The sequence below is a fragment of the Bradyrhizobium liaoningense genome (genome assembly GCF_018130825.1).
Taxonomy (GTDB): Bacteria; Pseudomonadota; Alphaproteobacteria; order Rhizobiales; family Xanthobacteraceae; genus Bradyrhizobium; species Bradyrhizobium liaoningense_B.
This window is the reverse complement of the sequence record NZ_JAFCJS010000008.1, coordinates 1-57405: the sequence shown is the minus strand read 5'-3', so window position 1 is coordinate 57405 and position 57405 is coordinate 1. Positions and strand designations below refer to the sequence as shown.

The 57405-nt window shown below is 65.3% G+C and carries 50 protein-coding genes (1 of these 50 only partly in view); 24 read left to right on the top strand and 26 right to left on the bottom strand.

What is annotated here, in order from left to right:
• Positions 1–214, top strand: the end of a protein-coding gene (locus JQ603_RS29520; RefSeq protein ID WP_212344821.1) for a tetratricopeptide repeat protein. 869 nt of this gene lie to the left of the window's left edge; only the last 214 of its 1083 coding nucleotides appear in the window; the start codon falls outside the window, past its left edge; the stop codon is at positions 212–214.
• Between the two features lie 85 nt (positions 215–299).
• Entirely contained in the window at positions 300–1091 is a 792-nt protein-coding gene (locus JQ603_RS29515) for an inositol monophosphatase family protein (protein WP_212344818.1), read from the top strand.
• Positions 1092–1528: 437 nt separating this feature from the next.
• Here JQ603_RS29515 and JQ603_RS29510 read toward each other — a convergent pair whose 3' ends face one another.
• The 4 genes from JQ603_RS29510 to JQ603_RS29495 form a co-directional block, all read right to left on the bottom strand.
• Complete coding sequence (locus JQ603_RS29510) at positions 1529–2656, bottom strand: AAA family ATPase (RefSeq protein ID WP_212344802.1); 1128 nt, start codon at positions 2654–2656, stop codon at positions 1529–1531.
• Positions 2657–2778: 122 nt separating this feature from the next.
• Entirely contained in the window at positions 2779–5940 is a 3162-nt protein-coding gene (locus tag JQ603_RS29505; protein ID WP_212344795.1) for a multidrug efflux RND transporter permease subunit, read from the bottom strand.
• Positions 5941–5946: 6 nt separating this feature from the next.
• Positions 5947–7140, bottom strand: a complete 1194-nt coding sequence (locus JQ603_RS29500) for an efflux RND transporter periplasmic adaptor subunit (protein WP_212344792.1) — start codon at positions 7138–7140, stop codon at positions 5947–5949.
• 229 nt (positions 7141–7369) lie between these two features.
• The gene (locus JQ603_RS29495; RefSeq protein ID WP_212344789.1) at positions 7370–8383 is read right to left on the bottom strand and encodes an SAM-dependent methyltransferase; all 1014 of its coding nucleotides are present in this window, start codon (positions 8381–8383) and stop codon (positions 7370–7372) included.
• A 247-nt stretch (positions 8384–8630) separates the two neighbouring features.
• Here JQ603_RS29495 and JQ603_RS29490 point away from each other — a divergent pair, with 247 nt between their 5' ends.
• The 4 genes from JQ603_RS29490 to JQ603_RS29475 all read left to right on the top strand — a co-directional run bounded on the left by JQ603_RS29490 (position 8631) and on the right by JQ603_RS29475 (position 11420).
• Complete coding sequence (locus JQ603_RS29490; protein WP_212344786.1) at positions 8631–9650, top strand: flagellar motor protein MotA; 1020 nt, start codon at positions 8631–8633, stop codon at positions 9648–9650.
• Positions 9651–9654: 4 nt separating this feature from the next.
• Positions 9655–10683: a peptidoglycan -binding protein gene (locus JQ603_RS29485; protein ID WP_212344783.1), complete on the top strand. Its 1029-nt coding sequence runs from the start codon at positions 9655–9657 to the stop codon at positions 10681–10683.
• On the top strand, positions 10683–11132 hold the full coding sequence (locus JQ603_RS29480; protein ID WP_212344781.1) for a GNAT family N-acetyltransferase: 450 nt from the start codon (positions 10683–10685) through the stop codon (positions 11130–11132). The genes JQ603_RS29485 and JQ603_RS29480 overlap by 1 nt, the downstream gene beginning before the upstream one ends.
• Positions 11133–11201: 69 nt before the next feature.
• Positions 11202–11420, top strand: coding sequence for a hypothetical protein (locus JQ603_RS29475; RefSeq protein ID WP_212344778.1), 219 nt, complete (start codon positions 11202–11204; stop codon positions 11418–11420).
• A 19-nt stretch (positions 11421–11439) separates the two neighbouring features.
• On the opposite strand, the gene JQ603_RS29470 is transcribed toward JQ603_RS29475, so the two are convergent.
• A complete protein-coding gene (locus tag JQ603_RS29470; RefSeq protein WP_212344775.1) occupies positions 11440–13290 on the bottom strand; it encodes an ABC transporter ATP-binding protein/permease in 1851 nt (616 codons plus the stop codon).
• Positions 13291–13488: 198 nt separating this feature from the next.
• Here JQ603_RS29470 and rpmE point away from each other — a divergent pair, with 198 nt between their 5' ends.
• Positions 13489–13716 (top strand): 50S ribosomal protein L31, encoded by a 228-nt coding sequence (rpmE, locus tag JQ603_RS29465; protein WP_018646677.1) that lies wholly within the window; start codon positions 13489–13491, stop codon positions 13714–13716.
• A gap of 195 nt (positions 13717–13911) precedes the next feature.
• Here rpmE and JQ603_RS29460 read toward each other — a convergent pair whose 3' ends face one another.
• Both JQ603_RS29460 and JQ603_RS29455 read right to left on the bottom strand, forming a co-directional pair.
• A complete protein-coding gene (locus JQ603_RS29460) occupies positions 13912–14421 on the bottom strand; it encodes a DUF1465 family protein (protein WP_212344772.1) in 510 nt (169 codons plus the stop codon).
• A 579-nt stretch (positions 14422–15000) separates the two neighbouring features.
• Complete coding sequence (locus JQ603_RS29455; protein WP_183250227.1) at positions 15001–15192, bottom strand: DUF1192 domain-containing protein; 192 nt, start codon at positions 15190–15192, stop codon at positions 15001–15003.
• 112 nt (positions 15193–15304) lie between these two features.
• Here JQ603_RS29455 and JQ603_RS29450 point away from each other — a divergent pair, with 112 nt between their 5' ends.
• From JQ603_RS29450 to JQ603_RS29440, 3 genes are all read left to right on the top strand, one after another.
• Positions 15305–16303 (top strand): NAD(P)H-quinone oxidoreductase, encoded by a 999-nt coding sequence (locus tag JQ603_RS29450; RefSeq protein ID WP_212344769.1) that lies wholly within the window; start codon positions 15305–15307, stop codon positions 16301–16303.
• 139 nt (positions 16304–16442) lie between these two features.
• Positions 16443–19319 (top strand): EAL domain-containing protein, encoded by a 2877-nt coding sequence (locus tag JQ603_RS29445; RefSeq protein WP_212344766.1) that lies wholly within the window; start codon positions 16443–16445, stop codon positions 19317–19319.
• 238 nt (positions 19320–19557) lie between these two features.
• Complete coding sequence (locus tag JQ603_RS29440) at positions 19558–19728, top strand: hypothetical protein (protein ID WP_212344764.1); 171 nt, start codon at positions 19558–19560, stop codon at positions 19726–19728.
• Between the two features lie 443 nt (positions 19729–20171).
• Here the strand turns inward: JQ603_RS29440 and JQ603_RS29435 are convergent, their stop codons facing one another.
• Both JQ603_RS29435 and JQ603_RS29430 read right to left on the bottom strand, forming a co-directional pair.
• Entirely contained in the window at positions 20172–20420 is a 249-nt protein-coding gene (locus JQ603_RS29435; protein WP_212344760.1) for a hypothetical protein, read from the bottom strand.
• Positions 20421–20429: 9 nt separating this feature from the next.
• Positions 20430–20690, bottom strand: a complete 261-nt coding sequence (locus JQ603_RS29430; RefSeq protein WP_212344757.1) for a DUF7662 domain-containing protein — start codon at positions 20688–20690, stop codon at positions 20430–20432.
• A gap of 155 nt (positions 20691–20845) precedes the next feature.
• Between JQ603_RS29430 and JQ603_RS29425 the strand changes: the two genes are divergently transcribed.
• Positions 20846–22342, top strand: a complete 1497-nt coding sequence (locus JQ603_RS29425; protein WP_212344754.1) for a sensor domain-containing diguanylate cyclase — start codon at positions 20846–20848, stop codon at positions 22340–22342.
• Between the two features lie 183 nt (positions 22343–22525).
• Here JQ603_RS29425 and JQ603_RS29420 read toward each other — a convergent pair whose 3' ends face one another.
• Positions 22526–23401, bottom strand: a complete 876-nt coding sequence (locus JQ603_RS29420) for a UTP--glucose-1-phosphate uridylyltransferase (RefSeq protein WP_212344751.1) — start codon at positions 23399–23401, stop codon at positions 22526–22528.
• Between the two features lie 203 nt (positions 23402–23604).
• Here JQ603_RS29420 and JQ603_RS29415 point away from each other — a divergent pair, with 203 nt between their 5' ends.
• Together JQ603_RS29415 and JQ603_RS29410 are read left to right on the top strand one after the other, a co-directional pair.
• Positions 23605–24990: a lytic murein transglycosylase gene (locus JQ603_RS29415; RefSeq protein ID WP_212344748.1), complete on the top strand. Its 1386-nt coding sequence runs from the start codon at positions 23605–23607 to the stop codon at positions 24988–24990.
• 178 nt (positions 24991–25168) lie between these two features.
• Positions 25169–26866: an SGNH/GDSL hydrolase family protein gene (locus JQ603_RS29410; RefSeq protein ID WP_212344745.1), complete on the top strand. Its 1698-nt coding sequence runs from the start codon at positions 25169–25171 to the stop codon at positions 26864–26866.
• Positions 26867–27024: 158 nt separating this feature from the next.
• On the opposite strand, the gene JQ603_RS29405 is transcribed toward JQ603_RS29410, so the two are convergent.
• Complete coding sequence (locus JQ603_RS29405) at positions 27025–27399, bottom strand: CsbD family protein (protein ID WP_212344742.1); 375 nt, start codon at positions 27397–27399, stop codon at positions 27025–27027.
• Positions 27400–27483: 84 nt separating this feature from the next.
• Positions 27484–28221 (bottom strand): SDR family NAD(P)-dependent oxidoreductase, encoded by a 738-nt coding sequence (locus JQ603_RS29400; protein WP_212344739.1) that lies wholly within the window; start codon positions 28219–28221, stop codon positions 27484–27486.
• Between the two features lie 97 nt (positions 28222–28318).
• On the opposite strand from JQ603_RS29400, the gene JQ603_RS29395 reads away from it, so the two are divergent.
• Positions 28319–29098, top strand: coding sequence for an SDR family NAD(P)-dependent oxidoreductase (locus JQ603_RS29395; protein WP_212344737.1), 780 nt, complete (start codon positions 28319–28321; stop codon positions 29096–29098).
• A 98-nt stretch (positions 29099–29196) separates the two neighbouring features.
• Positions 29197–30084: a TauD/TfdA dioxygenase family protein gene (locus JQ603_RS29390; RefSeq protein WP_212344734.1), complete on the top strand. Its 888-nt coding sequence runs from the start codon at positions 29197–29199 to the stop codon at positions 30082–30084.
• A 161-nt stretch (positions 30085–30245) separates the two neighbouring features.
• Here JQ603_RS29390 and JQ603_RS29385 read toward each other — a convergent pair whose 3' ends face one another.
• Positions 30246–30890 carry a YqgE/AlgH family protein gene (locus JQ603_RS29385; protein WP_212344731.1) on the bottom strand — a complete coding sequence of 215 codons (645 nt, stop codon included), beginning with the start codon at positions 30888–30890 and terminating at the stop codon, positions 30246–30248.
• A gap of 142 nt (positions 30891–31032) precedes the next feature.
• Here JQ603_RS29385 and JQ603_RS29380 point away from each other — a divergent pair, with 142 nt between their 5' ends.
• The 3 genes from JQ603_RS29380 to JQ603_RS29370 all read left to right on the top strand — a co-directional run bounded on the left by JQ603_RS29380 (position 31033) and on the right by JQ603_RS29370 (position 35084).
• Positions 31033–31872, top strand: coding sequence for a protein-disulfide reductase DsbD domain-containing protein (locus JQ603_RS29380; protein ID WP_212344728.1), 840 nt, complete (start codon positions 31033–31035; stop codon positions 31870–31872).
• An 842-nt stretch (positions 31873–32714) separates the two neighbouring features.
• Positions 32715–34082 (top strand): flippase, encoded by a 1368-nt coding sequence (locus JQ603_RS29375; RefSeq protein ID WP_212345438.1) that lies wholly within the window; start codon positions 32715–32717, stop codon positions 34080–34082.
• Between the two features lie 177 nt (positions 34083–34259).
• A complete protein-coding gene (locus JQ603_RS29370; RefSeq protein ID WP_212344724.1) occupies positions 34260–35084 on the top strand; it encodes a sulfite exporter TauE/SafE family protein in 825 nt (274 codons plus the stop codon).
• Positions 35085–35217: 133 nt separating this feature from the next.
• Here the strand turns inward: JQ603_RS29370 and JQ603_RS29365 are convergent, their stop codons facing one another.
• From JQ603_RS29365 to cysG, 12 genes are all read right to left on the bottom strand, one after another.
• Entirely contained in the window at positions 35218–36006 is a 789-nt protein-coding gene (locus JQ603_RS29365) for a 3-hydroxybutyrate dehydrogenase (RefSeq protein ID WP_212344723.1), read from the bottom strand.
• Between the two features lies 1 nt (position 36007).
• On the bottom strand, positions 36008–37183 hold the full coding sequence (locus tag JQ603_RS29360) for a DUF3734 domain-containing protein (protein ID WP_212344722.1): 1176 nt from the start codon (positions 37181–37183) through the stop codon (positions 36008–36010).
• Positions 37184–37278: 95 nt separating this feature from the next.
• Positions 37279–37779 (bottom strand): CAP domain-containing protein, encoded by a 501-nt coding sequence (locus tag JQ603_RS29355; RefSeq protein WP_212344721.1) that lies wholly within the window; start codon positions 37777–37779, stop codon positions 37279–37281.
• 126 nt (positions 37780–37905) lie between these two features.
• Positions 37906–38940 carry a sulfate/molybdate ABC transporter ATP-binding protein gene (locus JQ603_RS29350; protein WP_212344720.1) on the bottom strand — a complete coding sequence of 345 codons (1035 nt, stop codon included), beginning with the start codon at positions 38938–38940 and terminating at the stop codon, positions 37906–37908.
• Positions 38930–39841, bottom strand: a complete 912-nt coding sequence (gene cysW, locus JQ603_RS29345; protein WP_212344719.1) for a sulfate ABC transporter permease subunit CysW — start codon at positions 39839–39841, stop codon at positions 38930–38932. The genes JQ603_RS29350 and cysW overlap by 11 nt, the downstream gene beginning before the upstream one ends.
• Before the next feature lie 11 nt (positions 39842–39852).
• The gene (cysT, locus tag JQ603_RS29340) at positions 39853–40689 is read right to left on the bottom strand and encodes a sulfate ABC transporter permease subunit CysT (protein WP_212344718.1); all 837 of its coding nucleotides are present in this window, start codon (positions 40687–40689) and stop codon (positions 39853–39855) included.
• A gap of 37 nt (positions 40690–40726) precedes the next feature.
• Complete coding sequence (locus tag JQ603_RS29335) at positions 40727–41740, bottom strand: sulfate ABC transporter substrate-binding protein (protein WP_433996660.1); 1014 nt, start codon at positions 41738–41740, stop codon at positions 40727–40729.
• Positions 41741–41848: 108 nt separating this feature from the next.
• Entirely contained in the window at positions 41849–42574 is a 726-nt protein-coding gene (locus JQ603_RS29330) for a phosphoadenylyl-sulfate reductase (protein ID WP_212344712.1), read from the bottom strand.
• Entirely contained in the window at positions 42571–43086 is a 516-nt protein-coding gene (locus JQ603_RS29325) for a DUF934 domain-containing protein (RefSeq protein ID WP_212344708.1), read from the bottom strand. The genes JQ603_RS29330 and JQ603_RS29325 overlap by 4 nt, the downstream gene beginning before the upstream one ends.
• Positions 43073–44728 (bottom strand): nitrite/sulfite reductase, encoded by a 1656-nt coding sequence (locus tag JQ603_RS29320; protein ID WP_212344705.1) that lies wholly within the window; start codon positions 44726–44728, stop codon positions 43073–43075. The genes JQ603_RS29325 and JQ603_RS29320 overlap by 14 nt, the downstream gene beginning before the upstream one ends.
• A 30-nt stretch (positions 44729–44758) precedes the next feature.
• A complete protein-coding gene (locus JQ603_RS29315; RefSeq protein WP_211413692.1) occupies positions 44759–45067 on the bottom strand; it encodes a DUF2849 domain-containing protein in 309 nt (102 codons plus the stop codon).
• A complete protein-coding gene (cysG, locus tag JQ603_RS29310; RefSeq protein ID WP_212344702.1) occupies positions 45064–46488 on the bottom strand; it encodes a siroheme synthase CysG in 1425 nt (474 codons plus the stop codon). The genes JQ603_RS29315 and cysG overlap by 4 nt, the downstream gene beginning before the upstream one ends.
• 236 nt (positions 46489–46724) lie before the next feature.
• Here cysG and cysD point away from each other — a divergent pair, with 236 nt between their 5' ends.
• The 4 genes from cysD to JQ603_RS29290 all read left to right on the top strand — a co-directional run bounded on the left by cysD (position 46725) and on the right by JQ603_RS29290 (position 52346).
• Positions 46725–47519, top strand: coding sequence for a sulfate adenylyltransferase subunit CysD (gene cysD / locus JQ603_RS29305; RefSeq protein WP_212344701.1), 795 nt, complete (start codon positions 46725–46727; stop codon positions 47517–47519).
• A 19-nt stretch (positions 47520–47538) separates the two neighbouring features.
• Positions 47539–49455 carry an adenylyl-sulfate kinase gene (cysC, locus tag JQ603_RS29300; protein ID WP_212344700.1) on the top strand — a complete coding sequence of 639 codons (1917 nt, stop codon included), beginning with the start codon at positions 47539–47541 and terminating at the stop codon, positions 49453–49455.
• A gap of 377 nt (positions 49456–49832) precedes the next feature.
• On the top strand, positions 49833–51998 hold the full coding sequence (locus tag JQ603_RS29295) for a malate synthase G (RefSeq protein WP_212344699.1): 2166 nt from the start codon (positions 49833–49835) through the stop codon (positions 51996–51998).
• Positions 51999–52145: 147 nt separating this feature from the next.
• A complete protein-coding gene (locus tag JQ603_RS29290) occupies positions 52146–52346 on the top strand; it encodes a CsbD family protein (RefSeq protein ID WP_008546815.1) in 201 nt (66 codons plus the stop codon).
• A gap of 56 nt (positions 52347–52402) precedes the next feature.
• Here JQ603_RS29290 and JQ603_RS29285 read toward each other — a convergent pair whose 3' ends face one another.
• Positions 52403–52558, bottom strand: a complete 156-nt coding sequence (locus JQ603_RS29285; RefSeq protein WP_130363252.1) for a Thivi_2564 family membrane protein — start codon at positions 52556–52558, stop codon at positions 52403–52405.
• A 272-nt stretch (positions 52559–52830) separates the two neighbouring features.
• On the opposite strand from JQ603_RS29285, the gene JQ603_RS29280 reads away from it, so the two are divergent.
• On the top strand, positions 52831–54924 hold the full coding sequence (locus JQ603_RS29280; RefSeq protein ID WP_212344698.1) for a methyl-accepting chemotaxis protein: 2094 nt from the start codon (positions 52831–52833) through the stop codon (positions 54922–54924).
• Positions 54925–55175: 251 nt separating this feature from the next.
• Entirely contained in the window at positions 55176–57269 is a 2094-nt protein-coding gene (locus JQ603_RS29275; protein ID WP_212344688.1) for a methyl-accepting chemotaxis protein, read from the top strand.
• Positions 57270–57405 lie beyond the last annotated feature (136 nt).

Sequence of the window (57405 nt, the reverse complement as noted above, 5' to 3'; positions counted from 1 at the left end):
CCAGGGCAGCGCCATCGCGCAGAACCGCCTCGCCTGGGTGCTGACCAACGGCATGGGCGCGTCCGCGGACAAGATCGAGGGCTTCAAGTGGCATCTGGTGGCCAAGACCGGCGGCAAGGGCGACCCGGAGCTCGACAAGCAATTGTCCGATCTGCCGGCCGACGACCGGGCCAAGGCGGAGGCCGCCGCCAAGAAATGGCTCGGGACCAAATGACTTGACGCGGGGCCCCTCACGGGGCACCCAGTCCCTCAAACAGGCGCGATTTCGCGCCATTTCCCCCGATCAAGACCCAGAGCACATGCTGTATTCCGCCACTATCAACGTCATGGTCAAGGCGGCGCGCCGCGCCGGCCGCAGCCTCAAGCGCGATCTCGGCGAGATCGAGCATCTCCAGGTCTCGCTCAAGGGGCCGGCCAATTTCGTCTCGCTCGCCGACAAGCGCGCCGAGGAGATCCTGTACCAGGACCTCGCCAAGGCCCGTCCCGGCTACGGCTTCATCGGCGAGGAAGGTGGCACCCGCGAGGGCACCGACAAGAGCCACACCTGGATCGTCGATCCCCTGGACGGCACCACCAACTTCCTGCACGGCATCCCGCAATTCGCGATCTCGATCGGCCTCGCCCGCGAGGGCACGGTGATCGCGGGCGTGATCTACAACCCCGCCAATGACGAGCTCTACATCTCAGAGCGCGGCAAGGGCGCATTCCTCAACGACCAGCGCCTGCGCGTCGCCGGCCGCCGCCAGCTCAACGAATGCGTGGTGGCCTGCGGCCTGCCCCATATCGGCCGCGGCGACCACGAGGAATTCCGCCGCGAGATGACCGCGATCCAGGACCGCGTCGCGGGCCTGCGCCGCTTCGGCGCCGCCTCCCTCGATCTCGCCTTCGTCGCCGCCGGCCGCCTCGACGGCTACTGGGAGCGCAATCTGCAGTCCTGGGACATCGCCGCCGGCATGCTGATGGTGCGCGAAGCCGGCGGCACCGTGAGCGATATCGCGACCCCGGGCGACCCGCTGGTGACAGGGCATGTGGTGTGCGGGAATGAGTTCGTGCACGGGGAATTGGTGAAGATTTTGCGGAAGCCTGCGTAAGGTAAGAGCCAAGCCTCACGCTGTGATCATCCGCGAAGGCGGATGATCCAGTATTTCAGAGATGTCAGTTGGATACGGAACGGCCGTGGCGTACTGGATGCTCCGCCTGCGGCGAGCTATATATTTGAGAAGTAAAGCCCCGCGACGGTGAGGGCAGCAAAGATTACCCATGGAACGGCTAAGTCTCGCAAGACGCCGCCCCGACAGGCCGCAGACAGCGTTCCGGGGAGCCAGTAGAGAACGATAAACAGTGTGACCCCTATGCCGCCCCACTTGACATAGCTGGGTTGCTCATCGATCGGCTTTCGGAAATCACACCAAACGTAGAGAGCGCCCGTAAGTATGTAAGCGATCGCAATGGCAGCCACGCTTCTCATGGATCACTTGCTCCTTCCGAAACCGTTGGGTCGGCAGCGCGGCGGCTCGATCTGCAACCACTAAGCGTCGTCATCGTCGGATTCCTCGTCGCGATATTCACCGCCAATGGTCAGGCCCTCGATGGTCGTGGCGCCTTTCTGCTTGATCACCCGGCGAAGCGGGACCGAACTCTCGCTTCGCAATGCCTCCATCAGTTGTTCCGAATGCGTGACAATCCAGATGTCCGCACGGCGTGATGCCCTGGCGATCAGCCGCGCCAACGGCGCCAGCAGCGACGGATGCAGGCTGCTCTCCGGTTCGTTGAGCGCAATGAAGGGCGGCAGCCGATAGCCCATGAACACTGCGAGCAGGCAGATGTATTTCAGCGTCCCATCGGACAATTCGTAGGCCTTGAACGGCCGCGGCATATCTGCCAGCTGCAAATCAAATTCACATAAGCCGTTTTCTGCCCATGCGCGGAGCTCGGCGCCCGGGAATGCATCCTGGATCGCGTCCTGCAGGTCGGTGGCGTCCTCCCGAATGGAATAGAGGGTCGCAAGAGCGGCAGCCAGATCGCTTCCATCGGCACTGAGCGAGGGCGTCGTGATCGCCAGACACGGCTTTCGTATCGGCGACGCCGGGTCGGTGCGAAAGTCATGATAGAACCGCCAGCCCAGCATCGCGTTTCTGATCAGGTCGATTTCAGGGCATTCCTTGCCGTCGGGAAAACCCGCAAGCGCCGTCTCTGACGGCAGCACCGCATCCTTGTGGCTATTCCAGGCACCGCTCTCGCCGCGGACGCTGACGAGCGAATTTTTCCGCTCCATGAGTCGAACCGTTCGCTTGCCTTGCGTCGCCTCGATACTTTCAGCCTTGATCATCGGCTCGCCGGAAAATGCCGCCTCAACCGGGCCGGGAAATCCGAGCTCAATGGAATATCTGAGACGATCGAATCTGGCCGACAAACGCAGTCGCCCATCTTCGCCCTTCTTGCGAAGGCCGGACCAGCAGACGGAATTCAATCCGCCTTCCTCGGCGATCGTGCGCGTTATTCGACCTGCCGCCGCGTCGCGCAACAGCGACAAGGACTTGTAGAGATTGGATTTGCCGACACCATTCTCACCCACGAACACGGACAAGGGGTGAATGGGTATCGAGAGCTGTCGAATGGAGCGATAGTTGGAGATCGCAACGTCGGTCGGACGCATCACACGCTCTCAATCGGCGGGTTGGCTATGCATTCGCACTGCGGTGCGAATGCATGCTCATTCAATCCAGAGGTGCAGTCTGGATTGAGGCCCCCGAGAAAGCAAGCTGGCCGATCCGCTGTTCAGTGGCCGGCTCTTGCCGGCGCCGGTGGCCCATAGGCCTCGCCTTCCCTCACAACCTCCGTCTCCCGATCCCCGGCCAGCACGCGCTGCACGGAGACGAAGAACACCGGCACCATCAGGAGCGCCAGGATCACCACGGCGATCATGCCACCCATCACGACGCTGCCGAGCGCCTGCTGGCTGGCGCCGCCGGCACCATGCGCGATCGCCATCGGCAGCACGCCGCAGATGAAGGCGAGGCCCGTCATCAGGATCGGGCGGAAGCGCAGGCGGCAGGCTTCGATGGTGGCTTCGACCAGCGGCTTGCCTTCTTTCCGCAGATCCTTGGCAAACTCGATGATGAGGATCGCGTCCTTTGCGGCGAGGCCGATGATCGTGATCAGCCCGACGGTGAAGTAGACGTCGTTGGGCAGGCCGCGCAGCATCGCCGCGGCCACGGCACCGACGATGCCGAGCGGCACGGTGAGCAGCACCGCGAGCGGAATGGTCCAGCTCTCGTAGAGTGCGGCGAGGCACAGGAACACCACGAATACCGAGAGCGCGAGCAGGAACGGCGCCTGCGAGCCCGACAGCTTTTCCTGCAGCGACTGGCCGGTCCATTCATAGCCGAAGCCGCGCGGCAATCTGCCGGCGAGCCGCTCCATCTCGGCGATGGCATCGCCCGAGGTGAAGCCGGGCCTGGCTTCGCCGGAGATGCGCACCGCCGGATAATAGTTGAAGCCGGCGATCTGCGTCGGGCCGCGCGCCCATTCGACCGTCGCGAAGGACGAGAACGGCACCAGTTGGCCGCGGCTGTTCTTGACGTTGTAGTTGAGGATGTCCTCGGTCCGCATGCGGTCTCTCGCATCCGCCTGCACCACGACGCGCTGCATGCGGCCGCGGTTCGGGAAGTCGTTGATGTAGTTCGAGCCGAGATTGGTCGAGATGGTGTTGTTGATGTCCTCGAAGGTGACGCCGAAGGCGCCGGCCTTCTCGCGGTCAATCACGAGATTGACCACGCCGGCCTCCGGCAGGCCCTCGATATAGACCTTCTGCAGCACCGGGCTGGCATTGGCCTCCGCGATCAGCTGGTCGGCCGCGCGCATCAGGGCCGGATAGCCCTTCTGGCCGCGGTCCTGCAGACGGAATGAGAAGCCGGAGGAGTTGCCGAGATTGTCGATCGGCGGCGGCTGCAGCGCGGAGATTTTTGCGTCGCGGATCGATGATCCCAGATCGCGGTTGATGTCGTTGACGATCGCCGCGGCGGAATCCTTCGGACCGCGTTCCGACCAGTCCTTCAAGGTGATGAAGGCTTGCGCGGTATTCATGCCCTGGCCGGAGAAGCTGAAGCCGGTGAGGAAGGTGACGTTGTCGACGCCCGGCCGCTGCGCCAGATATTTCTCGACCTTCTCGATCACGGCCTCGGTGCGGCCGTAGGACGAGTCCGACGGCGTCTGCACGTCGGTGGTGATGAAGCCCTGGTCGTCGATCGGCAGGAAGCCGCCGGGCAGGTTGACGAAGGTCCAGGACAGGCCAACCAGCAGCGCGACGTAGACCAGCATCAGGCGGCCGGTGCGCTTGAGCGAGAAGCCGACGGTGCGGGAATAGGTTTCCTTGCTGCCTTCGAGCATGCGGTTGAACCAGCCGAACACGCCCCGCTTCGCGTGGCCATGACCGGCGGTGACCGGCTTGAGCAGCGTCGCGCACAGCGCCGGCGTCAGCGACAGCGCCAGGAAGGCGGAGAAGCCGATCGCGGCGACCATGGTCACCGAGAACTGGCGGTAGATGATGCCGACGGAGCCCGGGAAGAATGCCATCGGCACGAACACCGCCATCAGCACCAGCGTGATGCCGATGATGGCACTCGAGATTTGCGACATCGCCTTGCGTGTCGCCTCCTTCGGCGGCAGGCCTTCCTCGCTCATGATGCGCTCGACGTTCTCGACCACGACGATGGCGTCGTCGACGAGGATGCCGACCGCGAGCACCATGCCGAACATCGAGAGCATGTTGATGGAGTAGCCGGCGAGCAGCAGCGTGCTGCAGGCGCCGAGCAGCGCCACCGGCACCACGATGGTCGGGATGATGGTGTAGCGGATGTTCTGCAGGAACAGGAACATCACCACGAACACCAGCACCACGGCTTCGAGGAGCGTCGTCAGCACCTTCTTGATCGAGGCCTCGACCACCGGCGTGATGTTGTAGGGGATCTCGTAGGAGATGTTGGCCGGGAAGAAGCGCGACAGCTCCATCATCTTGGCTTCGACCGCGCTCGCGGTCGCCAGCGCATTGCCGGTCGGCGACATCAGCACGGAGAGACCGGCGGTCGGCTTGCCGTCGAGGCGGGTGTTGAACTGATAGCTGAGGCCGCCGACCTCGATGCGCGCGACGTCGCGCAGCCGCACGGTCGAACCGTCGGCATTGGCGCGCAGGATGATGGCGCCGAATTCATCCGGCGAGGAGAGCTGGCCCTTGACCAGCACCAGCGCCGAGGTGCGCTGGCTCGAGGTCGACGGCTCGGCGCCGATGCTGCCCGAGGCGACCTGCGCGTTCTGCGCGGCGATGGCCTTGTTGACGTCGTCGGCGGTCAGCCCGTAGCCGACCAGTTTTGCGGGATCCACCCACACACGAAGACTGCGCTCGGTCGAATAGAGCGTGGCGCGGCCGACGCCGGGGATACGGCGAACTTCGCCGAGCACGTTGCGGATCATGAAGTCGCCGAGGCCGACCTCATCCAGGCTGCCGTCGGTCGAGTTCAGCGTGATGATCTGGAGCACCGCGCTGGAGGCTTCCTCGATCAAAATGCCCTGCTGGATCACCGCGCGCGGCAGGCGCGCCTCGACGCGCTTGATGCGGTTCTGCACCTCGACCGAGGCTGCGCTGGTGTCGGTGCCCGGCACGAAATTGGCGATGATCTCGACTTGGCCGAGCGAGTCGCTGGTCGATTCGAAATTGAGGATGCCGGAAGCGCCGTTGAGCTCCTCCTCGATCAGGCGCGTGACGCTGTTGTAGAGGTTTTCCGGCGAGGCGCCGGGATAGCTGGTCGAGATCGAGATCGAGGGCGGCGCGATGATCGGATATTGCGCGATCGGCAGCAGCGGCACCGAGATCGCGCCGATCAGACAGATGAACAGCGCGACCACCCAGGCGAAGATCGGCCTGTCGATGAAGAAACTCGCCATGGCGCGTTACCGCGTGAGCTTCTGGGCGTGCCGGTTGTCCGCGGTCGCGTCCGCTTCCGACCAGGATTGCGGCTTGACCCTGTCGCCCGCCGCGAACTTCTGGAAGCCCTCGACCACGACCTTGTCGCCGGCCTTGAGGCCTTCAGTGACGAACCAGAGTCCGTCCTGCACCGAGCCCGTGCGCACCGGCTGCACCGCGATGTGGTTGTCGTCCTTGACCACGAACACCTCGCTGCCGCCGCCGCCATTGCGCTGGATCGCCTGCTGCGGCACCGCGATCGCGTCGCTGTCGAGACCCTGGTCGATGCGGACACGGACATACATGCCCGGCAAGAGCTCGCGCTTGGGATTGCGGAACTCGCCGCGCAGCGTCACCTGGCCGGTATGGGCGTCGACCTTGGCATCCGAGAACAGCAGCTTGCCGTCGAGCGAATAGAGCGTGTTGTCGTCGAGCACGAGCCGCACCTTGGCGGCATCCGCCGCAATGCGCTCCAGATCGCCGCTCTCGAAGGCACGGCGAAGCTGGTTGAGCTCGGTCACCGACTGGGTGAAGTCGGCATAGATCGGGTCGAGCTGCTGGATGGTGGCCAGATTGGTCTCGTTCTGCACCGCGAGCGCGCCCTCGCTGACGAGGGCCGCGCCGACGACGCCATCGATCGGCGCGCGCACGGTGGCATAGTCGAGGTTGAGCTTGGCGCGGGCGAGATCGGCCTTGCGTCCCTCGACCTCGGCATGGGCCTGGCGTTCGGCGGCGATCGCCTTCTCGTTCTCGGCCTCCGGGGCCGCGCGATCCCTGGTGAGGGTGGCGATGCGGTGCGCCTGCTGCTTGGCCTGCATCAGCGCAGCCTCGGACTTGGCGACCGCCGCCTCGTTGGCCATCACCTCGACCTCGAACGGACGCGGATCGATGCGGTAGAGCGGATCGCCGGCCTTCACCTCGCTGCCCTGGCGGAACAGGCGTTCGACCACGATGCCGGAGACGCGCGGCCGCACGTCGGAGACGCGGGTCGGCGCGATGCGACCCGGCAGCTCGCGCACCACGGCGCGCGGTTGCGGCTTGACGACGACGATGCTGACGTCAGGATCGGTGGGCGGAGCGGCGGAGACGGCCGAGCTCGATTCGTCGCAACCTGCGAGCAGCGGCGCAAGGGCCGCGAGCATCATTGCAACGCATGCCGATCGCGCACGAAGTCCTGACATGAAGTTAAGTGCCCCGATGTTGTTGAACTGGTCACGCGCGCGCCGACCCGTTCTGGGTGATTTGCGCGCAGCTGATGCCGTCAAAATAGAATGGACCTGCTGCGACGCAACGCATGCTGCGGGCGGCTCAATGTCACACGACCTATCTTGCTGACTTTTTGGGGCTTTTCGGGACTCACCGGATTGTGAGTCGGGTTCCATCACCGCGGGCTGCGACAGAAGATCGCAATCACTCGGCGGCCTTCATCCGGTAGTGGCTGACGCCCCATTCGGTTCCGTCGGCATAGCCGAACAGGCCCGAGGTCGCGAGGCAGAACCAGCGCCAGCGCCGCATCCAAAGACCGGTGTCATCGCCATGGACCTCGCGCAAGGCCGCCTCGATCGTCTCGCGACGCGCGTCGAAATTGGCAAGCCAGTCGTTGGCGGTGCGCTGATAATGGGTGCCGCTCCAGCACCATTCCTTCTCAACCGTGAAGATGTCGTCGAACTGCCTGACGAGGTGATGGCTCGGCATCAGCCCGCCCGTGAAGACGTGCTGGGCGATCCAGTCCTCGCGATCGGTCCGGTCGAACAGGTGGGAGCCGGTGCGATGCGCGGCGATCTGCATGAAGAAGCGCGCCTCGGGCGCGAGCCATGAGTGCAGGCGCGTCATCAGCTTGCGCCAGTTCGTCATGCGCTCGAACGCCTCGACCGCGACGATGCGGTCGAACTGGCTGTCGGGCGCGAAAACGTTCATGTCGGCGGTGACCGCGCGGAGGTTGGACAGCCCGCGCAGCCGCGCCTCCTCCTCGATCAAGGCGCGCTGCGCCTGCGAGTTCGCGACCGCGGTCACCGTCGCGTGCGGAAACTGCCGCGCCATCCACAGCGACAGCGCGCCCCAGCCGCAACCGAGCTCGAGGATGGCCTGGCCGTCGGCGAGACCGGCATGCTCGACGGTCTGGCGCAGCGCCTCCTCCTCCGCCTCCTGCAGGGTGGTCGCGTCGGTCTTGTAGAAGCAGCACGAGTATTTGCGGTTGGGGCCAAGCACCTCCGCGAAGAAGGACGCAGGCACCTCGTCGCGCCCGGCGTCCCCGGCAATCGGCCGCAGCAGCATCCGTCCGGCGATGGCGGCATCGCCGGCCGCATCAGGCGCGGCAAGACGGGTTGCTGTGCGGGAGCAGAGGCGCTGGATCGCAGCCCGGATCACGACATCAGGCAGCGGCACACGTTCGGCAGTCCCGATGATCGCGGAAACGACGCTCATGCGACCACTCCCTTGGTCAGGTCTCGTGGGGCGGCGGAGGAAGAACGGGCAGGTGCCGGCAACAAGCCGGGGCAGCCACAGGGCAGCGGCGGCCTGCGGTGTCTTGCAATTGACACGTTATCAAAGCGCGGTTTCCGCTTCGGGTTCCGGGCGCTCTCCACGAAATCGGCGCATCCGGCGCTTTTTTTGGGCCGGGCCTGTGCCATAGTGCGCCCCGCAATCACGTTCGTAACGGATGATACCGGCCATGCCGTCTGGCGCCCCGCCCCGCTCCTCCATCGACATCGAATATACCAAGCTGTCCTCGCCCAGCGTCTTCCTGGTGCGGATGCTGGTCTTCCTGGTGCTGTGCACCCTGGTCGGCGTGGTGCTCTACAAGCAGATCATCCAGGCCTTTTTCGCCAATCCCGGGCTGAACGCCCTGATCGGCGGCGTCCTGTTCATCGGCATCATCCTGGCTTTCCGCCAGGTCATCCGGCTCTACCCTGAAGTGTCCTGGGTCAACAATTTCCGCATCGCCGATCCCGGCCTTGCCCCCGCCCGGCACCCGAAACTGCTGGCGCCGATGGCGATGATCCTGGGCGGCGAGCGCACCGGGCGGATGACCATCACCCAGACCACCATGCGGCATTTGCTCGATTCGATCGCGACCCGCCTGGACGAGGCCCGCGACATCTCCCGCTACATGACCGGCCTGCTCGTCTTCCTCGGCCTGCTCGGCACCTTCTGGGGCCTGATCGAGACGGTCGGCTCGGTCGGCAAGGTCATCGACGGGCTCAAGGTCGGCGGCGATTCCGGAGCGCTGTTCGACACGCTGAAGGAGGGCCTCGCCGCCCCGCTCGGCGGCATGGGCATCTCGTTCTCCAGCTCCCTGTTCGGCCTCGCCGGCTCGCTGATCCTCGGCTTCCTCGATCTGCAATCGAGCCAGGCGCAGAACCGCTTCTACACCGATCTCGAGGACTGGCTCGCGACCACCGTGCGCGAATATGGCCGCGGCGAGGTGCCTGTCGCCGCCGCCGGCGGCGGGGTTGCCAGCGGCGAGCTTCAGGCCGCTGTCGAGCGCCTGCGCTCCGTGCTCGAGGAAGGCAGCACCAGCCGCGGCACCACCGCGGCGATGGCGAGCCTTGCCGAAGCCATCCAGGCGCTGGTCTCGCACATGCGCACCGAGCAGCAGATGATCCGCGAATGGGCCGACGGCCAGGGCGAGCAGAACCGCGAGATCCGGCGCCTGCTGGAACGGATCGCGCGCCAGCCGGAAAAGGGTTAGCGACATGGCTCTCGCGCGCGGCCGCCGCAGCGATGGCGCCTTCAATTACTGGCCGGGCTTCGTCGACGCACTGTCGACGCTGGTGCTGTCGATCGTGTTCCTGCTGTCGGTGTTTCTCGTCGTGCAGTTCTTCCTGTCTCAGGAGGTGACCGGCAAGGACAAGGCGCTGGAGCAGCTCAACGCCAAGATCGCCCAGCTCAACGAGCTGCTGTCGCTGGAGAAGCTCGGCAAGCTCACGCTCGACGACCAGGTCTCGCAGCTGAGGGCCGGCCTGGCCTCGGCCGAGTCCGAGCGCGACCGCGTCAAGGGCCTCTATGAGGGCCTCGCGGCCGCCGGCAATGACGCGCAGGGCAAGACTACCGAGCTCGGCAAGGCGCTGGATTCCGAGAAAGCGGTCTCGGCGCGGGCGCTGGCGCAAATCGAGGTGCTGAACCAGCAGATCAGCGCGCTACGCCGGCAATTGGCGGCGCTGGAAGAGGCGCTCGATGCATCCGAGAAGCGCGACAAGGAATCGCAGAACCGGATCGCCGATCTCGGCTCCCGCCTGAATGTCGCGCTGGCGCAGCGCGTGCAGGAGTTATCGCGCTACCGCTCGGAATTCTTCGGCCGCCTGCGCGCCATCCTCGGCAACCGCCCCGACATCCGAATCGTCGGCGACCGCTTCGTGTTCCAGTCCGAAGTGTTCTTCGACACCGGCCAGGCGGTGCTGCTGCCCGAGGGCCGCGCCGAGCTCGACACCCTGGCAGCCGCGCTGATCGAGCTCGACAAGAAGATCCCGAGCGATATCCCCTGGGTGCTGCGCGTCGACGGCCACACCGACGTGCGGCCGGTGAGCGGCGCGAACTTCAAGTCGAACTGGGACCTCTCAGCCGCTCGTTCGATCTCGGTGGTGCAATATCTGATCTCGCTCGGCGTGCCCGCCCAGCGCCTCGTCGCCGCCGGCTTCGGCGAATTCCAGCCGCTCGACACCGGCAACACGGAAGAGGCCTACAAGCGCAACCGCCGCATCGAGCTGAAGCTAACGGAGCGGTAGTGAGCGGCGCCATCCACCTCCGCCCCTACCGCCCCGAGGACGAGACAGCCTCGATCGACCTCTGGCATCGCACCTGGCAAGAGGCCTATCCGCAGATCGATTTCGCCGCGCGGCTGGAATGGTGGCGCGAGCGCTGGCGCAAGGATCTGGTGCCGAAGGCCCAAATCGTGGTCGCCGAACAGGACGGCGTGCTGACCGGCTTCGTCACCATCGACGGCGAAGGTTATCTCGACCAGCTCGTGGTCGATCCCGCGCATTGGGGCTCGGACGCGGCACGGCTGCTGGTGGACGAGGCCAAGCGGCTGTCGCCGGCAGGCGTCACGCTGCTCGTCAACAAGGACAACGCCCGCGCCATCCGCTTCTACGAGCGCAACGGCTTTGCCCATGCCGGCGACGACGTGAACCCGACCTCGGGCCGGCCGGTGCTGAAGATGGTATGGCGGGCGTGAGGCCTGTCACGGTTGGATCCCGCAGCGCCGGTTAATCGTTGTCTCAGGCAGGGCCGATGGAGACGATCGATGAAGCTGAGCGAGCTGGCCAAGGGATCCTCGGTGATGCTGGGCGTCATCGTCGCCGGATATGTGTCGACGAGCTATGTCGACCAGCGCTTCGCGACATCAAGCGCCCCTGCGCAGACGAACGGCCCCGGACCATCGGCCTGCGTGGACGCGGACGGAAGCTGGAAGAACTGGCCGTGGCCAAACGTGCCGGCGCTGTCGCCGAAGTGCGCGCGATGAAACTGTAGAAGGCAGCGCCTCACGCCCCCTCGAACTGCAGCCTCGCCAGCCGTGCATAAAGCCCGTTCGCGGCCACGAGCTCGGCATGCGTGCCCTGCTCGACGATCTTGCCGTGCTCCATCACCAGGATGCGGTCGCAGGACAAGACGGTGGCGAGGCGATGCGCGATCACCAGCGTGGTGCGGTGGCGCATCAATTCTTCCAGCGCGGTCTGCACCAGCGTCTCGCTTTCGGCGTCGAGCGCGGAGGTGGCCTCGTCGAGCAGCAAGAGCGGCGCATCGCGCAAAATGGCGCGGGCGATCGCGATGCGCTGGCGCTGGCCGCCGGACAGCGTCACGCCGCGCTCGCCGAGCGGGGTGTCAAAACCTTCCGGCAGGCGGCGGATGAATTCGGCGGCGTGCGCGAGCTCGGCGGCACGCTCGACCTCGGCATCACCAGCATCGGGCCGGCCGAAGCGGATGTTCTCGCGCGCGCTCGCGGCGAACACGTTGGATTCCTGCGGCACCAGCGCGATACGGGAGCGGAAATCGCGGGGATCGGCTGACTTGACCGGCACGCCGTCGAGCGAGATCACGCCACCACGCGGATCGTAGAAGCGCAGCAGCAGATGGAAGATCGTGCTCTTGCCGGCGCCGGAGGGACCGACGATCGCGACCTTCTCGCCGGGCCGCACCGTGAACGACACGGCGTCGAGCACGTTGCCCTCGGGCCGCGCCGGATAGGCGAAGCTGACGCGGTCGAAACCGACCTCGCCGCGCGCCGGCACCGGCAGCGCGCGTGGAGAAGCAGGTGCCGCGATCTCGGGCTGCACGTGCAAGATCTCGAACAGGCGCTCGGCAGCGCCCGAGGCAGCCGAGACCTCGCCCCAGACCTCGCTGAGCTGGCCGAGGCCGGCGGCGGCAAAGGCGGCGTAGAGCACGAACTGGCCGAGCCGGCCCGGCGTGATGGCGCCGGTGAGCACGTCATGCGAGCCGATCCAGAGGATCGCCACCACGCTGGCGAACACGATGAAGATGATGATGGCGGTGAGCACGGCGCGAGCCTGGGTCGAGGTGCGCGCGGCCTCATAGGCCTGCTCGACCTCGCCGCCGAAACGCTTCTCGGCAAAGCTCTCGCTGGTATAGGCCTGCACGGTGCGGATCGCGCCGACCAGCTCGCCCGCATAGGCGGAGGCATCGGCGAGCGTGTCCTGCGCATTGCGCGACAGCCGGCGCACCCAGCGCCCGAACGCGACCAGCGGCAGCACGATCAGGGGTATCGCGAGCAGCACGAAGCCCGACAGCTTCGGGCTGGTGATCACCATCATCGCGGCCGCGCCGAAGAACATCATCAGATTGCGCAGCGCGATCGACACCGAGGCGCCGACGGCGGACTTGATCTGGGTGGTGTCGGCGGTGAGGCGCGAGATCAGCTCGCCGCTCCGCGCGGAATCGAAGAAGGACGGCGACAGCGACAACAGATGCGCGAACACGTCACGGCGCAAATCGGCGACGATGCGCTCGCCGATCGTCATCACGAGGTAGTAGCGCGCAGCGCTCGCCAGCGCGAGCACGGCGACGACAGCGATCATCACCGAGAAGTAGCTGTTGATCAGCTCGATGCCCTCGGGCGTCAGGCCGAAATCGATCATCCGGCGCACCGCGACCGGCACCAGCAGCGTGGTCAAGGCCGCGATCGTGAGCGCGACGAAGGCGAGCGCGGCCCGGCCGCGATAGCGGCTCACATAGGGCGCGAGCGCCAGCAGCGGCCGCAGCTTCGCCCGCCCTTTGGCGGGCTGCTCGATCAGCTCGGCCTCGATCGACGGGGCTTCCGGCGGCGCGGTGTCGCGCTCGTCGCGGTACTGGTCATCAAGCCGTTCCACTGCGCTCATGAGATCGGACCCAAGCAGACAATGCCCCCACATAGGCCGGTGCAGGGGGAGTGGCAAATCCGGGATGTCCCTTAGGGAACGGCCCGGTTCTCAAGTCCCCACAATGGCTTGTTTTAAGGGGGCCTGTGGGGTATAGAGCCGCCCAAATCCGTCATTCGCTAGCCACCCAGATAGGCGCCGGCGCGCCGAGGAATTGCCATGAAAGCCGAAATTCACCCGAATTATCATACGATTACGGTCGTGATGACCGACGGTTCCGAGTACCAGACCCGCTCCACCTGGGGCAAGGAAGGCGACAAGCTGCACCTCGACATCGACCCGAAGTCGCACCCGGCCTGGACCGGCGGCTCCCAGCAGCTGATGGACCGCGGCGGCCGCGTCTCGCGCTTCCAGAAGAAGTTTTCGGGCTTTCTCAAAAAGGATTGATCCGGCCCGCAAGGCTGGAGACGAAAAACGCCCCCGGAGAGCCGGGGGCGTTTTTGTTTGTGGGAGTTCTCGACCAAGGCCGAGGAATCGTAGGGTGGGCAAAGCGAAGCGTGCCCACGAATTCTTGCTACGATCCCGAAAGGCTGATGGTGGGCACGGCGCTGCGCGCCTTTGCCCACCCTACGGCACCTGTGATTACCGCTCGAACGCGGCCTTCAGCGCGTTGAGGTGCGGCACCAGCGGATTACCGATGGCGACGTGTTCGGTTGGCGGGGTGTGGATGGTGGTGTCGAGCCGGCGCACGCGGGTCTGCAGGCTCATCGAGCGATGGATCAGCTCCTGGAGCTGCGAGGGCAGCTTCTCGATGGTGTCGGACGGGCCGGGATCGGCGGCGGTGAGCTTGACCTTGGTCTTCTCGCGGTTGGCCTGCATCAACGTCATCTCGCCTTCCTTCACCGCGCGGTGCAGCAGCAGCCAGGAGGCGAGCTGCATCAGGCGGGTGGTGAGACGCATGCTTTCGGTGGCGTAAGTGAGGCTGACGGCGCGGTCGAGCGCCTTGGCCTCGACGCGGCCGGCGCCGTCGAGATAGGCGGCGGTCTCTTCGACGAGGTCCATGCCCTCGCGGAACAGCGCGCCGAACGCCGCAGAATTGGTGAAACGCTCGCTGAGTTGAACGAGAGCACCTTCAGCTTGCAAACGTTCCATGGTTAACGCCCCTTACGCAACTGTTTACCCGTCCGGCTTTGGCGCCGGATTATGATGAACAAATCATTGCGCGGGCGAGGCGCGGAGTCCAGCGACAAGCGCGGATATGGTTTCCGCGGGTCTTTCCTCGGAATTCAACCGGGAAGAGACTCTTGTGAGGCGCTTTCTTGACGCGAACCGGTACCCACCTCGCTCGAAGGCGCTTTGGCGCAAAAAAAGAGCCGCCGGAGACCGGCGGCTTTGAAAGTTGATAACAGGGAGGCGTCAAACAGAGTGGACAGGAGCCACTCGGTGTCCAAACGAGGACAGGTCCAGTCATAAACCCGAAAGCTTAATCGACCGTAAACGAGCTAATTTTTTGAGAGTTCGTTAGCCATGTCGGCCAGTGGCCGAGTGCGGTGCGGAACAAAACTCTCTCGTCGTCCCGGCCTAGTGCGCAATTGCGCACGGGGCCGGGACCCATAACCACAGGGTGGAGTTGTCGCGCGAGTTGGTAACTCCGAGTCATCGCCAAATGACTTGCACGGAGTATAGGTCCCGGCCTTCGCCGGGACGAACGGCGGTTGGTGTGGCGGCGACTTACGACTTGAAGAAACTGTTCGCCGCATCGCGCGAGGCGCGCTTCTTGGTGGCGGCTTCTTCCAGCCTGGCGATCTCGGTCTTAAGGAGAGCGACGCGCTCGGTCAGTTCCTCCACTGACAAGAGTGAGAGATCCTGTCCGATTTCGTGCGTGACCTTCTTGCGCGGGCGGTCGTCGTCTTCCATCGCCATGTCGTTCCTCCTGCGTTCGCGCCTGTCACACCGCTGAGGCGGTTGCCAGCCTGGGCCGCGCTGGCTAAGCAATGGCCTCGTTTCCTCCTGCACCTTTGCTCAAGGACACATCATGGACAAGCTGCCTGCGCAAATGACCGTGGTCGCCATCTCCAAGCCCGGCGGACCGGAGGTGCTGGTTCCTGAACAGCGCGCGCTGCCGCAGCCCGGTCCCGACGAGATCCTGGTCAAGGTCGAGGCTGCCGGCGTCAACCGGCCCGACGTGGCGCAGCGCTCCGGCGCCTATCCGCCGCCGCCCGGCGCCAGCGACCTGCCCGGCCTCGAGATCGCCGGTGAAGTGGTCGCCGTCGGCAGCAACGCCAAGCGGCACAAGATCGGCGACAAGGTGATGTCGCTCGTCGCCGGCGGCGGCTATGCGCAGTACTGCATCGCCCAGGACGCCCAGGCCATGAGCGTGCCGCCGGCACTGTCGATCAAGGAAGCCGGCGCGCTGCCGGAAACCCTGATGACGGTCTGGCACAACGTGTTCGAGCGCGGCGGGCTGAAGGCCGGCGAGACGCTGCTGATCCATGGCGGCTCCTCCGGCATCGGCACCATGGCAATCCAGCTTGCCAAGGCGTTCGGCGCAAAGGTGTTCGTCACCGTGGGATCGCAGGACAAGATCGACGCCTGCCTCAAGCTGGGTGCCGACCGCGCCATCAACTACAAGACGGAAGACTTCGTCACTGTCGTCAAGGAAGAGACTGGCAAGGCCGGCGTCAATCTGATCCTCGACATGGTCGCCGGCGACTATGTCGACCGCAACTATGATGCCGCCGCCGTCGACGGCCGCATCGTCCAGATCGCGACCCTCAACGGCCCCAAGGTCAGCGTCAACATCGCCAAGGTCATGGTCAAGCGCCTGACCCATACCGGCTCGACGCTGCGCCCCCGTAGTAATGCGGACAAGGCGGCGATGGTGGCCGCGATCGAACAGAAAGTGATGCCGCTCTTACGCGAAGGCCGCATCAAACCGGTGATGGACAGCACTTTCCCGCTGGAAAAGGCGGCGGACGCCCACCGACGCATGGAGACGAGCGCACATATTGGCAAAATTGTGTTGGAAGCCTAGGCCGCTGGCCCACAGGGCCAGCCGGAAACCCTTTGATTTTCCTCGCTTTCGTGGCATCTATCGCGACGCACCGAACCAATTCCGTCCGGTGTGAAATCGTCTTCCACCGAAGAGTTGCGTCGAACGCGGAGAACTGGCCTTGCGTCTGATCAGGTGCCTCGCGCCCATCGCGCTGGGCCTCATGATTCTTGTCGCCGCGTACCCTGCGCGCGCGCTCGACGCCGTCAGCGTCCGCAGTGACGCGCCCGCGATCGACCTCACCGGCGTGCTCGAGCATCAGCGCAGCGATGCCGACCGCATCCAGGTCTCGACCGCGCCCGGCACCGACGGCATCGTCCGCCGCATCGAGGTGCGCGCCCGCGAGGGCGGACAGAACTGGGTGGTGTTCGCGCTCGCCAACAACACCGACGACCAGCTCGACCGCCTGATCGTCGCGCCGCACTACCGCATCGTCTCGTCGGGATTGCTCTGGCCCGACCTCGGGCTGTCGCGCATCGCGACCATCACGCCGTCGATCGGCGACCGGCCCGAACGTCAGGAGAGCGCAACCGCGGACGTGTTCCGCATCACGCTCGATCCCGGCGCCGTCGTCACCTTCGTCGCGGAGCTGCGCACGGACAAGCTGCCGCAGCTCTATCTGTGGGAGCCCGAGTCCTACAAGGACAAGGTCAACTCGTTCACGCTCTACCAGGGCATCGTGATCGGCATCTCCGGCCTGCTGGCGCTGGTGCTGACGATCCTGTTCGTCGTCAAGGGCAGCATCATGTTCCCGGCCGCCGCGGCGCTGGCCTGGGCGGTGCTGGTCTATATCGGCGTCGATTTCGGCTTCTGGGGCAAGGTGCTCGACATGTCGAACAACGCCGAGCGCATCTGGCGCGCGGCGGGTGAAGCGATATTGGCGGCGACCCTGCTGGTGTTCCTGTTCGCCTATCTCAATCTCAGTCGATGGCATGTGCGCTATTCGCACATCACGGTGGGCTGGCTGGCGTTCCTCGGCTCCCTCGTCGCGCTCGCTTTGTTCGATCCGGCCGTCGCCTCCGGCATCGCGCGCATCTCGCTGGTGCTGATCGCCTTCGCCGGTTTCGCGCTGATCGTCTATCTCTCCACCCACGGCTTCGACCGCGCGGTGCTCTTGATCCCGACCTGGTTCCTCCTCGTGGTCTGGGTGGTCGCGGCCGGCATGACGGTGGCGGGCTCCGTCACCAACGACATCGTCGGCCCTGCCCTGCTCGGCGGCCTCGTGCTGATCGTGATGCTGATCGGCTTCACGGTGATGCAGCACGCCTTTGCCGGCGGCGGCGCCACCACCGGCGTCGTCTCCGACATCGAGCGCCGTGCGCTGGCGCTGGCCGGCTCCGGCGATCTGATCTGGGACTGGGACGTCTCCGCCGACAAGGTTTTCACCAGCCCCGAGACCGAGGCCCTGCTCGGCCTGAAGCGCGGTACGCTGGAAGGCCCGGCGGCCTCGTGGCTCGAGGTGCTGCATCCGCTCGACCAGGACCGTTTCCGCGCCGCGCTCGACAGCGTGCTCGACCAGCGCCGCGGCCGTCTGGTGCAGGATTTCCGCCTGCGCACCCCCGACGGTCACTTCATGTGGTTCGCGCTGAAGGCGCGCCCGGTGGTCGGCTCCGACGGCGAGGTCTCGCGCGTGGTCGGCACGCTCACCGACGTCACCGAGCTGCGCAACGCCGAGGAGCGCCTGCTGCACGATTCCGTGCATGACAACCTCACCGGCCTGCCCAATCGCAAGCTGTTCATGGACCGGCTCGGCGGGGTCGCAAACTTCGCCAAGACCATGCCGACGCTGCGGCCGACGCTGATGGTGATCGACCTCGACCGCTTCAAGCAGGTCAACGATTCCGTCGGGATTGCGGTCGGCGATTCCATCCTGCTGACGCTCGCCCGCCGCCTGACCCGCATCCTGAAGCCGCAGGACACGCTGGCGCGGCTCGCCGGCGACCAGTTCGGCCTGATCCTGCTGTCGGAGCAGGATCCGGCGCGGATCACCAATTTCGCCGAGACCATCCGCAAGACCATCCGCGCGCCGATCGCCTTCAACGATCGCGAGATCTTCCTGACGGCTTCGATCGGCCTTGCGCTCTCCGACCCGCAGACGCAGCTGACGGACGAGATCATCAAGGACGCCGAGCTTGCGATGTATCATTCCAAGCGCATCGGCGGCGACCGCATCGACGTCTACAAGCCGGCGATGCGCGCGCGAAAGACCGACCGCCTGACCCTGGAGAGCGAATTGCGCCGCGCTATCGAGCGGCAGGAGATCACGATCCTGTACCAGCCGATCGTGCGGCTGGAGGATCGCTCGGTCGCCGGCTTCGAAGCGCTGGCGCGCTGGGATCATCCGAAGCTCGGGCGCATGGCGCCCTCGGAGTTCATCGGCATTGCGGAAGAGACCGGTCTGATCGTCGACCTCGGCATGTTCGTGCTCGACCAGACCGCAAAGCAGCTTTCGGTGTGGCAGCGCGCGATGCGCTCGCGCGAGCCGATCTTCGCAAGCGTCAACGTCTCGTCGCGGCAGCTGCTGCGCCACGACCTCATCCACGACATCCGCACCGTGCTGTCGCGCTCCTCGGTGGCGCGCGGCACGCTCAAGCTGGAGCTGACGGAATCGCTGGTGATGGAGAACCCTGAGCACGCAGCTCAGATGCTGACGCGCATCCGCGAGCTCGGCACCGGCCTGTCGCTCGACGATTTCGGCACCGGCCATTCCTCGCTGGCCTATCTGCAGCGCTTCCCGTTCGACACCATCAAGATCGACCAGTCGTTCGTGCGCACCACCAACCGCGGCACCCGCCCGGTGATCCTGAAGTCGATCATCGCGCTGGCGCACGATCTCGGCATGGACGTCGTGGCCGAAGGCGCCGAGACCGATTCCGACGCGGTCGAGCTCTACCAGATGGGCTGCGAATACGCGCAAGGCTTTGCCTTCGGCGAGCCGATGGACGCGGATGCCGCGATGCGCCTTCTGACGGAAGTACGGCTGGAAGCGGCGAGCTGATCGCTCCCGCGAGTCCGGTATCGTAGGGTGGGCAAAGGCGCACTTGCGCCGTGCCCACCATCTCTCCACACATGCCGCGCCAAATGGTGGGCACGCTTCCGCCTTCGCTCTTCGAGCTACGGCGGACAAGTCGCTTTGCCCACCCTACGATTCTAACCGCCTCCCTCTCCCCTCCTTGAGGGGCCGCCCGCGAAGCCACGGGGTGAGGTGCCGGCGAGGCCGTGCTTGATCCAGATCAATGGGCCGCAGCTCAACCGCCGCGAAAAATGGCGCGCAGCATTCGATCCAGAACGGTTTCGTCATCGAGGTCGTTGGGCTCGCCACTGTCGTTCTCGACGTGCCCACACACGTCAAGCGCAACGGCTGGAATGAGCAGACCAAGCGCCTCCTTCTCAGGAGTTACGGATGACCCGGCACCTTTTCTACGCGATCACCCTCATAGGCACCGGAATGTTCCTCGCCTCCTCGGCCGAAGCAGTGACGGCTGCACGATGCGAGGATCGAGGCGCAAACTGCATCGGCACATGTGCCGACTACACCGGCGGGGCCGGTGACGTTCGGGGCCGCCAGAACGTGTGCATGCGCGCCTGCGACCGGCAGACAACCAGATGTCTGATACGAGCACACGCCGACAACGAACGCTGGCTCCGTGAGCGCCAATGAAGGCCTTGGCTCGACACCCCGGCTAGCGGCGACCGTTCTCACGTTCGCGGTGGACCGCGCGTCCGCCTGATCTGGTACCGTAGGGTGGGCAAAGGCGCACTTGCGCCGTGCTCACCATCCAACCCTACCAGAGGTGGTGGGCACGCTCCGCTTTGCCCACCCTACGATACTGTCTCCGTAGCTCGTGCTTTAGCTCGGCTTGCGCCGCAGACTCCCGACCAACCAAATCCCCGCCAGTAACGAAATCGCCGCCAGACCGCCCCAGACCATTCCCGCCTGCTCGAGATAGACGTCCTGCGAGACCGGGTCGTAGCAGCGGCCGAGTTCGTTAAAACAGTCGCGCCAGCGCCAGTAGCGGGCCTCGAAGGCGAGCGCAAAGAGCACGCCCAGACCGATCAGAGCTGCGCCAAGAATACCCCTCAGCCAGCGCAGGATCATGCGGCGGCCTCACCTGCGCTGGGATTTCTGCTTCCTGAACCGCACGCTCGCTCCGTCCGGCATCCGTGTCGCCACGAATCCGGCGGCGAGGCAGGCCTCGCGTTGCGGCATCTGGATGTCGGGGCTGCGCAAACTGTCCCACCATGAGGCACGATTGGCCGCGCGCGGCAGCGCCGCACCGATGATCTCCTCGATCTGCTCGAAGGTCAGCACGAATTCCGCCTGCTTCTGCCGCAGCAGATAATCGCGCAACGCGTCGTAGTCGTTCACACTCGTCCTCTCGTCCGAAGCCCGGATCTCTTCACATGAGGCCTGCCGAAAATCGTTAGCCGCATCAACCGATTCTTAACTCATTGCGGCAGCGCCGTACCAGCTTAAACACTGCTCAAGGTTTAGGGCGCATCCATCAGGGTCGGGAGCAAACGATGCTGTCTGGATGGCGCGAAGTCATGGCCCGCCGGCCGTGGCGGATTTCGGCGAAGCTGCTGATCATCTCGTCCGTGGTGACGGTGATCGGCTTTTCCGCCATTTGCGTCAACGTCATGCTGGACATGCGCCGCGGCGAAGAGGCGCTGGCCCGCCAGACGCTGGAAAACCTTGCCACCACCATCGAATCCGACATCAGCCGCAACATCGAGATCTACGATCTGTCGCTGAAGGCGGTCGCCAGCAACATGCTGCTGCCGGAGCTCGCCACGGTCTCGACGCCGGTCCGGCACCTGATCCTGTTCGATCATGCGACGACGGCACGGCATTTCGGCGCCATCCAGGTCTATGACGCGGAGGGCAGGCTGACGATCGATGCATCCACGCTCGATCCGCCCTCCGAAAATCGCGCCGACGAGGACTATTTCACGGTCCACCGCGACAATCCCGGCGCCGGTCTCTTCATCAGCCGCCCGATGCTGTTCCGCGGCGCCTATTCGATCGTGCTGAGCCGGCGCATCAGCGACACCGACGGCGGCTTCATGGGCGTCGTCACCGGCTCGATCCGCTTCAGCTATTTCCACGAATTGTTCGAGCGCCTGAGCCTCGATCCCGAAGACACCATCACCGTGCTCAAGCGCGACCGCACCATCATGATGCGGCGGCCGTTCGACCTCGACGTGATCGGCAGGAACCTGAACGAGCGTCAGAGCTGGAAGGCGGACAATCTGCGCGCCGGCAGCTCCTATTCCGGCCAGGGCCCGGTCGATCCGACGCCGCGGCTCTATGCGCGCAGCGGCGACGGCGGACCGTTGTTTGTGGTGGCCGGCAAGCCTCTGAGCGCGGTGTTCGAGCTGTGGCGGAAGGAGGCCTATCGCATCGGCGCCGTGGTGCTGGCGCTGATCGTGTTCATGCTGGCATCGACGCTCGTGCTCGCGCGCGAGATCGGCCGGCGCGCCGAGGCCGAGCGCAAGCTCGAGGAGCTGGCGACGACGGATGCGCTCACTGGCCTGAAGAACCGCCGCAAGTTCGACACCGTCATCGACGTCGAATGGCGGCGCGCCATGCGCCAGAAGACACCGGTCGCGCTGCTGATGATCGATGCCGATCACTTCAAGGCCTACAACGACACCTTCGGTCATCAGGCCGGCGACCAGGTGCTGGTCGGCATCGCCATCTGCATTTCCGACTCGGTGCGGCGCGCCGGCGACTGCGCCGCGCGCTATGGCGGCGAGGAATTCGCGGTGCTGCTGCCGGACACCTCGGCCACTGAGGCCTTCAAGATCGCCGAGACGATCCGCCTCAAGGTGCAGGGCTGGTCCGACGACCAGGCGACGTCGACGGTGTCCTGCGGCATCGCCAGCCTCGTCCCCGCCGCCGGCATGGACTGGACAATCCTGGTCGCCGCCGCCGACAAGGCGCTCTACGCCGCCAAAGCCGGCGGCCGCAACCAGTCCGTGGTCGCGAGCCTGCCGAAGCTGTCGCTGGTGGCGTGAGGGACGGCGCCGCCGTCGTTGCGATGAGCAGCGCGCCAAATACTCGGCGTCGTCCTGGCGAAAGCCAGGACCCATTACCCCAGGAAGCAGTTTGGTGAAGACTTGCAGTTCGGTACAACTACCGACCGCAATCGATGGATCACGCGGTATGGGTCCTGGCTTTCGCCAGGACGACAGTGGGGCCTACTGCCCCAGATACTTCTTCATCTCCGCAATCAGACCGTCACGCAGCTCCGGCCGCTTCAGGCCGTAGGCGATGTTGGCGCGGAGGAAGCCGGGCTTGGAGCCGCAATCATGGCGCTCGCCCTCGAACTCGACGCCGTAGAACTTCTGCGACTTGGCGAGGCCGATCATGGCATCGGTGAGCTGGATCTCGCCGCCGGCGCCGCGCTCCTGCGTCTCCAGGATCTTGAAGATCTCCGGCTGCAGGATGTAACGGCCGGTGATCGAGAGGTTGGAGGGCGCGGTGCCCTTGGCCGGCTTCTCGACCATGCCATCGACCTCGAACATCTTGCCGGTACGCTTTCCGACGCCGCAGATGCCGTATTGATGGGTGAGATGGTCGGGCACCGCCTCGACCGCGATCAAATTGGATTTCTCGCCGAGCGTTGCGGCGGTCTCGATCATCTGCTTGAGGCAGCCGGGCGTGTTGAGCACGAGCTCGTCCGGCAGCACCACCGCGAACGGCTCGTTGCCGACGATGTCGCGCGCGCACCAGACCGCGTGGCCGAGGCCGAGCGGCGCCTGCTGGCGGGTGAAGCTGACGGCACCGGCGTCCGGCTGGTTCTGCGCCAGGATCTCCTGCTCGGCCTTCTTGCCGCGCGCGGCCAGCGTCGCGTCGAGTTCGAACATCTTGTCGAAATGATCTTCGATGACGTTTTTGTTGCGGCCGGTGACGAAGATGAAGTGCTCGATGCCGGCCTCCCTCGCCTCGTCATAGACGTATTGAATCAGCGGCTTGTCGACGATGGTCAGCATTTCCTTCGGCATCGCCTTGGTGGCGGGCAGGACGCGGGTGCCGAGGCCGGCGACGGGGAATACGGCTTTGCGAATTTTCATGGGATTGATCGAATACCTGAGGGCATGCGTGACGGGAGCAATGGCATCTTGCTAGCCTGTTTGCAGCCGCTAACAAAGGCGGATGTGGGGCCTCGCGCGTGCCGAGTTAAGAAAAAAGCAGCCACTAAAATTTCACCTTTGTTAAGCTATTGGCAACCGGTACTGGGCCTCCTGATGGCGGATTTTGGCCGGACGGGAAGGACATGATGCAATCAGTGGCAGCGCTGGCAAAACGTGCTGGATTTGTGAGCGGCGCAGGGTTGGTTGCGGCCGCCTTGCTGCTGCCGGCCAGTGTGAACGCCCAGTCGCAGAACGGACTGTCGAACCTGTTCGGCGGCATTTTCTCCGGCACGAATCCCGCGCCATCACAACCCGCGCCCGGCCCCGGCGGCGCGCAGCCCTGGAGCGGCGAGGACGGTGCCTCCGGCCATCCGCTGATGACGGCCGCCGCGATCCGCGAGGCCGCCGGCAATTTCGACAATTGCGTCGCGGGCATGTGGCCCGATGCCGCACGGCGCGGCATCACCCAGGACAACTTCCAGCGCTTCACCGCTGGGCTTGCGCCCGATCTGCGCATCATGGACCTGATGGACTCGCAGCCGGAGTTCACAAAATCGATCTGGGATTATCTCGACATCCTCGTGAACGACAATCGCCTCGCCAAGGGCCGCGAGGTGCTCGCCAAATACAAGGCGCAGTTCGACGCCACCGAAAAGGCCACCGGCGTCGACCGCTACATCATCGCCTCGATCTGGGGCATCGAGTCCAATTACTCGACGCAGATGGGCGACCGCAGCGTGCTGCAATCGACCGCGACGCTCGCCTGCATCGGCCGCCGCCAGGCTTATTTCAAGGACGAATTCCTCTCCGCACTGGAGATCCTCAACCGCGGCGATCTGCGCCCGGAGCAGATGCGCGGCTCCTGGGCCGGCGCCTTCGGCCCGACCCAGTTCATGCCGACCGCGTTCAAGCGCTTTGCGGTCGACGGCGACGGCGACGGACGGCGCGACGTCGTCGACAATCCCACCGACCTGATCGCGTCGACCGCCAACAACCTGAAGAAGGACGGCTGGCAGTCCGGCCAGACCTGGGGCTTCGAGGTCGTGGTGCCGCAAGGGTTCAACTACATGCTGGCCGACCGCGCCAAGGCGCAGACGATCGCGCAGTGGGAGAAGCTCGGGCTGAAGCGCCCGACCAACCAGCCCTTCCCGCACCCGGCGGAGAAAGCCTATCTGCTGGCGCCGGCGGGCGCGCAAGGCCCCGGCTTCCTGATGCTGCAGAACTACCGCGTCATCATGAAGTACAACCCGGCCGAGGCCTATGCGCTGGCGATCGGCCATTTCGCCGACCGCCTGCGTGGCGGGCAGCCCTTCGTGCAGCCCTGGCCGCGCCAGGAACGCGAGCTGTCCCGCACCGAGCGGCTGGAACTGCAGCAGCTTCTGGCCCAGCGCGGCTTCTACAAGGGCACTCCGGACGGCCAGTTCGGCGGCCAGACACGGGAGGCGCTCCGCAACTTCCAGGCCTCGATCGGGGTCCCCGCCGACGGTTTTGCCTCCTCCGACGTGCTGGACCGGCTGCGCGGGCGGTAAAATCGCGCCGAAAGTAACCCTGAACAGGGATTTTGCCCGGCGGCCTTGACGGGGGCGGCTGTTCCCCGGTGTATGGCGCCAGAATCCGTCAAAAATCTGCAACGGAATCTGCCCGTTTGGCGCCCGATTCCGTTATTATATCGAGCCTATTCCAGACCCATTGCGCGGCCGAGATCGCATGTCGAAGAAGTCCCTGTTCAAGGCGCTGACCGAGACCGGCCCGCTGATCGCGCTGGGGACGGCGCTTGCGATATTGGTCTCGGTCGCAGGGCCCGCTTCCGCACAGTTCTTCAACTTCCCCGGCTTCGGCGGCCCGCCGCAACGCTCGGCCCCGCCGCCGCGCCAGGGCGGAGGCGGCGGTGGATGGTTCGGCGGCGACTTCTTCGCGCCGTTCCAGCAGCAACAGCAGCAGGCCCCGCGCCAGGATTTTTCGCGCGCGCCGGCACCGGCCAAGCGCGACACCACGCCCGACAAGAACGTGCTGGTGATCGGCGACGCCATGGCCGACTGGCTCGCCTACGGCCTGGAAGATGCCTATAGCGAGCAGCCCGACATGGGCGTGATCCGCAAGCACAAGACGACGTCCGGCCTGATCAAGTACCAGCCGAAGGGCGAGCCCTCGGACTGGACGGCGGCGGCGAAGGGCATCCTCGAGACCGAGAAGCCCGACGTGATCGTCGTCATGCTCGGCCTCAACGATCGTATCGCGATCCGCGAGCCCGTCGCCGACAAGTCGGACAAGGACAAAGACAAGGACAAGAAGAACGACAAGGGCGCGCGCGCCAAGCAACCGGCTAAGCCCGGCGACGCCAAGCCCGACGCCGCCGCCAAGCCGGACGACAAGCCGGCCGATGCCGACCTGCCGCAGGATGACGCCGACAATGCCGACACGCCTGCGGCCGCGCCGGAAAAGACGGCGCGCAATCCGAACGGCCTCTACGAATTCCGCGACGAACGCTGGGTCGAGCTCTACACCAAGAAGGTCGAGGAGCTGGCCAACCTGCTCAAGGCCAAGGGCGTGCCGGTGCTCTGGGTCGGCCTGCCCGCGATCCGCGGACAGAAGGGAACGGCCGACATGCTGTTCCTGGATTCGCTCTATCGCGAGGGCGCGGCCAAGGCCGGCATCACCTATGTCGACGTCTGGGACGGCTTTGTCGACGAGGCCGGCCGCTTCCTGCAGAAGGGCCCGGACTTCGAAGGCCAGATCCGCCAGCTCCGCAGCTCCGACGGCGTCTACTTCACCAAGCCCGGCGCGCGAAAGCTCGCGCACTATGTCGAGCGCGAGATCACGCGCCTGCTGGCCGGGCGCTCCGGCCCGATCGCGCTGCCGAGCGAGCCTGCGACCCCCGACACCAGCGCCGAGCCCGGCAAGCCGGCGCCGCGTCCGCTGGCCGGCCCGATCGTGCCGCTGGTCGCGGCCTCGATCTCGACCGATCAATTGCTGGGCGGGCCGGGCTCGCGTCCCGCCGCCGTCGATGCGCTCGCTGCGAAGACGATGGTGAAGGGCGAGCCGCTGACGGCCCCCGCCGGCCGCGCCGACGATTATGCCTGGCCGCGCCGCGAGGTCGGCCGCGAGCAGGCCAAGGGCGATACGCCGATGGCGGCAACGACGCCCGACGGCAACGCCGCCTCTCCCACTGCATCGGGTGCGGCCGCTGCGATCGCCCCACCCAAGCTCGCGCCGAAGAAGCCGCCCGTCGCGCCACCGCAGCAGCCGGCGCAGGCCACGCCGTCGTTCCGGGATTTCTTTGGTTTCGGCTCGCCGCCGCCGGCGCCGCGTCAATTCGCACCCGCGCCCGGGCCGCGCAATCCGGCGCAGAACCCTGCGATCCCGCGGCCGCCGGCTAATGTCGGGCGATCGGCGGAAGTCCGGTAGTTGAATCTCGTGTCCCGGACGCGGCGCAGCACCTCTTGGTGATGCGACGCAGAGCCGGGACCCAACATCTACTTCAAAAAGAATGGGCCCCGGCTCTGCGCAGCAGCGCTTTAGCGCTGCAGCGCGTCCGGGGCACGAGAGATACGTGTTTGCGGCTATCAGCCGTAATAGCGCCAGCGCGGCGGCGGACGGCGGGCGGGGCGCGACATCAGAAGCGCGAGCGCAAATCCGATGCCGCCGGCAACGAGCAGCGCGCCGAGCGGGTTGTCCTGCACTTTCTTCGACAGCGCCTGCGTGCCGTCGCGGAAGGTGTCGCCACTGCTCTCATAGGCGTCCTTGGCGTAGCCCGTCGCGGTATCCGCGGCATCACGCACGGCATCCTTGGCCTGGCCGTAAAGATTCTGCACGGTGCCTGCAGCTTCGCGCGCCTTGCCCGACGCCTGCGTCTTGGCATCGCCCGCCATGTCTCCGACTGCGCCTTCCGCACGTCCGGCGAATTCCTTGGCTGATCCGACAATCCGATCCGTGTCCATGATGCTCCTCCTCGGGGGTCAGCCCAAGTAACCGATCAGGAGCGGCGCAGTTCCAAGTGTCGACGAAAGTGTAGCCCGGATGATCTACAAGATCAGCCCGCCATCGACGACCAGCGTCTGGCCGATGATGTAGGACGACAGCGGCGAGGCCAGGAACAAGGCTGCGCCCGCCATGTCGGCCGGCGTGCCCAGTCGCCGCAGTGGAATGCGCGACAGCGCCGCTTCGAGCCGCTTGGGATTGTCGGTCGTCACCTTCGTCATCTTGGTGTCGACGAGGCCGGGCGCGATGCCGTTGACGCGGATGCCGTCCTCGGCCCAGGCCTCGCCCAGCGTGCGCGTCAATCCGACCGCGCCGGTCTTCGAGGCGTTGTAGGCGGGATTGCCCATGGTGGAATGATAGGCCGCGGTCGAGGACACCATGATCAGCGCGCCCTTCGCATCCCGCAACATGGAATGAAACCGCGTCGCGCAGGCCATCAGGCTCATCAGGTTGACTTCGACAACCTTGCGGAATCCGCTCATCTCGAATTCGCCGCGGCGATAGATCACCGCGCCCTGCGCGAGCACGAGGATGTCGAGGCGATCGAACGACGGCTTGAACGCTTCGATCGCAGCGGCATTGCTGACATCGAGCTGCGCGTAAGCAAGACCGTTAAGATCGGAGCCCTCTTCAGCTGAATATTCCGTTGCGTGAGCACGCGTGCCGCAAACCGCAACAGCTGCGCCCCTGGCGCGAAAGGCTTGTGCGATGCCGTTGCCGATGCCGCTGGAACCACCGACGACCAGCACCTGCTTCCCTGAAAAATCCAGCTCGTTCGCCATCGCGGCCTCCCCTTTTGTTTTGCTTGTTTGACCTCTCTGCGGATCGATGCCAGCCTTGTCAATCATAACAACGAACAACACGCCGCGAGGAAACAGCATGTCCGAGTTCAAGCAGCTCAGCCGGTCCGTGAAGGGCCTGACCGTTCTCGTCACGGGCGCAGCGAGCGGCATGGGGCGTGCGACCGCGCACGTGTTCGCGGGCGAGGGCGCGAACGTCGCCGTCACCGATTATGACGAGCAAGGCGCGCATGCTGTCGCGAAGGAAATCACGGCCAGCGGCGGCGCGGCGAAGGCGTGGAAGCTCGACGTCGCCGACGGCGGCGAGATCAAGCGCGTGGTCGGGGATGTCGCCGCGCATTTCGGCGGCCTCGATATCGTCGTCAACAATGCCGGCATCTCCGTGCGTGTCGCGATCGACGACGAGACTTACGAGGACGCCTGGGCCAAAGGCATCGCCGTGATGCTGACGGCGCACCCCCGCATCATCCGCGCCGCGCTGCCGCATTTGCGCAAGTCGAAGAGCCCGCGCATCGTCAACATCGCTTCCACCGAGGCGCTCGGCGCCACCGCATTGCACAGCCCCTATTCGGCGGCGAAGGGCGGCGTCACGAGCCTCACCCGCTCGCTGGCGGTCGAGCTCGGCCGCGAGGGCATCACCGTCAACTGCATCTGCCCGGGCCCGATCCGCACCGCCATCACCGAGCGCATTTCCGAGGAGCACAAGACCATCTACGCCAAGCGCCGCACCGCACTCGGCCGTTACGGCGACCCCGAGGAGGTCGCGCATATGACGTTGAGCCTGTGCCTGCCGGCGGCGTCGTTCCTCACCGGCGCGGTGATCCCGGTCGATGGCGGCCTGATGGCGCGCAACGCGTAAGAGGCATGCGCGTCGCGCGTTGACAACTGCGAGTGCAGGAGTAGCTTTTTCACCGACAGAACGGGACCAACCGTTCGCGGCACGCGGGAGAGAACGTCATGACGATCGCCATCCGGCAGCTTCAAAAACATTTTGTCGGCGAGGTGTCCGGCCTCGATCTGCGCAAGCCCCTCACCGAGGCGGAGGCGCGCGAGGTCGAGGCTGCCATGGACAAATATGCGGTGCTTGTCTTCCACGACCAGGACATCACCGACGAGCAGCAGATGGCCTTCGCCCTCAACTTCGGCCAGCGCGAGGATGCACGCGGCGGCACCGTGACCAAGGAGAAGGATTACCGGCTGCAGTCCGGCCTGAACGACGTCTCCAATCTCGGCAAGGACGGCAAGCCGCTGGCGAAGGACAGCCGCGCACATCTGTTCAACCTCGGCAACTGCCTGTGGCATTCCGACAGCTCGTTCCGCCCGATTCCGGCAAAATTCTCGCTACTGTCGGCGCGGGTGGTGAATCCGAAGGGCGGCAACACCGAATTCGCAGACATGCGGGCGGCCTATGACGCGCTCGACGACGACACCAAGACGGAGATCGAGAACCTCGTCTGCGAACACTCGCTGATGTATTCGCGGGGATCGCTCGGCTTCACCGAATACACCGACGACGAGAAGGAGATGTTCAAGCCGGTGCTGCAACGGCTGGTGCGGACCCATCCCGTGCATCGCCGCAAGTCGCTCTATCTGTCATCACATACCGGCAAGGTGGTCGGCATGAGCGTGCCGGAGGGACGCCTGCTGCTGCGCGATCTGAATGAGCACGCGACGCAAGCAGAGTTCGTCTACGTCCATAAATGGAAGCTGCATGACCTTGTGATGTGGGACAACCGCCAGACCATGCACCGCGTCCGCCGCTACGACCAGTCGCAACCGCGCGACATGCGCAGGGCGACGGTCGCGGGGACCGAGCCGACGGTGCAGCAGCAGGCGGCGGAGTAGGCGCGGCATAGCAACGGGTGTCATCGCCCGGCTTGACCGGGCGATCCAGTACTCCGAGACGGTCGTGATAGAAACGATAGGCTGCGGCGTACTGGATGCCCCGGTCAAGCCGGGGCATGACAGCAGAGGGTGACTCGCGACAGCGGTGGATGCCGCGCCAGCTACGCGTGCCCGGCCTCGTTCGAGAGCATGCCGGGGTCGATGCCGATCTTGCGCAGGGCGCGGCCGTATTTCTCGTCGACGTCGTCGCCGAAGATCAGGTCGGTGTCCGCATCGCAATGCAGCCAGCCATTGCTCTGGATCTCGGTCTCGAGCTGGCCCGGCGCCCAGCCGGCGTAGCCGAGCGCGAGGATGGCGTGCTTGGGGCCGGAGCCATTGGCGATCGCGCGCAGGATGTCGACGGTCGCGGTGAGGCAGACGCCGTCATCGATCCGCAGCGTCGCGTTCTCGATGTAGAAGTCGCTGGAATGCAGCACGAAGCCGCGGCCGGTATCGACCGGCCCGCCGCGCAGCACCTTCATGCTTTCGGCATTCTCCGGCAGCTTGATGTGCTCGCCCTTCTTGATGATGCCGAGCTGCTGCAACAGCTCGGGGAAGTCGATGCTGCCGGCGGGATGGTTGACGATGATGCCCATGGCGCCTTCCGCCGAATGAGCGCAGAGATAGATCACCGAGCGCTCGAAGCGGGGATCGCCCATCACGGGCATCGCGATCAGGAGGCGGCCGTCGAGATAGCCGGCTGAATTGGGAGGCGTGGGGCCCGCGTTGCGGGTGCTTTCGCCCGTCCTCTTGCCAGTGGGAGCCATCGGTGAAGCACTCCGGTTTCAATTCCTATCCTGATGTCGGACCTAGCCGCTGTCAAATCAAGGCTTGCAGAGATTAGATTCGAGTGCATCCATCACAAGCAATTCAATGGTTTGCCCCAGGGCGACCCTGTAAAGACGTGCCATGCTCACACAAGTTCCCCCGCGTGCGGCGATCGGCGTCGCGACAGCCCTGTTCGCGTCAGCGCTGGCCATCACCGCCTATGCCGACGACGCCTCGCCGTGGCAGCGCGACGGACATTCCGCGGTGCGGCTGCTGGCGGGATCGCGCAGTGGCGCCGTGCTGCTCGGCGGTATCGCCTTCCAGCTCCAGCCGGGCTGGAAGACCTATTGGCGCATGCCCGGCGATTCCGGCGTTCCGCCGCGGTTCGACTTCTCGAAATCCGATAATGTCGAAGCGGTGACGGTGATGTGGCCGGCGCCGCTGAAGTTCGACGACGGCGCCGGCGGCCACTCGATCGGCTATCACGACCAGATCGTGTTGCCGCTGCGCATCGTCGCCAAGTCGGCCGACAAGCCGGTGACGCTGCGCGCCGAGATCAACTACGCCGTGTGCGAGAAACTCTGCATTCCCGTCGAGGCCAATGCCGAGCTCGGCTTCAACAGCGTCGCCTCGACCGAAGACGCGAATTTGCGTGCGGCGCTCGACACCGTGCCGAAGCCCGCCACGATCGGCGATCCCAATCCGCTCACCATTCGCGACGTCAAGCGCGACGGCCCCAAGAACGTGGTGGTCGACGTGGTCGTGCCCGACGGCCGCAACGTCAATCTGTACGTGGAAGGGCCGACGCCCGACTGGGCATTGCCGATCCCGGCGCCGGTCGCGCACAGCGCGCCCGGAGTGAAGCGCTTCACGTTCGAGCTCGACGGGTTGCCGCCGGGCGCCAAGCCCGAGGGGGCCGCGCTGAAGTTCACGCTGGTCGGGCCCGAGAAGTCGTACGAGTTCAATACGAATCTGGAATGATGTTTCCCGATCGTCCCGGCTCCCGTGCAACATTGCACACGAGAACGTGTAATCGAGAAGGCGCAGACGTCAGCCTCTGACGCTCAAGCGGAAATCTTACGATCAGCCAGAGCATTACCGTTCCTAGACCCAGAGCAGTCCCAATTTTGGCGATGCCGAAGCAGCATGGTCAGGCTCGCAAGCGTCGTATAGGCTCCGCCAAACGTGGCATTCAGCGCCACGTCAAACCACAAGGAGCAAGCCATGATGAATCCAAGGATTCTTGGCGCGGCCGTGGTTGCGGCAGCCGCCTTGTTCAGTTCTGCTGCACCAGCGCAGTGGGCCCAATCCAATCCGGACCTCTGCCAAGCTGAATTCGCCAACTGCACGGGTCTTGGGACCGGCAGTCCCCCCACCAGCCCTCGGTATCGGCAAGTATCTCGGCGAGCAGCGTCTCAACAGCCGGCGCCAGTAGGCGCTCCCGCCGCCGGCAGCTGGGGCAATCCCGGCGGCTGGGGCAATTCCTACGCCATGTATGGCGGTGGCGGCGGCGGTTACGGCTGGAACGGCAGCTGGTCTCAATATGCCGCCCGCAACGGCATCGTCTGCAGGCCTGGCACCCTTTACAAGGGTGCTGACGGTCGCCAGCATCTCTGCCAATAGCCCATCTGCTCTGAAGTTACATCAGGCGGCCCCAAAGGGCCGCCTGTTGCATGCCGCGCCCTGACGCCGCGCCAGTTCATGCGTACACGTCCCAGGCCGGGACAACATCGGTGGTCCAACCGTATCTTAACGAATGGTTGCTAGGTCGAAGGCTGCCGCAGCATGCGGGACGCCTGATGCGGGCGCTTGGGGATCTCGACGTGGCCGTGATGGATGCACAACCCGCAACGACCGGACCGGCCGGGCTGATCGTGCGGCTGCGGGCCAAGCTCACGGGCGGATCGAGCGAGGCGTCGCTGACGCGGCGACTGGCCGGCACCATCTTCATCATCCGCGTCATCAGCGCAGGCCTCGCCTATGTCTCGCAGGTGCTGCTGGCGCGCTGGATGGGCACGTCCGACTACGGCATCTATGTCTATGTCTGGACCTGGGTGCTGCTGCTCGGCAGCATGATGGATTTCGGTATCTCGGCCTCCGCGCAGAAGATCATTCCGGAGTACCGCGCCGGCGGCGAGCATGCACTGCTGCGCGGCTTCCTCTCCGGCAGCCGCTGGCTGACCTTTGCCGTCTCCACTCTGGTATCGCTCGGCCTTGCCGGCATCGTCAGGCTGCTGTCGCCCTGGATCGATCCGGCCGAGGTGCTGCCGCTCTATATCGGCTGCATGACGCTGCCCGCCTTCGTCGTCGCCAACACCCAGGACGGCATCGCGCGCTCGCATGACTGGATGCAGCTCGGCCTGATGCCGCAATTCATCATCCGTCAGGCGCTGATCATCGGCATCACGGGCGCTGCCTTCCTGCTCGGCTATCATCTCGGCGCGGTCGCCGCGATGGTCGCAAGCCTGGGCGCGGTGTGGATCGCGATGACCGGGCAGATGGTAGTGCTGAACCGCAAGCTCGCCGATCACATCGAGCCGGGCCCCAAGGCCTACGATGTCAGCGGCTGGCTCGCTGTCTCACTGCCGATCCTGCTGGTGGAGAGCTTCTACCTGCTCCTCTCCTACACCGACGTGCTGGTGCTGCAGCAGTTCCGCCCGTCCGACGAGGTCGGCGTCTATTTCGCCGTGGTGAAGACGCTGGCGCTGGTCTCGTTCATCCACTACGCGATGTCGGCGACAACGGCGCATCGCTTCGCGGAATACAATGCCAGCGGCGACAAGGCGCGGCTATCGGCCTATGTCGCGCACGCCATCAACTGGACGTTCTGGCCGTCGCTGGCGGCGACCATCGTGCTGCTCGCGCTCGGCAAGCCGCTGCTCTGGCTGTTCGGGCCGCAATTCGTGGTCGGCTACGACATCATGTTCGTCGCCGCGATCGGCCTCGTGGTGCGCGCCGCGATCGGCCCGGTCGAGCGCCTGCTCAACATGCTCGGCCAGCAGAAGATCTGCGCGCTGGCCTATGCGCTGGCCTTCGTGATGAACCTCGTGCTCTGCGTGATCCTGGTGCCGCGCTTCGGCGGCCACGGCGCGGCGGCCGCGACCTCGATCTCGCTGAGCTTCGAGACGGTCCTGCTGTTCTGGATCGTGCGGCAGCGGCTGGGACTGCACGTGCTGGCGTTCGGTAAATAGGCGCTGACGCCAGGAAACGGCTGTTTCGCGACACGCGGGCGATGGAGGCGAAACTCCTACCCGTTTCCGGCCAGCAGAAAGATTTTTCTTATTCCGCCCAAGTAGTTGCGCTCCAGGGAAAGTTTATTCTACGTCGTATTGCCCAACCGACGAGATAAACCTAAGCTTCCCCAGACCATGATCGATCCACTCTACGTCGCCTCCGGATTTGGCGTCGGCCTGCTTGTCGGGATGACCGGCGTCGGTGGCGGCTCGTTGATGACGCCGCTGCTGATCCTGCTGTTCGGCGTCCATCCCTCCACCGCTGTCGGCACCGATTTGCTCTACGCCGCCGCCACCAAGACCGGCGGCAGCTTCGTGCATGGCTGGTCGCGCAGCGTGCACTGGCCGGCGGTGCTGCGGCTCGCCTGCGGCAGCATTCCGGCGAGCGCGCTGACGCTGCTGCTGCTGTGGAAGCTCGACCTCAGAAGCGATGCCGAGCGCAGCCTGGTCAATCTCGTGCTGTGCTTCGCGCTGCTGCTGACCGCGACCTCGCTGATCTTCCGCAAGGCGATCATGGAGCGCTACCGCAGGACACTGGAGCGCGTCGACGAACGCACCACGGCGGTTGCGACCGTCATCACCGGCATCGTGCTCGGCGTGCTGGTGTCGATCTCGTCGGTCGGTGCCGGCGCGGTCGGCGTCACCGTGCTGCTGCTGCTCTACCCGCGCCTGCCGATGGCAACCATCGTCGGCTCCGACATCGCCCATGCGGTGCCGCTGACGCTGGTCGCCGGCATCGGGCACTGGGCGCTCGGCGATGTGGACTGGGGCCTGATGGGCGTGCTGCTGCTGGGCTCGCTGCCCGGCATCATCGTCGGCAGCTACAGCGCGACGCGCGTCCCCGAGACGGTGCTGCGCCTGACGCTTGCCAGCGTGCTGTTCGTGGTCGCCGGCAAGATCATGTTCGCGGAGCTGAACCTGTCGTCGGCGATCGTGACGGCGCTGGCCTGGACGCATTAGGCGGAAAGCTGCCGCCTCGCTCCCGCTCTCGTAGGGTGGGCAAAGCGAAGCGTGCCCACCGCTCTTTGCTCAATAGCGAAAAACGGTGGGCACGGCGCTGACGCGCCTTTGCCCACCCTACGGTACCGAGTGCTTACTCTGCGGTCCAGCCGCCGTCGATCGACAGGTTCGTGCCGGTGATCTGCGCGGCGTCGTCGCTGCACAGGAACAGCGCCAGCGCTGCGACCTGCTCGGAGGTGACGAACTCCTTGGTCGGCTGCGCGTCGAGCAGCACGTCGTTGATGACCTGCTCGCGCGTCAGGCCGCGCGCCTTCATGGTGTCGGGGATCTGCTTCTCCACCAGCGGGGTCCAGACATAGCCGGGGCTGATGCAGTTGCAGGTGATCTTGTGGGTTGCCACTTCCAGCGCCACGGTCTTGGTGAGACCGGCGATGCCGTGCTTGGCCGACACGTAGGCCGACTTGAAGGGCGAGGCGACCAGCGAGTGCGCCGACGCCGTGTTGATGATGCGGCCCCAGCCTTTCTTCTTCATGCCGGGCACGGCGGCGCGAATGGCGTGGAACGCCGAGGACAGGTTGATCGCGATGATCTGGTCCCACTTCTCCGGCGGGAACTCCTCGATCGGCGAGACGAACTGAATGCCGGCATTGTTGACGAGGACGTCGACCGAGCCGAACGACTTCTCGCCGAGCGCGATCATGCCGGCGATCTCGGCGGGCTTGGTCATGTCGGCGGGGGAATAGACCGCCTTGACGCCGAAGTCGGACTCGATCTTCGAACGCTCCTTCTCGATGTCCTCCGGCGAGCCGAAGCCGTTGATGACGACATTGGCACCGGCAGCCGCGAAGGCGCGCGCATAGGCGAGCCCGATACCGCTGGTCGAACCGGTCACGACAGCATTCTTGCCTGACAGAGTACCCATGTTATTCGCTCCTTTTTGCCGGGGGCGCGGTGACGTCCCCCGTGAGATCGTAAGCCACCATGGTCTCGCCGGACTGCGGCTTCTCGAGCCAGTCCTTGTGGCGCATCGACAGATGCACGTCGCGCACGCCGGCTTCCCAATGCTCGACCATGGCGACATGCGAGAAGTCGTAATCCTTGGACGAGGATTCGTAGTTCTTGCTGCGATAGATCAAATGCACGACCGTGACGGTGCTCTCACGAGATGCCTTGGCGAGGAATTCGACGGAAGGGTCATTCTTGAGATAATCGGGCAATTTGGAAATGAGGTCGCGCACGGCCCGGCGCGCATTGTGGATCTGCCTGTTCTTGTCCGTATTCATCCGCGTGCGGCTGGAGAAGCGGATGTCCTTCTCGCGTTCGGTCGCCTCGAGCAGCGAATTCGGCAGGTCGCCGCGGGCGGAGAACAGGTCGACCTGGAAGATCAGCATGTCACGCGCGAGCTCTGCATCGAGCACGTAGTCGAGCGGGGTGTTGGAGGCGATGCCGCCGTCCCAATAATGCTCGCCGTCGATGATCACGGACGGGAAGCCCGGCGGCAGCGCGCCGGAGGCCATGATGTGCTCAGGGCCGATCTTCTTGCCGAGCTTCTTGAACTCGTAATTGTCGAAATATTTGAAGTTGCCCGAGGTGACGCCGACCGCGCCGACCGAGAAGCGCGTCTTGAGATCGTTGATGCGGTCGAAATCGACCAGCCGCTCCAGCGTCTTCTTGAGCGGCGCGGTGTCGTAATAGCTCTCGGCTTCGGGATGGCCCGGCGGCCACATCGGCGCGGGCGGGACGCGCGGCACGAAGAAGCCGGGCACGCCGAAGGTGGCGATCAGCGCGGCACTGGTCGAGTTGAACAGTTCGCGGCTGTGATCGCTCTTGCCGACCGGCTTCCACGGCACCGGCGCCGACACCATTTCCCAGAATTCCTTCAGCCGCTTGACGCGGGTGTGGCCCTCATTGCCGGCGATGATGGCGGCGTTGATCGCGCCGATGGAGATGCCGGCGACCCATTCCGGCTCGAAACCGTAGCCGCACAGCGCCTGATAGGCGCCGGCCTGATAGGAGCCGAGCGCGCCGCCGCCCTGCAAGACCAGGACGCGTTGTGCATTCGCGGGGACGCTGGCGGATTCCGGGCTATGATCGGTCATAAGGGAACATCGGTCATGCGGGAACAATAGCAAATGGCGCGCCACCGTGGCGACAGTCCGCCGCGGCGTCAATGCATCCCGGGATCAAGTCTGGCTTATCGCTCGGTCGAGGCCAGGATCATGGTCCAGAACACCTTGTACTTGGTGCCCGGAGCATAGCTGGCCGCAATGCCCAATTTTGTGACACCGCTCTTGAGCATGTTGGCGCGGTGCGGAGGCGAGTCGCGCCAGCCGGAAAACGCTTCTGCCAGCGTATGATAGCCGGCCGAGACGTTCTCGACAGCAACCGTGGCCGGATAGGCGCCTGTGGCAAGGCGCTTGGCCAGCGGCGCGCGGACGTCGTGGTCCATCTTGTTGGCCGCAGCCATGGCCTGGGACTGGGATTCGGCGAGCCGCATCAGGTCAGGATCGATCACGACCGTGCCGAGCATGTTGTTCTGGCGGTATTGCGAAATCATGACCGCGGCCGCCTGGGCATCGAGCTTGGCGCCCGGGACCGCCATGTCGGTATACATCGACGGCTGCTGGACCGGTGCTTCGTTGCCGGCACAGCCGGCGAGCAGCAAAGTGATGAGAATTGCGGCCGCAGCGCGCATGAATCGAGGCCCCCAAATGAGGGGCCGTTGTTGCATACCAACCGTGGCTGAAAGGTGAATTTTGAGGAAAATCGTAGCTGTCATTCCGGGGCGCGCACTCGCACGAACCCGGAGTGACGGGGATTTCTAGCCTGCAAATATCCGGTAGCGGCGGGGATTGAGGCCGATGGTGTCGCCGGCGCGCAGTTCCTTGTCGCGGGGGGCGTCGATCTCGATGGTTTCGCCGCCTGACAGCGCGACCTCGGCCCGCTGCACCGGGCCGAAATTGCGGACATGCTGGACCGCGCCCTCGAAGGCTCCGGTGCCGGGCGGGCCGACCAGCATGTCATGTCGCCGTACGAACAGCTTTGACGCGCCAGGCGCTAGGCCCTCGGCCGCGAGCTGAAGCGGCCGGTCGCCGAGCCTGATGACGCCGCCGTCGACCTGGACCGGCAGCTCGATGGACTCGCCGATGAAGCCGTGCACGAAGGCGGTCGCCGGGGTCTCATAGACATCGTCGGGCGAGCCGATCTGCTCGATCCGGCCCTTGTCCATCACCACGACGCGGTTGGCGACTTCGAGCGCCTCCTCCTGGTCGTGGGTCACGAAGATCGAGGTGACGTTGATCTCATGGTGCAGCGAGCGTAACCATCTGCGCAGCTCCTTGCGCACCTTCGCATCGAGCGCACCGAAGGGCTCGTCGAGCAGCAGGATGCGCGGCTCGATCGCGAGCGCGCGGGCGAGCGCGATGCGCTGGCGCTGGCCGCCGGAGAGCTGGCTCGGATAGCGGTCGGCGAGCCAGTCGAGCTGCACGAGATCGAGCAGCTCCTTGACGCGCGCACGGATGGTGGCTTCGTCCTTGCGGACCGCGCGGGGCTGCACGCGCAGGCCGAAGGCGACGTTCTCGAACACGGTCATGTGGCGGAACAGCGCGTAGTGCTGGAACACGAAGCCGACGTTGCGCTCGCGGGCGCCTTGCGCCAGCGCATCCTCGCCGTTGAAGGAAACTTCGCCGGAATCAGGCCAATCGAGGCCGGCGATGATCCGCAGCAAGGTGGTCTTGCCGGAGCCGGAGGGCCCGAGCAGCGCCAGCAATTCGCCGTTGTCGACCTTGAGGTCGACGCCGTCGAGGGCGGCGAAGCTGCCGAACTTCTTGACGAGATTCCTGACTTCAATGGTCACTTGCGTCTTCTCCTTCGTCGAGATGACGTTCGAGGACGGTTTTTGCGATCAGCGTGATCAGCGCGAGCATCGCCAGCAGCGAGGCGATCGCGAAGGCGGCGACGAACTGGTATTCGTTGTAGAGGATCTCGACCAAGAGCGGCATGGTGTTGGTCTCGCCGCGGATGTGGCCGGAGACGACCGAGACCGCGCCGAACTCGCCCATCGCGCGCGCGTTGCAGAGCAGGACGCCGTAGAGCACGCCCCATTTGATGTTGGGCAGCGTGACCCGGAAGAAGGTCTGCAAGCCGGAGGCGCCGAGCGAGATCGCGGCCTCCTCCTCCTGGGTGCCCTGCTCCTGCATCAAGGGGATCAGCGCACGCGCCACGAAGGGAAAGGTCACGAAGGTGGTCGCAAGCGCAATGCCGGGCACCGCGAACAGGATCTGGATGTCATGGTCGCGCAGCCAGCTGCCGAAATAGCCTTGCGCGCCGAACAGCAGCACGAAAACGAGGCCCGAGATCACCGGACTCACGGAGAACGGCAGGTCGATCAGCGTGATCAGGAAGGTCTTGCCCTTGAACTCGAACTTGGCGATGGCCCAGGCGGCGACGAGGCCGAACACGAGATTGAGACCGACCGAGATCGCCGCGACGATCAGCGTCAGCTTGATCGCCGCCATCGCCTCCGGCTCGGCGAGTGCAGCGAGATAGGCGAGGATGCCGCGCGAAAACGCCTGCGCGAACACGACGACCAGCGGCAGCACGACGAAGACGGTGAGGAACATGATCGCCAGCGTGATGATGGCGATGCGCACCGCGCGCGGCTCGGTGCGCAGGTTGTCGCGCGCGGCCGCCGCATGCGCGCGCGTCTTGGCGTCGGAGGCCGAGAGCGACACGGTATCTGCGATCTGCATCGTCATCGCATCCCTCCTCAACGCGCCGGAATCCGGCTCTGCGCCCAGCGCTGGAGCCGGTTGACGGCGAAGATGATGACGAAAGATACGACGAGCATGACCACCGCGATGGCGGTCGCATCGGCATAGCGGAATTCGGAGAGCCGGATCACGATCAAGAGCGGGGCGATCTCGGAGACGTTGGGCAGATTGCCGGCGATGAAGATCACCGAGCCGTATTCGCCGACGGCGCGGGCGAAGGCGAGCGCGAGACCCGTGAGCAGCGCCGGCGCGAGCGAGGGCAGGATCACGCGGATAATGGTCTGCCAGCGGCTCGCGCCGAGACTACCGGCAGCCTCCTCGATCTCAGGGTCGAGGTCCTGCAGCACCGGCTGCACGGTGCGGACCACGAAGGGGATGCCGATGAAGATCATGGCGACGAAGATGCCGACCGGCGTGAACGCCACCTTGATGCCGAGCGCGGCGAGCGGCGCCCCCAGCCAGCCCTTCTCGGCGAACAGCGCGGTCAGCGCGACGCCGGCCACCGCCGTCGGCAGCGCGAACGGCACGTCGACGATGGCATCGAAGATGCGCCGCCCGGGAAAGCGGTAGCGCACCAGCGCCCAGACGATGACGCTGCCCATCACCAGATTGACGCAGGCCGCCGCAAAGGCGAGCCCGAAGGAGACCCGGAGCGCGTTCAGGGTGCGGCGGCTGGAGAGGATGGCCCAGAACTGCTCGGGGCTCAGCTCAAGCGTGCGCAGGAACAGGCCGGCGAGCGGAATCAGGATGATGATCGACAGCCAGGAAAGCGTCAGTCCCATCGTGAGACCGAAGCCCGGCAATGTCCGACGTCGTGCTGCGAGTGCGCTCACCAGGCCCCCTGCTAAAGCCTCCTACGACAGCGCCCGATCAGTTCTTGTAAATCTGATCGAAAACTCCGCCGTCGGCAAAATGTTCCTTCTGCGCCTTGGTCCAGCCGCCGAAGACGTCGTCGATCGTGAACAGCTCGACCTTCGCGAAGGAGTTTTCATACTTCTTGGCAATCTCGGCATCGCGCGGACGGTAGAAGTTGCGCGCAGCAATCTCCTGGCCTTCCTTGGTGTACCAGTACTGAAGGTAGGCATCGGCCGCGTTGCGCGTACCCTTCTTGTCGGCAACCTTGTCCACGATCGCGACCGGCGGCTCGGCGAGGATCGACTGCGGCGGCGCCACGATCTCGAACTTGTTCGCGCCGAACTCCTTCAGCGCGAGGAACGCCTCGTTCTCCCAGGCGAGCAGCACGTCGCCGACGCCGCGCTCGACGAAGGTCACGGTGGCGCCACGTGCGCCGGTATCCAGCACCGGAACCTGCTGATAGAGCTTTCCGATGAAGTCCTTGGCCTTGTCGGCCGAGCCGTACTTCTTCTGCGCAAAGCCCCAGGCGGCGAGATAATTCCAGCGCGCCCCGCCCGAGGTCTTCGGGTTCGGCGTGATCACGGCAACGCCGGACTTGAGCAGATCGTCCCAGTCCTTGATGCCCTTGGGATTGCCCTTGCGCACCAGGAACACGATGGTCGAGGTGTAGGGTGATGAATTCTGCGGCAGCCGCTTCTGCCAGTCGGCCGCGGTCAGGCCCTTGTTCGCGATGGCGTCGATGTCATAGGCGAGCGCCAGCGTCACCACATCGGCCTGCAAGCCGTCGATCACGCTACGCGCCTGCGAACCGCTGCCGCCATGCGACTGCTTGATCTCGACGCTCTTGCCGGTCTCCTTCTGATAGGCGGTCGCGAACGCCTTGTTGAACTCGGCATAGAGCTCACGCGTCGGATCGTACGACACGTTCAACAAATTGATGTCAGCGGCGAGAGCCGAGCTTGCCAAGAATCCCGTTACGAGCAGTCCTGCCGCGAGCGGAACGATACGGCGCATCATGTCCATCTCCATTCACCTCGACGACATCGGCGTCATCGATGGCAGGCATAACTCGGGGCGAAACGCGCTTAAGTCAACGGAACCGGATTTTCTTGTTCGAAGCCGGGCAGCGCAGCTGTGCTACGAAATCTTCATCGTGTGGATGCCGCATTCTGTCTTCGCCCGGCCGCGCCAGCGACCGGCGCGCGCATCCTCGCCTTCGGCCGTTCTGCTGGTGCAAGGCATACACCCAACCGACAGGAAACCGGAGGCAGCCAGTGGATGACGCGGCAATTTGGCGCGGACGAAGATCGCTTCGAGTTCCTCGCGCGAGACATTGGCGAAGGGATTGAACTTCAACCGCACGCCGTCGTCCTCGACGACGGGAATATCGGCGCGTGCATTGCCCTGGAAGCGCTTGCGGCCGTTGAGCCAGGCGTCGAAGGGCTTCAGCGCGCGCGCCAGCGGCTCGACCTTGCGGATGCGGCAGCAGGCGTCGGGATCAGAGAACCAGAGATCGCGGTCGGGATCGTCGCGCGACAGCGCCTCCTCGGCCGGCTTGATCGAACGGACGTCCTTCAGCCCGAGCGTTTCGATCAGCGTGTCGCGATAGGCCAGCGTCTCCTCGAACAGCCATCCGGTATCGAGGAAGATCACGGGGATCGCAGGATCGACATCCGCCATCACCTTCAACAGCGTCGCCGATTCCGTGCCGAAGGACGACACGAGCGCAAGCTTCTCGCGCCCGACCGTCTCCAGCGCCGCGGCGATGACCTCCGCGGGCGAGGCATCGCGCAAGGCGCGAGCGAGCTCCTCCGCCGAAGGCAGCGCAGACACGGACGAGACCTGAGGCGCGATCGCGTTCACGTGCCGACACCTTCGGAGTGACGCAGCTGCATACGCCGGTGCAGCGCCGTGATGCGGCCGTCGCCGGTCGGCTGGTAGAACACCGAATAGCGCTTGGCGGTCTGCATGAAGGCTTCCGCGTCGGCCTGCTTCTTGACCTCGAACGAGTCGAAGCCGGCACGCAGCATGAAGACGAACTGGTCGCGCAGCACCTGCCCCGTCGCACGCAGCTCGCCGCGGTAGTTGTAGCGCTCGCGCAGCAGCCGCGCCTGGCTATAGGCGCGCCCATCCCGGAAGCTCGGGAACACCAGCGCTACGGCGGCGATCCTGCCGAGATACGGCACGAGCTCGGCGATGTCGCGATTGTTGGGCCAGATCACGCCGACCTTGCCGGAACGCTTGAGCAGCGCATCGGCCTCGCCAAGAAAGCGCTCGGCCGGCACCAGAATGTCGCCGCCCTCGGGCAGCGGGGTGTCGACGGCGAGCTTGACGAAGCTGTCGTCGGCGATCTTTCCGCCGTTAACGAGTGGCATAGACGCGCTCCTTGAAGGGTTCGACACCGAGGCGCTTCACCGTGTCGACGAACAGCTCCTCCGGCCGCTCGCGCAGCGCAAGATAAGCCTCCACGATGTCCTCGATGACGTCGGCGACCTCGTCGAACTTGACGCCGGGGCCGATCAGATTGCCGAGTGCGGCGCTCTCGTCGGCGCGGCCGCCAATGGTGATCTGATAGACCTCCTCGCCGTTCTTCTCGACGCCGAGAATGCCGATATGGCCGACATGGTGATGGCCGCAGGCATTGATGCAGCCGGAGATGTTGATGTGGAGCCGGCCAATCAGGTTGGCCAGCTCGTGATTGGCAAAGCGCCGCGTCAATTCCTGCGCGATCGGGATCGAGCGCGCATTCGCCAGCGAGCAATAGTCGAGCCCGGGGCAGGCGATGATGTCAGTGATCAGGTTGACGTTGGGCGTCGCCAGGCCAAGCTTGTCGAGCGCCTTCCACAGCGCCGGCAGGTCGCGCTTGGCGACGTGCGGCAGCGCCAGGTTCTGCTCGTGACCGACGCGGATCTCGCCGAAGGAATATTTGTCGGCGAGATCGGCCAGCGCATCCATCTGCTCGGCGGTGGCATCGCCGGGAGGCGCTCCGATCGGCTTCAGCGAGATCGTGACGATGGAGTAGCCGGGGTTCTTGTGAGCGGCGACCGAGTTCTTGCGCCAGGCCTCGAACTCGGGATCGGCGGCGGCCTGCCGCAGCTCGTCCGGCATGTGCGGCAGTTTCTCGTAAGACGGATAAATGAAGCGCGAGCGGATGTCCTCGATCACCTCGTCGTCGATCTGGAGCGAGGAGTTGCGAATGTGCTGCCACTCCTCCTCGACCTCGCGCGAAAACTTCTCGATGCCGAGCTCGTGCACCAGGATCTTGATCCGCGCCTTGTAGATGTTGTCGCGGCGTCCGTACTGGTTGTAGACGCGCAGAATGGCCTCGATATAGCTGAGCAGATCGCGGCCGTGGACGAAGTGCTTGATGGTCTTGCCGATGAACGGCGTGCGGCCGAGGCCGCCCCCGACCAGAACCTCGAAGCCGGTCTCGCCCTTCTCGTTCTTGATCAGACGCAGGCCGATGTCGTGAACCTTGATCGCGGCGCGGTCGTGATCCGACGCGGTGATCGCGATCTTGAACTTGCGCGGCAGGAACGAGAATTCCGGGTGCAGCGTGGTGTGCTGGCGGATCAGCTCCGACCAGATGCGCGGGTCCTCGATCTCACCGGGCGCGACGCCGGCCCACTGATCCGAGGTGACGTTGCGCATGTTGTTGCCGGAGGTCTGCATCGCGTGGATGCCGACTTCGGCGAGATCGGCGAGCGCATCCGGCAGGTCCGACAGCTTGATCCAGTTGAACTGGATGTTCTGGCGCGTGGTGAAATGGCCGTAGCCGCGGTCGTATTTGCGCGCGACATGGGCAAGCGCCCGCAACTGGTTCGACGCCAGCGTTCCGTAGGGAATCGCGACGCGGAACATGTAGGCGTGCAGCTGCAGATAGACGCCGTTCTGCAGGCGCAGCATCTTGAATTCGTCCTCGGTGAGCTCGCCCGAGAGACGGCGCTGCACCTGGTCACGGAATTCGGAGACGCGCTCGTTGACCAGCGTGCGGTCGATTTCGTCGTAAGCATACATGATTGAAGTGCCTTACAGCTCGGCCTGCGATCAGACCGGCAAGCCGATTGTCACGCCGTCGCGGCGGATCTGCTCGCGCAGATTGCCCGGCAGGATCTTGCCTGAAGCGTCGACCTGCACCGGCGCGATATAGGGGCCGATTGCGCCGACGTCATCGGCAACGGCCTCGGCAAGCAACGCTTTCGCCTCATCCGAGTTTCGCACGATCGCGGCATCGGTCAGTTCCACGGACCAGCCCTTGGCGGCGGTGCGATAGACCACCACGCCGTCCCAGGTGCGGTTGGCGGTCACAACGGACGGGCCCGTAATTTTCAGTTTTTGTTGCAGAGGGGAGGTCATTCAGCTGCATCCAATAGGTCAGAGATGATTTCTTTGGGTGTCTGGCGGCGAAGCGAGCCGGCATGCCGGACCACGTCGCCGATGATGAGGATGGCGGGACCACCATGGATCCGCCGCACCAGCTCGGGCAAATCACGCAGCGTACCGATCGCTCCTTGCGCATCGGGCCGCGTGACACGGGCGAACACGCCGACCGGCGTCTCCGGCGAACGGCCGGCCGCGAACAGACCTGCGCGCACGGCTGGCGCAGCGGTCATGCCCATGTAGACCACGACGGTCATTTTGGTGTCGGTCAGCGTCGACCAGTCCACGGCTTCGGCATCGCGCGCCTTGTGCGCGGTGAGGAAGGTGATGCGGGTCGCTTCGTGACGATAGGTGAGCGGCACCTCGAAATCGGCGGCGCCGCCGAGCCCCGCCGTGATGCCGGGGATGATCGAATAGGCGATGCCGGCGGCGCGCAAGGCTTCGACCTCTTCGCCGCCACGACCGAACACGAAGGGATCGCCACCCTTCAGCCGCACCACGCGCTGGCCTGATTGCGCGGCCTCGATCATGCGCTTGTTAATGGCGTCCTGGCCGATGCCGGGCTTGCCGACACGGCGGCCGACCGGCACGCGCGTGGTGTCGCGGCGGATGCGGTCGAGAATTTCGGGCGAGACCAATTCGTCATGGAAGACGATGTCGGCGTCCTGGAGTGCGCGCAGCGCCTTGATGGTAAGAAGGTCCGGATCGCCGGGACCGGCGCCCACAAGCGCGACCGAGCCTTCCGGCTTGTCGGCACGCGCGAATGCGGACGGATCGGAAATCGCCTTGAGCGATGCGTCGGCTTCGCCTTTGCGGCCGGCGAGCACCGCGGCGCCGATCGGGCCGTCGATGACGCGCTCCCAGAAGCGGCGACGCAGCGGAAACTCGACGATGCGCTCGTTGATGGATTTGCGGAAGGCGCCGATGAACTCGGCGAGTTCGCCGATGCGCGCCGGCAGCAGCGCCTCGATCTTCTCGCGCACGCGCCGCGCCACCACCGGCGAGGTGCCGCCGGTGCCGACGGCGACCACGACATCGCCGCGGTCGACGATGGCCGGGAAGATGAAGCTGGAATGCTCGAGATCGTCCATGACGTTGACGGGCAGACCGAGCGACTTGGCGCGCGCCGACATGGCAACGCCGACGTCGCCCGCGCCTGCGCAGACGATGGCGATGACGCCGGAGAGATCAGCCGTCAGCGGATCGCCGGCCGCGATTTCGATACGCGACGCGCCCTCAGAGCTGAAACCAAAGTCATGATTGCCGTCGATCGCATGCACGCGGAGGCGCGCGCCGGCAGCGGCGAGCACGCGCAACTTGGCGCGCAAAAGCTCACCCGCGCCGATGAGGACCACCGGACCGGCCTTCAGATCGAGAAACACCGGCAAGAACCGCATGCGATACTCGCTTCCCCCACATCCGGGGTTGACTGGAATTATTTTCTATATATGTGTCGTTTCGAGCGCGCAAAGAGAAAATTTTTTCTTCTCTTCTGCACCGCAACTATAGAAAATTCGCCTCCAAACGCAAAGTGGCAGAGATGCATCTTCTCAGGACCGATTCTGGTGCAGATGGGCACGACTCCCGCGCCCCCGTTTCCGAGCAAATTCCAATCGGGCTGACCGCCCCCAGCATGGACCATTTGGACCAGCTCGAGGCGCAGAGCATCTACATCTTTCGCGAGGCCTTCGCCCGCCTGAAGAAGATCGCCTTGCTGTGGTCGCTCGGCAAGGACTCCAACGTCATGATCTGGCTGGCGCGGAAGGCCTTCTTTGGCAAGATGCCGTTCCCGGCCCTCCATGTCGACACCGGCAAGAAGTTTCCGGAGATGTATCGCTTTCGCGATCATTACGGGAAGGAGTGGGATCTCGATCTCCGTGTCGAGCCCTGCCCGCCCATCGATGCCGTCGACCCAACGCTGCCGCCGGCCGCCCGTTCCGCCGCGCGCAAGACGGAAGGGCTCAAGATGGCACTCGCCAAATACGGCTTCGACGGCCTGATCGCCGGCATCCGCCGCGACGAGGAAGCGACGCGCGCCAAGGAGCGCGTGTTCTCGCCGCGCGGCCTCGAAGGCAATTGGGACGTGCGCGACCAGCCGCCGGAGTTCTGGGATCATTTCAACGCCTCGCCGCCGCAGGGCGCGCATTTGCGCATCCACCCGATCCTGCATTGGACCGAGGCCGACATCTGGGCCTACACCAAGCGCGAGAACATCCCGATCATCCCGCTCTATCTCTCGCAGAACGGCAAGCGCTATCGCTCGCTGGGCGATCAGGACATCACCAATCCCGTGAACTCGACGGCGTCGACCATCGACGAGATCCTGATCGAGCTCGAACAGACCAAGGTGCCGGAACGCGCCGGGCGCGCGCTCGACCACGAGACCGAGGACGCCTTCGAGCGCCTTCGCGTCGCTGGCTATCTCTGATCAAGGACGCTTTGTGGCTATGAACATGATCGTCACTCCCGCTTCGCCGGCCACTCCGAACGGCACCACGCGTCCGCAAGTGCGCATCGTCATCGTCGGCCATGTCGACCACGGCAAGTCGACGCTGGTCGGCCGCCTGCTGCACGAGACCGGCAGCCTGCCCGACGGCAAGCTCGAAATGCTCAAAGCCGTCAGCGCGCGGCGCGGCATGCCGTTCGAATGGTCGTTCCTGCTCGATGCGCTGCAGACCGAGCGCGACCAGGGCATCACCATCGACACCACCCAGATCCGCTTCCGCACCAATTCGCGCGACATCGTGCTGATCGACGCGCCCGGCCATGCCGAATTCCTGCGCAATATGATCACCGGCGCCTCGCAGGCCGACGGCGCGGTGCTGATCATCGACGCGCTGGAGGGCGTGCGCGACCAGACCAGGCGGCACGGCTATCTCCTGCACCTGCTCGGCGTGAAGCAGGTCGCGGTCGTCGTCAACAAGATGGACCGCGTCGACTTCTCCGCCGACCGCTTCAAGGACATCAGCGACGAGATTTCCGCGCATCTGAGCGGTCTCGGCGTGACGCCGACGGCCGTGATCCCGATTTCCGCGCGCGACGGCGACGGCGTCGCCGAGCGCACCGGCCGCATCGGCTGGTACAAGGGACCGACCGTGGTCGAGGCGCTCGACCGGCTCGAACCCGCGCGGCCGCTGGAAGCGCTGGCGCTGCGGCTGCCGGTGCAGGCGATCTACAAGTTCGACGACCGCCGCATCGTGGCGGGCCGCATTGAATCCGGCAGCCTCGTTGCCGGCGACGAGATCGTGATCATGCCGGCCGGCAAGATCGCCAAGATCAAGACGGTCGAGAGCTGGCCGGCGACGCCGGTGGCGGGACGTCAGGGCGCCGGCCGCTCGGTCGGCATCACGCTCGACCGCGAATTGTTCATCGAGCGCGGCGACATCGTCGCACATGCCGGCACGGCCCCGCGCGAGACGCGCCGGCTGCGCGCACGCATCTTCTGGCTGCACGACAAGCCGCTCGCCAAGGGCGACCAGCTGCTGGTCCGCTGCGGACCGAAGGAAAGCCGCGCCACCGTCGTCGCGATCGAGAAGGCGGTCGATCCCGGTGAGCTCTCCAGCAGCGAGAACAAGGCGATCGGCCGCAACCATGTCGGCGAGATCGACATTTCTCTTTCGAATCCGATCGCCACGGATCCCTACACCGAGAATCCGCGCACGGGGCGTCTCGTGATCGAGGTGTCCGGGCGTATCGCCGGCGGCGGTCTCGTGCTGTCGGTCGATGCTGGCCAGCGCGCCGTGCCTGTCGACATCGTGCCGGTGGAATCGGCACTCCGTCCCGACGAGCGCTCCGCGCGCTATCAGCACAACGGTGCCGTGGTCTGGCTCACCGGCCTTCCGGCTTCCGGCAAGTCGACGCTGGCAAAGGCGCTGGAGCGGCGTCTCTTCACCAATGGCGGCTCGCCGATCCTGCTCGACGGCGACACGCTGCGCGCGGGTCTCAACAGCGATCTCGGCTTCTCCGCCGCCGATCGCAGCGAGAACATCCGCCGCCTTGCCGAGGTCGCGACCCACCTCGCCCGCAATGGCCACATCGCAATCGTCGCGGCCGTGTCGCCGGCCCGCGAGGACCGCGCCACCGCACGCCGCATCGCCGACACCGCGTTCCGCGAGATCCATGTCGCGACACCGGCCGAGGTCTGCGAGGATCGTGACCCCAAGGGCCACTACAAGAAGGCGCGCGCCGGCACGCTGCAATCCTTCACCGGCATCCTCAACGACTATGAGGCGCCGCAGGCCGCCGAGCTCGTGATCGACACGTCGAAGCGGACGGTTGCGGAAGCGGCGGACGAGATCGAGCAGATGCTGAAATCGACCGGCGTGCTGTTCGACGAACTCGTGGACCTCGCTGCGAATATTTGAGGCGCCGATTATCGCGCCACATCATCGGTGTCGTCCCGGCGAAGGCCGGGACCCATACCGCGTGATCTTTCGGTGGGGATGAGGTGCGAGTCCCGGACTACTAATCTTCGCAAAATTTCTCCCTGTGGTTATGGGTCCCGGCCTTCGCCGGGACGACGCCGGGGAGAGATCGCGCCCATTGCTTTGGCATTTGACGCCTGGGCGCCGCGCTCGCCGGCCCCCCACCTCTCCTTGACATTTTGACAAACCCCCGGGGGTCTTCTCACCGCCCCGATTTTGGGGCTAATAGGTCCGGAAAGCCGCCCCTCGTGGGCGCATTTTGCTGCTGTCGGGTCAAAAGCAGCCAAAAACAGCCATTTCCAACAAGAAAGCCCATCATGAAACGCGTCGACGCCCACGGATTGAAGATCGCTCCCGTCCTGTTTGACTTCATCGCCAAGGAAGCGGCCCCGAAAACGGGGATCGCGCCGGATGCGTTCTGGGCCGAGGTTGCCGCCATCATCAAGGACCTGGGGCCGAAGAACCGCGCGCTGCTGGCGGTGCGCGACACGCTGCAGGCCAAGATCGACGACTGGCATCGCGCCAACAAGGGCAAGGCGTTCGACCTCGATGCCTACACCGCCTTCCTGAAGGAGATCGGCTATCTCGTCCCGGAGCCGGCGACGCAGAAGGTCGAGACCGCCAATGTCGACGAGGAGATCGGCAAGATCTGCGGTCCGCAGCTCGTCGTTCCCCTCACCAATGCGCGCTACGCTCTGAACGCGGCGAATGCGCGCTGGGGCTCGCTCTATGATGCCTTCTACGGCACCGACGCGATCCCGCACGATCCGTCCGAGAGCGGCAAGGGTTACAACAAGGCGCGTGGCGACAAGGTGATCGCCAAGGCCAAGGCGTTCCTCGACGCCGCCGCGCCGCTCGCGACCGGCAGCCACACCGACGTCACCGCCTATAGCATCGTCGCGGGCCAGCTCGCGGTGAAGCTGAAGAGCGGCAATGCGACCGCGCTGAAGAATGCCGCGCAGTTCGCCGGCTTCCAGGGCGATGCCACTGCGCCGAGCGCGGTGCTGCTCGCCAACAACGGCCTGCATGTCGAGGTGAAGATCGATCGCAGCAGCGCGATCGGCAAGGACGATCCGGCCGGCGTCGCCGACATGATCATGGAGGCCGCCGTCTCCACCATTCTGGACATGGAAGACTCGGTCGCTGCGGTTGATGCCGAAGACAAGGTGCTGGTCTATCGCAACACGCTCGGCCTGATGAACGGCACGCTGTCGGCCGATTTCGAGAAGGGCGGCAAGACGCTGACGCGCTCGCTCAACACCGACCGCGTCTACAAGACGCCTGACGGCAAGGGCGAAGTGAAGCTGCACGGCCGCAGCCTGCTGCTGATGCGCAACTGCGGTCACCACATGTTCACCGATGCGGTGCTGGACGAGAAGGGCGAGGAAGTGCCGGAAGGCCTGCTGGACGCCGCCGTCTCGGGCCTGCTCGCGATCCACGACCTCAAGGGCAACTCCAAGGTCAAGAACAGCCGCACCGGATCGGCCTATATCGTCAAGCCGAAGATGCACGGCCCGGACGAGGTCTCGCTGACCTGCGAGATCTTCGACCGCGTCGAGAAGATGCTCGGCTTGCCGGAGAACACGCTCAAGGTCGGCATCATGGACGAGGAGCGGCGCACCACCGTCAACCTCAAGGCCTGCATCCAGCGCGCCTCCAAGCGCATCATGTTCATCAACACCGGCTTCCTCGACCGCACCGGCGACGAGATCCACACGTCGATGGAAGCGGGTCCGATGATCCGCAAGAACGAGATGAAGGCGCAGGCCTGGATCAAGGCCTATGAGGACTGGAACGTCGACATGGGCCTGACCTGTGGCCTGCCCGGCCACGCCCAGATCGGCAAGGGCATGTGGGCCGCGCCCGACAAGATGGCGGACATGCTGGCGCAGAAGCTCGGCCATCCGCAGGCCGGCGCCACCACCGCCTGGGTGCCCTCGCCGACGGCCGCGACGCTGCACGCGCTGCACTATCACCAGGTCAACGTGATCGCGCGCCAGCAGGAGCTGACCAAGGGCGGGCCGCGCGCGAAGCTCTCGGACATCCTCACCATTCCGGTGTCGAAGTCGAACTGGGCGCCCGACGACGTCAAGCAGGAGATCGACAACAACTGCCAGGGCATCCTCGGCTATGTCGTGCGCTGGATCGACCAGGGCGTCGGCTGCTCCAAGGTGCCCGACATCCACGATGTCGGCCTGATGGAAGACCGCGCGACGTTGCGCATCTCCAGCCAGCATCTCGCCAACTGGCTGCACCAGGGCGTCATCACCGAGGCGCAGGTGATGGAATCGCTCAAGCGCATGGCCGTCGTCGTCGACAAGCAGAACGCCGGCGATCCCATCTACAAGCCGATGGCGCCTGCCTTCGACGGCGTCGCGTTCAAGGCGGCCTGCGACCTCATCTTCAAGGGCCGCGAGCAGCCGAACGGCTACACCGAATACATCCTCACCGCGCGCCGCCGCGAGGCCAAGGCTCTTGGATAACTAGGCGCTGGGCTGAGCGAAGTCACAGAAACGTCAAAAGCCCCGGCCTGCGCCGGGGCTTTTTTGTTGGGCGAAAACGTCGCGACGGCTTGCGGAACGGCTGCGCGCGCCTCGCGTTGTCCGGCCATCAACCCATGGGAGATGGTCATGGACTGGAATCGGATCGAAGGAAACTGGAAGCAGTTCAAGGGATCGGCCAAGGAGAAATGGGGCAAGCTCACTGACGACGATCTCCAACTGATCGAGGGTCGCCGCGAGCAACTCGAGGGCCGGCTCCAGGAACGCTATGGCAAGGCCAAGGACCAGGTTCGTCAGGACGTCGACGACTGGCTGAAGTCGCTGCACTAGCACGGCACGAACTAAGCCCCGGCTCAGGCCGGGGCTTTTTGTTTAGGGAGCCGTCGCTAGAACACCGTCAAATATTTCAACAGCGACACCACGCCAATGATGATGACGATGACGCGCGCGATCTGCTTGGCGCGGCCGTCCATCGGCAGCATGTTGATGAGATAGAGCACGAGGATGACGACGAGAAAGGTGACGAGGACGCCGATCAGCATTGCAGGGACCCCCCTTCTGGCAAATTGCTAACGGTGTCCTAACGCCCGTCTCGCGCGCCGGTTCCATTCCAGCAACCCATTGCAACTTCTAGTAAATGCGTATTTCTACCAGCAGGCTGGCTGCCTAAAACTTTACCCTTTTCCTCTCACATGCAGAAACCGTCTGGCCATGAGGCGCCAACGGCATGTGATTGCCGATTCTAGCGGGCCCCTCCTTTTCGATGTTGCCGGGGCGCCGCCACGAACTTCGATATGAGAATTGGGGGACCTCGATGCTGAATCGTCTGACCGTATCCGCGCTGCTCAAGGCAGTGATCGCGATCACGTCGATCTGCGTGGTCGTTGTGCTCTCGCTCACGGCCTATGCCTCCTGGGACCGCTTGAAGACCGCCAACCGCATCTCGCAGATCGCCGACGCGTCCGCCGACCTGTTCAAGGCGATGCACAATCTGCGCACCGACCGTTCGACCACCAACCGGCTCCTCAACGCCACCGAGCCGATGGATGCCGAGATCGAGAAATATCTGCGCGCGATCCGGGACGCCGAGATGCCGGCAATGGCACATGCGCTGGAGCTGCTGCCGACGATGGAGTTTCCGCAGTCCGCAACGCTGGTGCCGGAGCTCGCGCGCCTCTACAAATCGGCGAGCGAGCAGCAGAAGCAGTTCTGGGAGGAGGTCGCCAAGCCCAAGGACCAGCGCCGCGCCGGCCTGCCGAAGGAATACATGGAGACGACGCAGGGCCTGCTCGAGACGCTCGACAAGCTCTCGAACGCACTGGCCGCGACCGTCAATCACCAGGACGCGGCGATCGACCAGCTGCTCTCGATCAAGCAGAACGCCTGGCTGCTGCGCAACACCGCGGGTGAAGCCTCGCTGATCATCTCCATCGGGCTCAACAGCGGCCGCATCACGCCGGAGGCGCGCCTCGCCTACACCCAATACGTCGGCGGAACGGCCGCGATGTGGAAGGCGCTGGAATTGTCGGCCTCGGGCATGGAGCTGCCGCCGGCACTGTCGTCCGCCATGACTGCTGCCAAGACCGCCTATTTCGATCCGCAATATCTGGCGCTTCGCGATCGCCTGGCCAACACGCTCGCCAATGGCGAAAAGGCCGAAATGACCGCGAACCAGTGGACGCCGGTGACGGTCGGCCGCCTGTCCAGCGCGGTTGCCGTCGCCGAGACGGCGCTCGACGCCGCCAAGAGCCATACGCTGGAACAGCGCGGTGCCGCGCTGCGCGCGCTGGTCGTGCAGCTCGTGCTGCTTGCGCTCGCCGTCGCCCTTGCCGTCGGCGCGATCATGCTGGTCAGCCGCCGCGTCATCCGTCCGCTCAACACCATCCGCGACGCCATGCTCAAGGTCGCCGGCGGCGATCTTGCGGTCGACAGCGGCTATCTCGACCGCAAGGACGAGATCGGCGCGCTCGCCGGCGCGCTGGAAGCCTTCAAGCAGCAGGCCACCGACAAGCTCAAGATCGAGGCGCAGGAGCGCGAGCGCAACGCTGGCGCGTCCGCGCGCCAGCGCGCGATCGAGACTTATGTCGGCGAGTTCGAGGGCGTGGTCCGCAAGACGCTCGGCGAGCTCAGCGAAGCCTCCGGCGAGATGCGCAAGACTTCCGGCGATCTGTCCGCGGTGTCGCGCCAGACCAACGACCGCGTCCAGGTCGCCGGCAAGGCCTCCAACGACGCTTCGATGAGCGTCGACAGCGTCGCCGCGGCGGCCGAGGAGCTCTCGGCCTCGATCAACGACATCAGCCAGCAGGCCGCCCATGCCGCCGGCATCGCCGGCCGCGCTGTGACCCAGGCGCGCGAGACCGACGGCACCGTGCAGGGCCTGGCAAAATCCGCAGGGCGGATCGGCGAGGTCGTCGGCCTCATCAACACCATCGCGGCGCAGACCAATCTGCTCGCGCTCAACGCCACGATCGAGGCCGCGCGCGCCGGCGAGGCCGGACGCGGCTTCGCGGTGGTCGCCTCCGAGGTCAAGTCGCTGGCGAGCCAGACAGCGAAGGCCACCGAGGAAATCTCCGAGCAGATCGCCGACATCCAGAAGGTCGCTGGCGATGCCATCAATGCCATCCAGACCATCGGCGGCATCATCGGCGAGGTGAACGAGGTCGCGACCGCGATTGCCGCCGCCGTGCAGGAGCAGGGCGCGGCGACCCAGGAGATCACGCGCAGCACGCAATATGCGGCGCAGGGCACCAAGAACGTCTCGGACAACATCACCGGCGTCAAGGCCGACGCGGATGCCGCCGCCGCGGCCGCAGACAATGTGAAGCACGCCTCCGAGATGCTGGAGAGCCAGAGCCGCCAGCTCGGCCACGACGTCAGCGACTTCCTCGGCAAGATCCGCGCGGCGTAGAGCACGCAGGGTCCACTCGCTCGGTGTCGTCCCGGCGAAGGCAGAGATTGATAGGTCGCTCCCCAACACAGCGCCCGTAATTTTACGGCAGAGGCACTGTCTAAGTTTTTACCCTTTTCGGGCCAAATGCGCTTCAAGCGCCTGCTGCGAGGCCGGCGCATGTGTCACGTGCAACCCTTTGGTCTTTCGAAGTTCGTTTGGGGGGCTGCCGTTCGGGGCCACGAACTTCGAAATGCGTACCGGGGTGTCCGATGCTCAACCGCCTGACCGTATCCACGCTGCTGAAAGCGGTGATCCTCTCGACCGCGCTCGTTGTGGTCATCGGCTTCTCGATCAGCGCATGGAGCTCATGGACCCGGCTGCAGCAGGCGAACCGGATCGTTGCGGTGTCCGGCGCTTCGGCCGAAATGTTCAAGGCGATGGCGAACATCCGCGCCGACCGCTCGACCAGCGGCCGCCAGCTCAACTCCGATGTCGCGATGGACAAGGACATCGGGAAATACATCCGCGAGGTTCGCGAGGCCCTGATGCCGGCGCTGGCGCGTACGCTCGAGATCCTGCCCACGACCGACATCGCCCAGCGTGAAACGTTCCTCGCCGACCTCGGCACCTTGAACACGACGCTGCTGGCAAAGCAGGCCGAGTTCTGGACCGAGGTGGTCAAGCCGAAGGCCGAGCGCCGCGCAGGCCTTGCCAAGGAATATGTCGCGACCGAGGACGCGCTGATGGCGCAGCTCGAAAAGCTCTCAGGCGTGCTCGCCGCCAGCGTCAACCACCAGGATGCGACCATCGACCAGCTCCTGACCATCAAGCAGATGGCCTGGCTGCTGCGTAACACCGCCGGTGAATCCTCGCAGATCGTCGGCAATGCCCTCAACGCCGGCAAGATCGCCCCCGAGGTGCAGCTCACTTATACCAAGCTGGTCGGTGGCACCGACACGGCCTGGACCGCGATCGAGCTTGCCGCATCGGGCATGCAATTGCCGCCGGCGCTCTCGGCTGCGATCAGCGAGACCAAGACGACCTATTTCGACCCGCAATATGCCGCGACGCGCGACGGCGTCATCACGACGATCGCCAAGGGCGAGAAGCCGTCGATGACCGCCAACCAGTGGAGCCCCTATTCGGTACCCCGCATGATGAGCGCGGTGAGACTTGCCGATGCGGCGCTGCAGGCGGCCAGGGATCATTCCGCCGCCCAACGCGCGGGCGCCGTGCAATGGCTGCTCGTCAACATCGCCCTGCTCGTTGCCGCGATCGTCCTGACCGGTGCCGCCATGCTGGCGGTCAGCCGCCGCGTGATCACGCCGCTGCACCGGATCCGCGACGCCATGCTCAAGGTTGCCGGCGGCGACCTCACGGTCGACAGCGGCTATCTCGACCGTCACGACGAGATCGGCTCGCTTGCGGGCGCGCTGGAGACGTTCAAGCAACAGGCGATCGACAAGCTCAAGATCGAGGAACAGGAGCGCGAGCGCAACGCCGGCGCCGCCGCGCGCCAGCGCGCGATGGAGGCCTATGTCGGCGAGTTCGAGGGCGTGGTGCGCAAGTCGCTGGGCGAATTGAGCGAAGCCTCCGGCGAGATGCGCAAGACCTCGGGCGACCTTTCCGCGGTCTCGCGCCAGACCAATGAGCGCGTCGAGATCGCCGGCAAGGCCTCCAACGACGCCTCCATGAGCGTCGACAGCGTGGCCGCTGCCGCCGAGGAGCTCTCGGCCTCGATCAACGACATCAGCCAGCAGGCGGCACATGCCGCCGGCATCGCCAGCCGCGCCGTGAACCAGGCCCGCGAGACCGACGGCACCGTCCAGGGGCTGGCGCAATCCGCCGGGCGGATCGGCGAGGTCGTCGGCCTGATCAACACCATCGCGGCGCAGACCAACCTGCTCGCACTCAATGCCACGATCGAGGCGGCGCGCGCCGGCGAGGCCGGACGCGGCTTCGCCGTGGTTGCGTCAGAAGTGAAGTCGCTGGCGAGCCAGACCGCGAAGGCAACCGAAGAAATCTCCGAGCAGATCGCCGACATCCAGAAGGTCGCGGGCGATGCCATCAACGCGATCCAGGCGATCGGCGGCATCATCGGCGAGGTCAACGAGGTCGCCACTGCCATCGCCGCCGCCGTTCAGGAGCAGGGCGCGGCGACGCAGGAGATCACCCGCAGCACACAATATGCGGCGCAGGGCACCAAGAACGTCTCGGACAACATCACCGGCGTCAAGGCCGACGCCGACACCGCGGCCGGCGCCGCGGAGAACGTCAAGCAGGCCTCGGAGACGCTGGAGACGCAGAGCCGCCAGCTCGGCCGGCAGGTCAGCGACTTCCTGGGCAAGATCCGCGCGGCGTAGGGAAGCGGGGTTGGAGTAGAGGCGGCAACCACCTCTCGATGTCGTCCTGGCGAAAGCCAGGAGGTGGATTCACACTCGAAGTGCAACACTTGGGAGAAGGCCTCTGCCGGGGTCCTGAAGTCAAGGCACTTGCGTG

Excerpts from the sequence above, each read along its gene's own strand:
- JQ603_RS29495 (WP_212344789.1), bottom strand. The coding sequence starts at position 8,383 with ATGAGCGTCGTTTCCGCGATCATCGGGACTGCCGAACGTGTGCCGCTG.
- JQ603_RS29485 (WP_212344783.1), top strand. The coding sequence starts at position 9,655 with ATGGCTCTCGCGCGCGGCCGCCGCAGCGATGGCGCCTTCAATTACTGG.
- rpmE (WP_018646677.1), top strand. The coding sequence starts at position 13,489 with ATGAAAGCCGAAATTCACCCGAATTATCATACGATTACGGTCGTGATG.
- JQ603_RS29355 (WP_212344721.1), bottom strand. The coding sequence starts at position 37,779 with ATGCGCGCTGCGGCCGCAATTCTCATCACTTTGCTGCTCGCCGGCTGT.
- cysC (WP_212344700.1), top strand. The coding sequence starts at position 47,539 with ATGAACATGATCGTCACTCCCGCTTCGCCGGCCACTCCGAACGGCACC.
- JQ603_RS29425 (WP_212344754.1), top strand. The coding sequence starts at position 20,846 with ATGCTGTCTGGATGGCGCGAAGTCATGGCCCGCCGGCCGTGGCGGATT.
- JQ603_RS29405 (WP_212344742.1), bottom strand. The coding sequence starts at position 27,399 with ATGGACACGGATCGGATTGTCGGATCAGCCAAGGAATTCGCCGGACGT.
- JQ603_RS29395 (WP_212344737.1), top strand. The coding sequence starts at position 28,319 with ATGTCCGAGTTCAAGCAGCTCAGCCGGTCCGTGAAGGGCCTGACCGTT.
- cysD (WP_212344701.1), top strand. The coding sequence starts at position 46,725 with ATGGACCATTTGGACCAGCTCGAGGCGCAGAGCATCTACATCTTTCGC.
- JQ603_RS29275 (WP_212344688.1), top strand. The coding sequence starts at position 55,176 with ATGCTCAACCGCCTGACCGTATCCACGCTGCTGAAAGCGGTGATCCTC.
- JQ603_RS29365 (WP_212344723.1), bottom strand. The coding sequence starts at position 36,006 with ATGGGTACTCTGTCAGGCAAGAATGCTGTCGTGACCGGTTCGACCAGC.
- JQ603_RS29440 (WP_212344764.1), top strand. The coding sequence starts at position 19,558 with ATGGGCCGCAGCTCAACCGCCGCGAAAAATGGCGCGCAGCATTCGATC.
- JQ603_RS29290 (WP_008546815.1), top strand. The coding sequence starts at position 52,146 with ATGGACTGGAATCGGATCGAAGGAAACTGGAAGCAGTTCAAGGGATCG.
- JQ603_RS29280 (WP_212344698.1), top strand. The coding sequence starts at position 52,831 with ATGCTGAATCGTCTGACCGTATCCGCGCTGCTCAAGGCAGTGATCGCG.
- JQ603_RS29360 (WP_212344722.1), bottom strand. The coding sequence starts at position 37,183 with ATGACCGATCATAGCCCGGAATCCGCCAGCGTCCCCGCGAATGCACAA.
- JQ603_RS29510 (WP_212344802.1), bottom strand. The coding sequence starts at position 2,656 with ATGCGTCCGACCGACGTTGCGATCTCCAACTATCGCTCCATTCGACAG.
- JQ603_RS29320 (WP_212344705.1), bottom strand. The coding sequence starts at position 44,728 with ATGTATGCTTACGACGAAATCGACCGCACGCTGGTCAACGAGCGCGTC.
- JQ603_RS29325 (WP_212344708.1), bottom strand. The coding sequence starts at position 43,086 with ATGCCACTCGTTAACGGCGGAAAGATCGCCGACGACAGCTTCGTCAAG.
- JQ603_RS29370 (WP_212344724.1), top strand. The coding sequence starts at position 34,260 with ATGATCGATCCACTCTACGTCGCCTCCGGATTTGGCGTCGGCCTGCTT.
- JQ603_RS29500 (WP_212344792.1), bottom strand. The coding sequence starts at position 7,140 with ATGTCAGGACTTCGTGCGCGATCGGCATGCGTTGCAATGATGCTCGCG.
- JQ603_RS29295 (WP_212344699.1), top strand. The coding sequence starts at position 49,833 with ATGAAACGCGTCGACGCCCACGGATTGAAGATCGCTCCCGTCCTGTTT.
- JQ603_RS29470 (WP_212344775.1), bottom strand. The coding sequence starts at position 13,290 with ATGAGCGCAGTGGAACGGCTTGATGACCAGTACCGCGACGAGCGCGAC.
- JQ603_RS29410 (WP_212344745.1), top strand. The coding sequence starts at position 25,169 with ATGTCGAAGAAGTCCCTGTTCAAGGCGCTGACCGAGACCGGCCCGCTG.
- JQ603_RS29415 (WP_212344748.1), top strand. The coding sequence starts at position 23,605 with ATGATGCAATCAGTGGCAGCGCTGGCAAAACGTGCTGGATTTGTGAGC.
- JQ603_RS29505 (WP_212344795.1), bottom strand. The coding sequence starts at position 5,940 with ATGGCGAGTTTCTTCATCGACAGGCCGATCTTCGCCTGGGTGGTCGCG.
- JQ603_RS29450 (WP_212344769.1), top strand. The coding sequence starts at position 15,305 with ATGGACAAGCTGCCTGCGCAAATGACCGTGGTCGCCATCTCCAAGCCC.
- JQ603_RS29335 (WP_433996660.1), bottom strand. The coding sequence starts at position 41,740 with ATGGAGATGGACATGATGCGCCGTATCGTTCCGCTCGCGGCAGGACTG.
- cysG (WP_212344702.1), bottom strand. The coding sequence starts at position 46,488 with ATGCGGTTCTTGCCGGTGTTTCTCGATCTGAAGGCCGGTCCGGTGGTC.
- JQ603_RS29385 (WP_212344731.1), bottom strand. The coding sequence starts at position 30,890 with ATGGCTCCCACTGGCAAGAGGACGGGCGAAAGCACCCGCAACGCGGGC.
- JQ603_RS29390 (WP_212344734.1), top strand. The coding sequence starts at position 29,197 with ATGACGATCGCCATCCGGCAGCTTCAAAAACATTTTGTCGGCGAGGTG.
- JQ603_RS29400 (WP_212344739.1), bottom strand. The coding sequence starts at position 28,221 with ATGGCGAACGAGCTGGATTTTTCAGGGAAGCAGGTGCTGGTCGTCGGT.
- JQ603_RS29435 (WP_212344760.1), bottom strand. The coding sequence starts at position 20,420 with ATGATCCTGCGCTGGCTGAGGGGTATTCTTGGCGCAGCTCTGATCGGT.
- JQ603_RS29460 (WP_212344772.1), bottom strand. The coding sequence starts at position 14,421 with ATGGAACGTTTGCAAGCTGAAGGTGCTCTCGTTCAACTCAGCGAGCGT.
- JQ603_RS29315 (WP_211413692.1), bottom strand. The coding sequence starts at position 45,067 with ATGACCTCCCCTCTGCAACAAAAACTGAAAATTACGGGCCCGTCCGTT.
- cysW (WP_212344719.1), bottom strand. The coding sequence starts at position 39,841 with ATGACGATGCAGATCGCAGATACCGTGTCGCTCTCGGCCTCCGACGCC.
- JQ603_RS29380 (WP_212344728.1), top strand. The coding sequence starts at position 31,033 with ATGCTCACACAAGTTCCCCCGCGTGCGGCGATCGGCGTCGCGACAGCC.
- JQ603_RS29475 (WP_212344778.1), top strand. The coding sequence starts at position 11,202 with ATGAAGCTGAGCGAGCTGGCCAAGGGATCCTCGGTGATGCTGGGCGTC.
- JQ603_RS29285 (WP_130363252.1), bottom strand. The coding sequence starts at position 52,558 with ATGCTGATCGGCGTCCTCGTCACCTTTCTCGTCGTCATCCTCGTGCTC.
- JQ603_RS29420 (WP_212344751.1), bottom strand. The coding sequence starts at position 23,401 with ATGAAAATTCGCAAAGCCGTATTCCCCGTCGCCGGCCTCGGCACCCGC.
- JQ603_RS29490 (WP_212344786.1), top strand. The coding sequence starts at position 8,631 with ATGCCGTCTGGCGCCCCGCCCCGCTCCTCCATCGACATCGAATATACC.
- JQ603_RS29455 (WP_183250227.1), bottom strand. The coding sequence starts at position 15,192 with ATGGCGATGGAAGACGACGACCGCCCGCGCAAGAAGGTCACGCACGAA.
- JQ603_RS29515 (WP_212344818.1), top strand. The coding sequence starts at position 300 with ATGCTGTATTCCGCCACTATCAACGTCATGGTCAAGGCGGCGCGCCGC.